A 42,922-nucleotide genomic window follows, 5' to 3' on the forward strand; every position below is an offset into this window, starting at 1 on the left:
AAATTGCTGGGAATATTATTATATCAGTAATTTTCATAGTAATAACCTTAATCGTTTTGACACCATTATTGATAACCCTTTTTGCATCATTTAAGACACAAGTTCAAGTTGGAACTGATTTTCCATTAAAGCCACCGACAAAGCTTATGTGGGATAATTTTGTTCTTGTTTTTACTAAAGGTAAAATTCTATTAGGATTAAAGAATTCATTAATTTTGGTAGTACTAACTATTCTAATAAACACAATTTTAGCTTCAATGGTTGCATATGTTCTTGCTAGATTTCAATTTAGATTTAAAAAGGTATTATTGTTTATTTTTCTAATTGGAATGTTAGTTCCTGGATTTGTAACTGAAATCGCTAGATTTGGTATTATACGAGATTTAGGATTATATAACACAATAATTGCACCTGTTGTTATCTATGCTGGAACAGATTTAATGCAGATATACATTTATTTACAATTTATAAATGCAATTCCTGTATCACTTGATGAGAGTGCTAAACTTGATGGATGTTCTCTTTTTGGAATCTATCTACGAATAATTTTGCCTAATATTATTCCAGCTGTGGCTACACTGGCTATTCTAAAAACAGTGGATATTATGAATGATATGTATGTACCTTATTTATATATGCCTTCCGATAAACTTAGGACATTAACCACATCATTGATGAGTTTTGCAGGTCAGAGAAGTGGTTCTATTGTAGAATTGAGTGCTGGTGTTATTATTGTTATGATTCCAACATTATTACTCTATATTTTCTTCCAAAAATTCATATTTAAAGGTATAGTAGCAGGAGCAGTTAAGGAATAGTTGGTGATATAAGTGAAAAACAAAAATAATATTATTATAGTTTCATTTATAAGTATAGCCTTATTATTGTTTGGTGGAAATCTGACCAATAGTAGGGCAAAAATTGAATCTATTTCACCAAAAATTGTTGCATATGTTAATGATGAGCCAATAGAACTTATGGAATTTCTTGATATTATGAACAATGAAGAAAGAGGTAACTTATATAACTATTTCTATCAGAATTATGGTGTTCAACTTACGTCAGAAACTATGATGCAAGAAATTAATGGGGAAATACCGATTCATGTGTTAAAGGAAATAACACTAGAAAAAGCTATATTTAATAAAATAGAGCAATTAATGGCTAAAGAGGCAGGTCTATGGGATGATATTTCCTATAGTGGATTGAAAGAAAATTTAATAGCCTATAACAGTAAAAGAAAAAACATGGCAGATAATAATGAGACAATTTATGGACCTATAGTTTACTCAAGTTATGAATATTATTTATACCTTTTAAGTGACAAGAAAATCCAAGTTATTGAAGAAATGAAAAAAAATATGACTATTGATGACCACGATTTATTACTTTATTATAAAGCAAATAAAGACGAATATCAAATGTATGATACAATTGTAACGTCAATGCTATATATAGACTTAGATAAACAAAAGGATTTAACTATGGAAGATGCATCATATTTGCTAAACAATGTTAAGCAGAGATTAGATGGGAGTCTTATTAATGGACAGGGTATTCATCAATCTATCCAGTATATGGAGTATACATTTCGACCCGATAATATAATGTTAGATATGAAACAATATGGATATATTATGGAAGATATGACAAATAATGTTGTCGAGGGTATAAGTGATGTATTTTATATAAATGGAAAAATGATGGTATATCAAATAATTGATCGTATCAATAATGAAGATATTGTATTGGGATTTTTAAAAAATAAATTGTATAATGACTATATTAATAAAGAGTATGAGGTTTTATTGAAACAAAACATAGATAATGCAAAGGTAATAATCAACGAGAATATTTATGATAAAATTAAGGAGAAGTGATTATGACATTTAAAATCAGAAGAAGAGTAGCATTTGTTCTGACTTTTGTATTAATACTAAGTGTAAATAATGGTTTTAATAAAGTGCTTGCGGCAGAAGTAGATTATGCAGAAGGCAATCAAGATTTTGTAACTGAAGGAGATAATTTAATTATAAATTCAGGTTTTGAAGATGGAGTTTGGGAAAATGATTCATGGGCAAGTAGTGAGAATATATTGATAACAACAGATGAAACCTATGTAATTTCTGGAACTAATGCACTTAAATTAGTTGAAGAAACATCTGCTATTACTCATGTTACAGGTCTTGAATCAAATACGCTTTACTTACTAGAAGGCTATTTATCAGCAGAGTCTGATCAAAAAGTCTGGCTGGGTGTCGATGAATTTGGTAATAAAAAAATACAAAAACCAGTTAGTAATGGAGAAAAGAAACGGGTTCAAATACTCTTTTTAACAGGGGATAGTTCTACAACGGCAAAAGTTTTTTTATACAAAGAACCAGGAGCGAATGCTGCATACATAGATGATGTTAGTGTTAAAAAGGTAAAGGGACTTACTAATTTAGCTTTATATAATCCTAATATCACGGTTACGTCACTTGTCAGTGGGGGATATACAGAAAGTTGGAATCCAAAAGAGAATTCTGTTGATGGTAAAACAAATACTAAATGGACAAACAGCAAGGATGCTCAATGGGAAATGGACTTAGGAAACAGTAAATTAATCTATGCAGTAGATATGGTTTCAGAAGGTAAAAACATGACATATCAGCTGTATACATCCATAGATGGTCAAACATGGGAAGAGCAAGTCAATAGATCTCAATACAATACAGGTGATTATTTTGTACAGGATTTATTTGATAATGCAATAACAGCTAGATATATACGTATTAAGATATTTAGCGATTGGCCAAGTTGTTATGAAATTAGACTTCATGGCAGTGAAGATCCAAGCACTCCTCTTGGTATTAATAGGTTATTACCAAGTAATAATCAAAAAGCAGTGAGTGAAGATACTAAGCTTATAATGACATTTAATAAAGACATAGAAATAATATCATCAGGTGATATAACAATCTATAATGAGAATGGAGATTTATTTGAATCCATAGGTTTGTTAGGAGAACAAATTTCTATAAATGGACAAAGCATTACAATATCACCAAGAAAATGTTTTGAATCAGGTAAAAGTTACTATGTTAACGTTCCTTCAGAAGTTATTAAGGAAATTAATTGTGACGAAACTTTTACTGGCTTTATAGATGATACATCATGGAGATTTACAGTAAAATCTGCTGTAGATAAAGACACTCTGATTTTTGATCCAAGTGCACAATATCAAGAATTTCAAGGTTGGGGAACTTCATTAATATGGTTTGCCAATGTTGTAGGTGGATGGTCAGATGTCAACAAAAATAAAATTGCTGATTTATTATTTGACCAAGATAAAGGATTGGGCCTTAATATTGTTCGATATAATATCGGTGGTGGAGATGATTCAACCCATAACCACTTGCGTTCAGGGGGAGATGTTCCTGGTTGGGCAACGGGTTTTGATTCAGAAGGTAATCTAATGTATGATTGGAGCGTTGACCAAAATCAGATATGGATGTTAAAGGCAGCTATCCAACGTGGTGCTAATATCAAAGAAGCTTTTTCTAATTCGCCTCCATATTTTATGACAGTTTCAGGATGTGCTTCAGGTTCAGTTAATGGCTGGGATAATAATTTACAAGATCAATACTATGATGATTTTGCTGATTATTTGACAGAAGTTGTTAAGCATTTTGATGACAATGAAGGTATTGTTTTCGATTCATTAAACCCTATGAATGAACCGTATACCAATTATTGGAAAGCTAATGGACGTCAAGAAGGATGCCACTTTGATAGAGATAAACAAGCACTTCTAATTGAAGAGACTTATAATAGTCTAAAGGAAAAAGGGCTTGGTACTTATGTCAGTGCTATGGATGAAAGTGTTATTGATACAGGTGTAAAAACTTTTAAGGATTATTATAGTGATGAAGTAAAATCCATGATGCCTCGTTTGAATCTACATACATATGGAGGTTCAAATCGAATAGGAGCTAAGAGAGCAGCTGATATGTATGATAAAGATCTATGGATGTCAGAAGTAGATTTAGGCGGAGGTGCATATAATCCAGAAGGTATGAAAGCTGCTTTAGACTTATCGGAAAGGATCACTAAAGATTTACAAGAAATGCAGCCTAATGCTTGGGCTTTATGGCAGCCAGTAGAAAACTGGTCCAATATGCTTCCTGGTGGTGAAAGTGGATCAGGTAGCAACTGGGGGTTAATTTTTGCGAATTTTGATGATGCCGGTAATTATAATGGCTATGATTTAGCTGAAGAAGATTTTTTGATTGGCAAAAAATATTATGCTATGATGAACTATACCAAATTCATTCGTCCTAATTTTATGATGATTGGTGAAAACAGCAGCGATACAGTAGCATTTTATAATGAAGATGAGAAACGTTTGGTTTATGTTATTAGAAATAGTTCTAATGATACACGAACTTATGATTTCGATTTCAGTGAGTTTACTACAGTTGGTTCTGATGTTAAAATTTATAGAACATCTGCTAATGAAAATTTTACCCAGTTAGATGATGAAAAAATTATAAATAACCGATTTAAAACGAATGTGGTTAAGCAATCCATTACGACATATGTTATAGATGGTGTTTCTTATGACAATGCAATACTCAAAATCAACGATACTTCTATTGGTACATCAGGAAACAATTATGAGTTTATTGGAGGATGGAGTTATGGTGGAGAGTCAAAAGCATTTACTAATGATAATGCATGGTCGACAAGTAATTCTTCAGCATATAAGATTCATTTTGTAGGTGAACAAATCAAGCTATATGGTGCTGTAAGTCATAACCATGGTATTGCAAATGTATCTATTGATGGTGGAGAGACAACTGAGGTTGACTTCTACAATTCCAGCCGTCTAGATCAGGAACTACTTTATACAAGTCCTGTTTTACCATATGGTCAACATACTTTATTAGTTCAAGCTACCGGTAGAAAGAATAGTGTCTCCAGTGGTACAACTATTATTGCAGATTATGCTAAGGTTTACCGTGAAGGTAAAGATGACTTAATAGCAGATGCTAAAATTATTAATGATAATACATTAGGCTATGGTATGAATCAAGTGCAGTATATAGGTGAATGGAATTATGTAAGTAGTAAACAAGACGCTTATAAGAACGATAATCATTATACAGATAAAACTAATAGTGCCATTATATTTAAGTTTTTCGGTACAAAAGTAAATCTTTTTGGAGCAATGGCTAATAATCATGGTATTGCAGAAGTCTTTGTAGATGGAGAGACAAAAGGTAATATTGATTTATATTCTTCAAAAAGAATGGATAAACAGTTGATTTTTGACAGTGGTGAATTAGAAATTGGTAATCATGAAATCAAAATCGTAGCTAAAGGCAGTAAAAATGCAAACAGTTTAGGTGAAACCATTGCCATTGACTATCTTGCAGTTTTTGGAGATACAACATCTGATAATAGTATATGGCCTAGACCAACTATTGTACCTATTCCTAGTGATGTAAAAGACGTAGCTAATGAAGTACTACCAATGAATGGTACATGGAAATTCACATTAACGCCAGAGAATGATTACTATAGGAAAGATGTAGATACATCCACATGGCTAGATGTAAAAGTACCTGCAGAACTAGCAATGTTAGGTATTGATGTTGAGAAGGATAAAGAATATGCATACTCAACGAAAATCAATATCCCAACTGATTATTTAGGTGATCGAGTTTTCTTACGTTTTGAATCTGTTTACAGTTATGCTAAATTGTGGATAAATGGTGAATATGTAAGAGATCATAGAGGTGGATTTACTACTTGGAATGTAGATATTACTGACTATATCGTACCAGGTGAAGAAGCGGTCATTACCCTTGGAATTGTAGATGAAAGTGATGATATTTCCTACGGCAGCGGTTATGCAAGACACAACATTACTGGAATTATCAGAGATGTAGAGATGTTTGCAGTTCCTGAAACGTATATAACAAGAGTTGTTCCTATAACTACATTTGATGATAACTATGTTGATGCAACATTAACAGTTGATGCAAAACTATATTTTGAATCTGGTGACAGTAGGCAACTTCGTTATACGTTGACAGACCCAGATGGAAAAGATGTCCCACTTACAAACAATGTAATTGATTTTAACAAGTCGGCACCTGAACAACAAATAAGTTTTTTGGTTAATCAACCTTATAAATGGGATGCAGAACATCCATATTTGTATCAATTAACAACGGAATTATTAATTGATGGAACAGTTGTTGAAACAGTTGAGCAAAATGTAGGTTTTAGACAAATCGTCAAGGAAGCCAATAAGGTTTATGTTAATGGAAAAGAGATCAAACTTCGTGGTGGAGCCCTTCATAGTGCTTATGCAAGTACAGGAAGAACTTTAACGGATGAAATTATCGAAGATTATGTTATCAAGCTTAAGAAAGCGAATTTTAACTTTATAAGAACATCCCATTATCCACCAAACGAAAGATTTCTAGAATACTGCGACAAATATGGAATTTATGTGGAAGAAGAAACAGCCATGTGTTTTGTTGATATGTGGGGTGGAAGCACTGGAAGACAGAATAATCCTGCATATACACCTAATTATATGAACCAATTTAGTGAAATGATTGAAAGGGATAGAATACATCCTTCCGTTATTATTTGGTCTTTAGGTAATGAAAGCAAGTATGGTTCAAATGTTGAAATGGAGCATGAATATCTTAAAGAAGAAGATAATTCAAGATTATCTATATACTCATATGGCTGGGGTGCACCTTCTGGAACAAACAGAATAACATTTGACTTATTCAGTGAGCATTACCGTAATTGGAATGATAATCATGAAAGTTTGGATGTACCTGAATTACATGATGAGTATACACATGTTCCTTCATATCTGTATGGAACATTACGCAGAGATCCAGGTGGCCCTAGAAACTTCTTTGGAGAAACTCTTGAAAGATACTGGAACAATATTTATAATGCCAATGGTTCATTGGGTGGAGCTATTTGGGGTACTGTAGATGATGTATTCTTTATACCAGATGGAGAAGATGGTACAGGCGCTGAAGCAAATGGAACTGCTCAATGGGGTATTTTAGATAGCTGGGGAAGAGAAAAGCCAGAGTATTGGTTAACCAAGAAAGCCTATTCTCCAGTGGATATAACAAAAATTGAGTATGACAAACCTGATAAAAATGAAGTTTTGAATGTACTTGTTGAAAATAGATTTACTCATACCAATTTAATGGATATAACAGTTAAATGGAGCGTAGAGGACGAAAGTGGGAAAATTGAAAATATACCATCAATTATGCCAGGGGAAACGGGTATCCTTCAGGTTCCTGGTAGACAATGGTTGCTTGGTGATACAGTTAACCTTAAGTTTTTCTATGAAGATATGAACTTAGGACAAATAATGGTTGATGAATTCGACCTTCAAATTGGTGATGAGCGCCGTTATTTTGATACTTCAGTAGTCAATCAGCCTACTGTTAATGAAACAGCAGGTGAATTAATTATTGAAGGTAATGATTTTAAAGTAATTTTTGATAAGTCAACAGGTCTTATTATAGAAGGTAGTTATGACAATGAAACAGTAATTGTTGATGGTCCATTTATTAATCTATATGGTTCAGAAAATAATAGTGCTACGAAAGAATCCGAGCAAAGCTTTGACGTAAATACTTGGAGACTAAATAATTTTGAGCACAAGGTAGATGGTGAATATATTGTAGTTACCGTTGATGGAACATATTTAGATGATAATAGTTATACGAATGGAATTCTTAATGTTGTTTTTGAAATTCGTATTGATTATGAAGGTCTAATAACAACTACTTTTACTATTAATAATCCTCCCACATATAAAAATGTTGTAGAAGTTGGTGTTTCTTACTTGTTAAGCGATGCAGTTAGTGATGTTAATTGGGAACGAAATGGACTTTACAGCGTTTATCCAGATAATCATATTGGTCGACTAGCAGGAAGTGCAACTCGAACAAGAGAAGAAGGTGATGATCAATATGGAATAAAACCAGACTGGGATTGGTCTATGGATATGGTGGATTACTACCTGTATGGAAAAGAAGATCAAAGTAACAGAGGCACAAATGATTTTCGTAGTATGAAAGAGAATATCTATTTTGCATCTGCAGTATTAGATGATTCAGATACAAGATTAAGAGCTGAATCCAATGGGACAGAAGCAGTTAGACTTTCAGTTGCTAACAGCAATGATGGTTTTAAAACAGATGGTGTTCTATTTACTGTTAATACGGAGTGGAATTACCTTGTAGGTTGGGGCGGTTATCAGAAAGAAAATATTTCTTTAAAGAATGGATATAAGAATCAAATATCCATGCGTTTAACAGATAGCGACACAGAATATCTTGTGAAAAGATATGTCAATGCCAGCATAGCAAAAAATAAAAACGTAACTGTATCAAGTGAAAAAAGTAATGCTGATGGCTCTTATGCAGTTGATGATAATAATACTACAAGTTGGGTTGCTAATAGCAGTAACAATCAATTTATCTCCATTGACCTAGAAAAAGAATTCATAGTGGATATTGTTGACATTTTGTGGAGTAGTAATGACATTAATGGATATACAATAGATGGCTCAATGGATGGTAATAGATGGTTAACATTGGTTGACAAGAGAAATGAAGCCTTTATTCCTATGATGTCAAGTGATAGCTTTGAAGCCACTAAATTAAGATATATACGAGTTATGATCGATGGTTCAGAAAATGGTGCACTTCCAGGAATATGTGAGTTAAAAGTAGATGAATCTATTGATCAAGAGAACTATAAAGAAATTCCTCAAGCTGTTGGTGGGGTAACATATTACATCGATGCTGATACTGGTAATGATACTAATGATGGTACAACAGAGGTAACAGCTTGGAAAACATTAGAGAAACTCAATGCTAATGGCTTTATGCCAGGAGATAAGATATTATTTAAAACAGGTGGTGTTTGGTCAGGACAGTTATGGCCAAAAGGATCTGGTACCGAGAAAGATCCCATTATAATTGATCAATATGGCGAAGGTAATCAACGACCAATTATAAATGGTGGAGGTGTTGATACAGCGGTTCGTTTATATAATCAACAATATTGGGAAATCAACAATCTTGAAGTTACCAATATGGGTTCAGAAGAAACACAAAGAAGAGGTATTGGTATTTTTGCAAATAATGCAGGGACAATTGAACATATTCACATTAAGAACTGTTATGTACATAACGTTAATGGAGAAGATAATCCGGGTCAAGTGTCACAAGGTGGATTCAAAATGGATGTTAAATGGACAGGAGGTATTATTCTAACAGTTCTGCCAGGAGATATAAAAACAAAGTATAATGATGTTCTTATTGAGAATAATACAGTACGAGATGTAAGTAGAACGGGTATTCGTGCAGTTCAATCTTTCTTCTTTAACAGGGATAACGGAACAGAAGATTATTGGGCAGGTAGTACGAATGTAGTTATTCGTGGTAATGTTTTAGATACCATTGCAGGTGATGGTATAGTTGCCCAGACTTGTGACAGTCCATTGATAGAGCATAATGTTGCTAAAGATTGTGCAATGAATTCAAAACATGCAAATGTGGCTATATGGGATTGGAGCTGTAAAGATGCATTATTCCAATATAATGAAGCTTATTTGACTCATGGAACTAGAGATGGTCAAGGGTTTGATTGTGATTACTATAGTACAGGAACAACATTCCAGTATAATTATAGCCATGATAATGAAGGTGGATTTATGTTGGTTTGTAGTCCGAAGAATAGTACCATCAATTATCATTCAGTTATTCGTTATAATATTAGTGAGAATGATAGTAGTAGAACAATTCAATTAATGGGACCTGGAACACGATATACAAAAATTTACAATAATGTATTTTATGTTGGAGAAAATGTTGATAATGTACGTCTTACAGCTAATGACAATGGTTGGGAAGAGAACAGAGAAAAGTCAAAAGAAGCTTATTTCTTTAATAATATCTTCTATGTGAAAGGTAAAAATGCAACATTTGATACAAAGAGCAACTGGATTTATGACAGCAACTGTTATTTTGGTGTTAATGCACCCGCTGGGGATACTCATGCAGTTAATGAAGATCCAAAATTTATTAACCCTGGACATGTTGGAACTGTATTCAATGTAATAGACAAAAATTATGGACTTGATTACAACGGTTCAGATAGTTGGGATACTTCAGTATTCAACGGTTATCAATTACAAGAAGATTCTCCTTGTAAAGATGCAGGTAAAAATATTGAAGGGGTAAATATTACTAGCGACTTCTTCGGTAATGCATTGTATTATAATGTACCAGATATAGGTATTCATGAATTGGCTATTGGTACAAGTATACCACCTGTTGATATACCATCAATCAATGGTATTAATGTGGCACTTAATAAAACAGTAATTGCCACAGCAAATGAAACTGCTAATCCTAATTATCATGCAACAGATGGCAATCCATATACAAGATGGTGCGCAAATAACGGTGATGAAAATCACAGTATTACTGTTGATTTAGAAGACAGTATTAATCTTATTGGTAGTAGAATTAAATGGGAAGCACCATTAAGTGTTTATCAGTATAAGATTGAAGTATCTGAAGATAATCTTAATTGGAAAATGGTTGTTGATGAGACCAGTAACTTTGAGGCAGCTGCCTATCATGTAAATAACTTCCAAGTAACAGCTAGATATGTTAGGTTAACAATAACTGGACTGGAGAGTAATTCATGGGCAAGCTTATACGAATTTGAAATTTATAAAGCTAAAGACTCCAATAATCCAGATCCAGAACCCAATATTCCACATTCAGGAGGATCACACTCTAATAAGAAAAAAACAGATAAGGAAAAGCAAATTGAAATAATCAATAATGGTAAAATTATTTTAGAGTTAAATCAGACTGTTAATGATCAAGGGCAAGTTGAGGTTACAATTTCAGATTATTTAGTAGAGAAGGCTATTTCTCAAATGAAAAAAGATGATACAGAATTCTTAATTAATACCAGCAAAATGGATGATCAAGTATCAGGAATTATTCTTGAATTACCTGAAGCAATAATGGCATCTAATAAAGATATTGATTTAGGTATTCAAACAGGATTTGGTAAAGTTACATTACCAAATGAAGTTTTAAAGAGCAAAGAAATTCAAGAATTAGGTAAGGTTCAATTATATTTTAACAAAGGTGATATGAATAAATATAAAAAACTGGACAATCCGCTCAGAAAGTCGATTGGTGAAAGACCAATTATAGAACTATCCTTTAAAAAAGATGGTAAAGAAAAGCAGTGGAATAATAAAAAAGTTTCAGTTCTAGTATCTATTCCATATACTTTATTGCCAGGTGAGGCTGCAGAAAGAATTGTTGTCTGTAATATTGATGAGAATGGTAATTCTACTAAAATTCCTAACAGCAGATATAGCAAAGAAACTGGAACGGTAGAATTTAGGACTAAATATTTTAGTTCTTATGCTGTCTCTTATGATGAACTAAGTTTTAATGATATTTCTTCATGTTCATGGGCTGAAAATGAAATTGAAGTTTTAGCTGTAAAAGGAATTCTGAAAGGTACAGGCAATGGTAATTATTGTCCACAGTTAAATACTACACGAGCTGAATTTTTATCCATGTTGATTCGTACTCTAGAGCTTGATGCTGAATTTTATGATAATTTTGATGATGTTAGTAAGATGGGATATTATTATAATACTGTTGGAATAGCCAAAGAATTAGGTATCGTTAATGGGAATGGTCAGGGTAAATTCAATCCTAACAACATCATAACTAGGGAAGAAATGATGGTGATGGTTACAAGAGCTTGTAAATTAACTAATATTCATTTAAATAATGAAAAGGAAATAAAACAATTTACAGATTTCGATCAAGTTTCAGCCTATGCATTGGATAGTGTTGAAACGCTTATAGCCAGTGACATTATCAATGGTAATGAGAATAAAATAAATCCAAAAGGATACACAACAAGAGCTGAAGCAGGAGTGGTTATCTATAGAATTTACAATTATTCTTATTAGCAGTTATTAATAAAAGGGCCTGTCTCGCCAATAAGATGAAAATCTAGGGTTGAGATGCCCTTTTTTTAATAAGGTTAATATTTGTTCAAAATAGCCTTGTTTTAATATAGCATTTTGAGTGTAAAAATCATGGTTGGATTATCAGATAATTGATTGTTGACATAAAATATTACTGTTAATAAGTATCCACATTTTTTGGATAAAAATTGATACTATATTAGGTTATTCACAGAGTTATACACATTATCCACAGATATTATGGTATTTTTGGGACGAAAAAAGATAATTATCCACATGAAAAAACATAAATCTCTTTTATTTAGCAGAAAATTACGAATAGGAATAAATATAAATTTATATCAATTAAAAGGATTTATTGATTGAATATCGAATATAATAATATAGACTATTATATTATAAAAGTCTATGATATTTTGGAAGGAGTTGGTAGTATGCGCTACATCATAAGTGGAAAAAACATAGAAATAACCAAAGCATTAAGGGAAGCAACTATCGATAAGTTGAGTAAAATGGATAAATATTTTACTCCGGATAACGAAGCTCAGATAACAATGAGTGTTCAAAAATTAAGACATATAATAGAGGTGACGATTCCGATTAAAGGCAGTATAATCAGAGCAGAAGAATCAGCTGAAAATATGTATACTGCTATAGATAAAGTGGTTGATGTATTAGAAAGGCAACTTCTAAAACATAAAAATAAGTTAATATCAAGACAACATAGTGCTGGAACTTTTAAAAATGACTTTGTTAATGAAACCATGGAAGAAGACCTAGATGATAAAAAAATTGAGATAGTTAGAACTAAACGCTTTGCAATGAAGCCTATGGATATTGAAGAAGCATGTTTACAAATGGATTTATTAGGACATGACTTTTTTGTATTCATGAACAGTGATACAGAAGAAGTTAATGTGGTTTATAAAAGAAAAAATGGTACTTATGGGCTAATTGAACCAACACTTTAAAAAAATGGAACCTGGAAAGGTTCCTTTTTTAGTGCTCTTTTTATGCTATTATCATGAAAAAGATATTGGTGATAAAGAGATATTGCTAAAAAGTTGAATAATGTAAAGATTAGTGGTAAAATATTGAGGACTTATAAATTACATTAAATCATAAAATATAAATTAAATTCCAATAATACTATTAGGAGGTGCAATATGGGTAAATTATGTAGAAAATATATAACTATATCTGGGATTTTATTAATATATGCTATATGTCTACCATCAGCATTTATTTCTCATGCGCAGATAATTAAAGTACAAAATAATTCCACTATGCCCATACGTGCTAATGGTCAATGGAATCTAGAACAGGTTCTTAATGGAAGTGTATTCAAAGAATTAGAAAATACTATAGATAATAGATTAAACAAAAAAGATAAGTTTAAAAGAATATATAGTTTGATACAAAACTATCTAAATAATAAAATTGAGAATTCAAGGTTAATGTGTAACAAAGAATATACAAATACATATAAACCTGTTTTATTAGATAATAACATTAAAAGTGATATAATTACAGAAGATACCAATGATGGGTTAAATCAGATACCATTAACTTTCTACACTGATAGCAATAGTACTCTAGAAGAATATTTCAGGGTTAACTATAAATTAAATAGAAATGGAAAATATATTGAATATAAAGTTATATTAAGTAAAATGAATATAAAACATACTTCCACTGAAAATACAATATGAAAAATTAAAAGTGAAAGGTGAAAATAAATGAAAAAATTATTTGAAAAAGTATTTGGAACACATAGTGATAAAGAGATAAAGAGAATAATACCATTAGTAGATAAAATAGAAGCTTTAGAACCAGAAATGGAAAAATTAACTGATGACCAGTTAAAAAGTAAAACCAATGAATTTAGAGAAAGATTAAAAAAAGGTGAAACATTAGACGATATATTAATTGAAGCCTATGCTGTTGTTAGAGAAGCTTCAAAGCGTACAGTAGACATAAGACCTTATAGAGTCCAATTGATAGGAGCTATAATACTCCATCAAGGTAGAATAGCTGAGATGAAAACTGGAGAAGGTAAAACATATGTAGCTCCTTTTGCAGCATACTTGAATGCTTTAGAAGGAAAAGGGGTACATGTAGTTACTGTCAACGATTACTTAGCTAAACGTGATGCTGAAAATATTGGTAGAATACATGAATTTCTTGGATTAACAGTAGGTGTTATAGTTAACGGAATAGATAATGAAGAAAGAAGAGAAGCATATAACTGTGATATTACATACGGTACCAATAATGAGTTTGGATTTGACTACCTTAGAGATAACATGGTTATATATAAAAAAGAAATGGTACAGAGAGATTTGAACTTTGTTGTTATTGATGAGGTCGACTCTGTATTAATTGATGAGGCAAGAACACCATTGATTATATCTGGTAACAGCAGTAAATCAACTCATTTATATCAACAGGCAGATATAATAGCTAGAAGATTACAAAAAGGTAAGGTAATAGGAGAAATATCCAAGATGAGTGCCTTACTTAATGAAGAGATTCAAGAAGAAGGAGATTTTGTAGTTGATGAAAAAGCAAAATCAGTATCTCTTACTGCTGATGGTATCAAAAAAGTTGAACAATTCTTCCAAGTAGATAACTTAGCAGATCCAGAAAATATGGAAATACAACACCATGTTATATTAGCGTTAAAAGCACATAATACTATGTATAAAGATAAAGATTATGTTATAAAAGAAGAAGAAATAATTATTGTAGATGAGTTCACTGGACGTTTAATGCCAGGAAGAAGATATTCTAATGGATTGCATCAAGCAATTGAAGCAAAAGAAAGTGTTAGAGTAAGAAGAGAAAGTAAAACTCTTGCAACAATAACTTTCCAGAATTATTTCAACAAATACGATAAAAAATCTGGTATGACTGGTACAGCATTAACTGAAGAAGAAGAATTCAGAGAAATATATGGTATGGACGTAATAGCTATACCAACTAATAAACCAATAGTAAGAAAAGACCAACCAGACCAAGTTTATAAATCACATCGTGAAAAGGTAAATGCTGTCATCGATGATATTGCAGAATGTTATGATAGAGGACAACCAGTATTGGTCGGTACTATAACAATAGAATCATCAGAAGAATTAAGTAAGATGCTTAGAAAAAAAGGAGTCGTACACAAAGTACTTAATGCAAAATATCATGAGAGAGAAGCTGAGATTGTAGCAATGGCGGGTCAAAAAGGTGCTATTACCATAGCAACCAATATGGCTGGTCGTGGTACTGATATTAAATTAGGTGAAGGTGTTATTGAAACTGGTGGACTCAAAATTATTGGTACAGAACGTCATGAATCCAGACGTATAGACAATCAGTTAAGAGGTCGTTCAGGACGTCAAGGAGACCCTGGTGAATCTAAGTTCTATATCTCATTAGATGATGACTTGATGCGTCTATTCGGTTCAGAGAGAATGAAAAATACAGTTACAAGATTAGGGCTACCTGAAGGAGAACCAATCGCAGCAGGTATCTTATCAAACGCAATAGAGAATGCTCAGAAAAAAGTTGAAGGAAATAACTTCTCCATAAGAAAGCACTTACTTGATTATGACCAAGTAATGAATGAGCAAAGAGAGATTATATATGGTGAAAGAAAGAAAGTTCTTCAAGGGGACAACATGAGAGATTTCATCATGAGTATGATAAAAGAAGTTATTGGCAGATTTGTTGATACTCATGCTGGAGAAGAGCAAGAATTTGATGAATGGGATATACCAGGACTCATGGAGTCTTTGAATGAGATTATACCGATAAGATCAATTCATACAACAGAAGAAGAAAGAGAATCCTTGACTAAGGACAAATTCACAGAAAAATTATATGAAATAGCAGCTAAACTATATGAAGATAAGGAAAACGAATTTGACGAAGAAGAATTCATGCGTGAAGCTGAACGTGTTATCCTATTAAAAGCTATAGACCAAAAATGGATGGATCACATTGATAACATGGACCAAATGCGTCAAGGTATAGGACTTAGAGCTTATGGTCAAAGAGATCCTTTAGTAGAATATAAATTCCTTGGATTTGATATGTTTGAAGAAATGTCCAATAATATACAGGAAGCTACACTTAGAGCTCTATATCGTATAAGACCAGCAAGAAAAATAGAGAGAGAAAGAGTAGCCAAGGTTACATCAACTAACAGGGGCGAACAACAAGCGGCTAAACAGCCTGTACGAAGAAAAGAAAGAAAAGTAGGAAGAAACGAGTTATGCCCATGCGGTAGCGGTAAAAAATATAAATACTGTTGTGGTAGAAACCAATAGGCATGATGGTAAGATTTAATGTGGTAAAAAAATGATAGAGGTGATAAAATGCTAGAACTAGAACAAAGCAAATTAGAACTCCAAGCCTACAAAAAGAAATTAGATGAAATGAGTGTTTCACTTTGACTTGGTCAATGTAAAGAACAAGATAGAAGAACTAGATGCCAAGGTTGCATCAGAAGAATTCTGGAACGATGCTGAAAATTCAGGAAAAGTATTAAAGGAAATTAAACAGTTAAAAGATAAAGTGGACAACTATAATAATCTTGTACAAGAATATGAAGATATTGAAACTCTCATTGAAATGGGAATAGAAGAAAATGATGATGAAATTATCAAAGAGGTTTCATCATCGTTAAAGGAATTTATTAATGATTATGAAGAACTTAGAACTAGGACACTTTTATCTGGAGAATATGATGGTAATAATGCCATAATATCTTTACATGCTGGTGCTGGTGGAACAGAATCTTGCGACTGGGTAAGTATGTTGCTTAGAATGTATACCAGATGGGCAGATGATAAAGGTTACAAAATAGAAACACTGGATTATCTGGATGGTGAAGAAGCAGGAGTTAAATCTGTAACTATTCAAATAAACGGAGAAAATGCCTATGGTTATCTAAAATCAGAAAAAGGAGTTCATCGTTTAGTAAGAATATCTCCTTTTGATTCATCAGGTAGAAGACACACATCATTTGCATCATTGGATGTCCTACCAGAGATAGATGATGATATTGATTTGGAAATAAACGATGAAGACATTAAGATAGATACTTATCGTGCAAGTGGAGCAGGTGGACAACATATTAACAAAACAGATTCAGCTGTTAGAATAACTCATATACCTACAGGTGTAGTTGTTCAATGTCAAAATGAACGTTCACAACACAAGAACAAAGATAGAGCTCTGAAGATGTTAAAAGCCAAGTTATATGAAATAAGAAGACAAGAACAAATGGCTAAAATGGAAGGAATAAGAGGGGAAGTCAAAGAGATAGGTTGGGGCAGCCAAATACGTTCATATGTGATGCATCCATACAGTATGGTAAAAGATCATAGAACTAATGCAGAAACTGGTAATGTACAAAGTGTAATGGATGGAAAGATAGATCTATTCATTAATGCTTATTTACAATGGTTAGCCCTCTAAATCAAGGATTCTATAATTAGATGCTAAAAATTACAAAAGGAGTGAAGAATATGTCTACAATGCAACAGGTTATATTTAAGCTTGATAAAGAAGAATATGGTTTGGATATAATGAAGGTTATAACAATTGAAAAATATCAAGAAGTTGTCAAAACACCAAATACTCCAGAGTATATAACAGGTATCATTAACCTTAGGGGTAGCGTATTACCGGTATACAGCTTAAGAAAGAAATTTCATCTAAAAGAAAAAGAATCAGATGAAAATACGAAAATTATCGTAACAGTGACTAATGGTATGAAAATAGGATTTATTGTTGATTCCGTACAGGAAATACTAAATATCGAAGATAAAAATATTGAGGAAGCTCCAAAAATAGTAACAGGAATCAATAGGAAGTACATTAAAAGTATTGCTAAGATGGAACAGCGAATGGTTATTCTAATAGATATAGACTTGATTATATCAGAAGAAGAACAATTAGAACTAGGAAAAGTATCTAAGGAACAAGAATAATTATACATACTTGACGTTAATCCAATAAATTATCTTTTAACTGAATTAATATTAATAACTAATAGAAACTTGTGTTTATCATAGCACAAGTTTTTTGGTTTCTAAATATATGAAACGACTATGGAACATATGAAATACTAGAATTTTCAATTGCATTAATGAAAATCCTGACTTATTTTATACATATCCCTTGTATTTTTATTAAATTAGTGGTATAATCTCCGTAATAAAAACAAATGTTTTTAATAGAAAAACAACGAAGGTGATGAAATGCCTGATACAGCAAGTTATTATATTATTAAGAGAAAAGCTTTACCAGAAGTATTCTTGAAGGTTGTTCAAGCTAAAAAGCTTTTGGAAAAAGAAAAAGCAATAACGATACAAGAAGCAGTAGATTCTGTTGGAATAAGTCGTAGCTCGTTTTATAAATACAAAGACACAATATTTCCTTTCTACGATAATTCAAGAGGAAGAGCTATAACTGTTGCTCTCGGTCTTGATGACGAACCAGGACTACTATCATGCATATTAAATATTATTGCCCAGTACAAGGCAAATATACTGACAATACATCAAACAATACCTATTAACGGTGTGGCCAACATAACATTAAGTATGGAAATACTTCCAACATCTGGTGATATACAAGAAATGATTATGTCATTAGAAAGTCATGAAGGAATACATCAAGTAAAAATATTAGCTAGGGAGTGAGATAAATGGTAGATGTTGCAATATTAGGATACGGTACAGTTGGTTCAGGAGTAGTAGAAGTACTTACAACTAATAAAGACAGTATCAATAAAAGAGCAGGAAAGAAGATTAACCTCAAATACGTATTAGACTTAAGAGATTTCCCAGGATCACCAATAGAGGATATACTAACAAAAAATTATGAAGATATTCTTAATGATCCAAGTGTTAAGGTAATTGCTGAAGTTATGGGTGGCGTAGAGCCTGCATATACTTTTGTAAAAAAAGCCTTATTAAGTGGCAAAAGTGTCGTTACTTCTAATAAAGAGTTAGTGGCACGCCATGGAGCAGAACTACTTAAAATAGCAAGAGACAAAAACATTAATTTCCTATTCGAAGCTAGTGTGGGTGGTGGAATACCTATTATAAGACCACTTAATCAATCACTAACTGCTGACGAAATATATGAAATCACTGGAATACTAAATGGTACAACTAACTTCATACTAAGTAAAATGGCAGACGAAGGACTGGATTTTGAGACTGTATTAAAAGAAGCGCAAGATAAAGGTTATGCAGAGCGAAACCCAGAAGCAGATGTTGAAGGGTTCGATGCTTGTAGGAAAATAGCTATACTTTCTTCACTTGCTTTTGGTATGCAAGTTGATTTTGAAGACATATACACAGAAGGTATAACAAAAATATCAGATATTGATATGAAATACGCCAAACAATTAGGATACGATATAAAATTATTGGCAACAAGTAAGAAAAAAGATGAAAAAGTATACGCTATGGTTTCGCCAATGATGATTGGAAAAGATCATCCATTATCAAATGTCAATGGAGTTTTTAATGCTATATTTGTTAAAGGAAATGTTATTGGAGACGTTATGTTCTATGGTAAAGGTGCAGGTAAATTACCTACAGCTAGTGCAGTTGTAGCAGACATTGTTGATGCTGTAAAACATCTTGAAAGGAATATAGTTTCATTTTGGAGTACTAAGAAGATGGAGTTAATGAGTGTGGATAATGTTTCAACAAGATGCTTTATTAGATTAGTGCCTAAAAGTTTAGATATGGTACGTAATCAGATAAAAGAGATATTTGGTGATGTACAGTATGTAAAAATTGACGATAAAGTTGATGAGATAGCATTTATTACTGATGCATTCAAAGAAGGAAGATTAAAAGAGAAAATTAATGACCTTAATACTAAAAATATTGTATCAAAAGTATTAAGTGTAATAAGAATAGACAAGTAATGAATACTTAACAATGAACATATCTACCGCCTGACAGCGAAGGGATGATAATATATGAAATATGTTGTAATACTAGGAGACGGTATGGCTGATGAACCTGTAAAGCAATTAGGAGACAAAACACCTTTACAGGTAGCTGATAAAGAAAATATCGATTCATTAGCAAAAATGGCAGAAGTTGGATTAGTAAAGACTATTCCAGATGGATTAGCACCAGGAAGTGATACTGCTAATTTATCAGTATTAGGATATGATCCTCAGAAATATTATACTGGAAGATCACCACTAGAAGCTCTAAGTATTGGGGCTGATATGGAAAGTAATGATGTTAGCTTTAGATGTAATCTAGTAACATTAAGCGAAGATGGTTCATACGAAGACAAAACTATAATTGATCATAGTTCTGATGAAATAACAACTGAGGAAGCAGATGAATTAATAAAATATCTAGAAAAGTACTTAGGAAATGATACAATCAAATTCTATACAGGAACTAGTTATAGACATGCTATAATATGGCATAAAGGTAGTACAGATGTGAATCTTACACCCCCTCATGATATATTAGAAAAAAAAGTAAAAAAGTATTTACCAAAAGGAACTAATTCCGATAAAATAAAACAAATGATGGTGTTAAGTAATGAATTACTTAAGAATCACCCTATTAACATAAGAAGAAAAGAAAAAGGATTAAGACCTGCAAACTCCATATGGATATGGGGGGAAGGGACTAAACCAACGTTAAAATCCTTTAGTGATAAATATAATAAAAAAGGTGCTATGATATCAGCTGTTGATCTATTAAAAGGGATAGCTATAGCAGCTAAAATGAAAAATATTGAAGTTGAAGGTGTTACTGGTAACATTAATACCAATTTTCGAGGTAAGGCAAAAGCTGCAATTGATGCTTTAAAATCTGGTCAAGACTTTGTATATGTACATATGGAAGCACCAGATGAATGTGGACATAGAGGGGAAATCGATAATAAAGTAAAATCAATTGAACTTATAGATAGGGAAGTTGTCAAATACATAAAAGAGGAACTTGATAAACTTGAAGATGACTATAAGATAATGATACTACCTGACCATCCTACACCTCTAGCCATTAGAACACATACAAATAAGGCAGTTCCTTATTTAATATATGATAGTTCTAGAAAAATTGAATCTAATGTAAAATATGATGAAGAATCATGTAAACTAAAGGGAAATGTATTTATGAAAGGCCATGAACTAATGGACTATTTCTTAAAATAATACATACACTATTAGATACCTAAAGAGGAGGAAACAACTTGTTAATAGTAAAGAAATTTGGAGGTAGTTCTGTAGCAAATAAAGAAAGAGTATATAATGTTGCAGAAAGAATATTAGAAGATTATAAAAAAGGTAATGATGTCGTTGTAGTTTTATCAGCACAAGGAGATACTACAGACGAATTAATAGCAAAAGCAAAAGAAATTAATCCAAATCCTTCAAGAAGAGAAATGGATATGATTCTTACAACAGGTGAACAACAATCTGTAGCACTGATGTCTATGGCATTACAGAATTTAGGATACCCAGCAATATCACTAAATGCTTATCAAGTAAAGATGCATACAACATCTGTTTATAGTAATGCAAGACTCAAAAGAATAGATGCTGAAAGAATAAATTTAGAACTTGAAAGAAAGAATATTGTACTTGTGACAGGATTCCAAGGTATTAATAAATATGATGATATAACTACTTTGGGTAGAGGTGGTTCAGATACAACAGCAGTAGCAATAGCAGCTGAACTTAATGCTGATAAATGTGAAATATATACAGATGTAGATGGAGTTTATACTGCTGATCCTAGAGTTGTTAAAGACGCAGTTAAATTAAATGAAATTACCTATGATGAAATGTTAGAATTAGCTTCACTTGGTGCAAAAGTTCTTCATAACCGATCAGTAGAACTTGCCAAGAAATATGGTGTAGATTTAGTTGTACGCTCAAGTTTGACAAAAGCTGAAGGAACCATTGTTAGGGAGGAATGTAAAATGGAAAAAATGTTAGTTAGCGGCGTTGCTGCGGATAAGAATGTTGCTAGAGTTGCTGCAATTGGAATTAAAGATGAACCAGGAAAAGCGTTCGGACTATTTTCTATACTTGCAAAACATAATATCAATGTTGATATTATCTTACAATCAATAGGAAGAAACAATACAAAAGATATATCATTCACAGTACCTAGAGATGCATTAGAAGACACTAAAAAAATTCTTCAGGATAATCTTTCAAGAATATCTGCTGAAAGAATAGAATATGATGATTCAGTCTCAAAAGTATCTATTGTAGGTGCAGGTATGGCTTCTAATCCTGGAGTAGCAGCAGTAATGTTTGAAAGTCTATATGACGCTGATATTAACATAAAGATGATATCAACTTCTGAGATTAAGATCTCAGTACTTATTAACGAAAAGGATACTGATAGTGCTGTTAATGCTATACACGAAGGTTTCAAAGATAGATTCTAAGAATGTATGATTAAAATAATTGCTATACTTATATAAGAAAGTTGATCTTTATAAAAAGGGTAACTTTCTTTTTTAATTATTATCCTTGTCCTGTAAGTATCATTAATATATAATATTTAATAGAGTTTACAGTAAAGGAGCTAGTAGGTTATGGATATATTAAAAGTACTAGAAAAGGAATTAGATATCAAGGCTTGGCAGGTTGAAGCAACAGTCAAGTTAATTGATGAAGGCAATACTATTCCTTTTATTGCAAGATACCGTAAGGAAATGACAGGATCTCTGAGTGATGAGATATTACGTGAATTTAACGATCGTCTTACGTATCTAAGGAATTTAGAAGCTAAGAAAGAACAAGTTATCGCTAGTATTGAAGAGCAGGGAAAATTAACTGCTGAACTTAAGAATTCTATACTATCAGCCAAAACATTAGTAGAAGTTGATGATCTCTATAGACCATATAGACCAAAAAGAAGGACAAGAGCCACTATAGCTAAAGAAAAAGGATTAGAACCATTAGCTATAAAAATATGGATGCAGAATCTAAAATCACCTGTAGAAGATATCGCTATAGAATATATCAATGAAGAAAAAGATGTAAAAACTTCTGAAGATGCAATAAATGGGGCAAAAGATATACTTGCTGAAATGATATCTGATGAAGCAGATTTTAGGAAAGAAATCAGAAGAAGAACCTTCACAAAAGGTAAATTAGTTGTGAAAGCAAAAGATAAAACAGTTGAATCGGTTTTTGAAATGTATTATGAATATGATGAAGAGATCAAGAAAATAGCCCCTCATAGAATATTAGCAATAAATAGAGGAGAAAAAGAAAAGATATTAGTTGTTAAGATAGAAGCACCTATACAAGAAATAGAAAGTTATCTTAGAAATAAAGTCATTAGAGATTCTAATATATATACAACTCCAGTACTAGAAGATGTTATTTCTGACAGTTACAAAAGATTGATTTCACCAGCTATTGAGAGAGAAATAAGATCTGACTTGACAGAAAATGCTGAAGAAGGAGCTATAAAAGTATTTGGTAAGAATTTGGATCAATTGCTTATGCAACCACCTATTGTAGGAAAAGTAGTACTTGCTCTAGACCCGGCCTTTAGGACTGGATGTAAAATAGCAGTAATAGATGGGATAGGTAAAGTATTAGATACTACAGTGGTTTACCCAACACCACCACAAAATAAAATGAAAGAAGCTAAGATTAAATTAAAGGCATTAATTGAAAAACATGATGTAGATATTATAGCTATTGGTAATGGTACTGCATCAAGAGAATCAGAACTATTTGTTGCAGAAATGTTAAAAGAAATAAATAAAAATATTCATTATATAATCGTTAATGAAGCTGGAGCATCAGTTTATTCAGCATCTAAACTTGGCACAGAAGAATTTCCACAATTTGATGTTGCGTTAAGAAGTGCAGTATCCATAGGAAGGAGATTACAGGATCCACTAGCAGAGTTAGTTAAGATTGATCCAAAATCTATTGGTGTAGGACAATATCAACATGATATGAACCAAAAAAGATTAGGAGAAACATTGACGGGCGTAGTTGAAGACAGTGTTAACAAAGTAGGGGTCGATCTAAATACTGCATCACCATCCTTATTAGAATATATTTCCGGTATAAGTAAAACGATAGCAAAAAATATTGTGAGCTATAGGGAAACAGAAGGTAGATTCACTAATCGTAAACAATTGTTAAAAGTGTCAAAATTAGGTCCAAAAGCATATGAGCAATGTGCAGGATTCTTAAGGATAGTAGGTGGAGATAATCCTCTTGATAACACAGGTGTTCACCCAGAATCATATACTGCCAGTAAACAATTGATTGATGAAATAGGTAATACCATAGAAGACTTAAACAGTAATAAAATAAATGGAATCAATAGTAAAATTAATAATGTTGAAGACATGGCTGATAAACTAGGAGTAGGAGTACCAACATTAAGAGATATCATCAAGGAATTAGAAAAACCTGGACGTGACCCTAGGGAAGAAATGCCAAAACCAATACTAAGAACTGATGTATTAGAAATGGAAGATCTACAAGAAGGTATGGTCTTAAAAGGAACTGTCAGGAATGTTATTGATTTTGGAGCATTTATTGATATCGGAGTTCACCAAGACGGATTAGTGCATATATCTGAAATGGCAGACAAATATATTAAACACCCTCTAGAAGTTGTGGCTGTAGGAGATATAATTAATGTAAGAGTAATGAATGTTGATCTCAAGAAGAAGAGAATTGCTCTATCAATGAAGCTATAATATTATTAATAAAGATTTAACCACATATTAAGGGACTGTCTCATAATAATTGATTGTAATCAGACAGTCCTTATTAATTTTAATAACGAGTATGTATAATCTAAAGTTATTTATTGTTAATTGTATAGATAGCTAGAAAATAACAGTTTTATTTCTTCCAGAATTTTTAGCTTGATATAGAGCTGTATCAGCATTATTTAATAAATTGCTAATACAGTCACTGTTACATTTGGAATTCTCTAACATTGACATTCCAATACTAATAGTAATTTGGATAGTATATCCCCCTATTGTTAGAGCTAAATTTTCAACCTTTTTCCTTATTTTTTCAGCAATCATAAATGCATTATCTCGATTGTAACCAGTTAAAATAATTGCAAATTCTTCACCACCGATTCTACCAAATAGATCTTTTTCTCCAAGTACGCTAGTACAGGTTTTTACAAGTTCTTTTAATACTTCATCACCGATACTATGTCCATAGTTATCATTTACTTTTTTGAAATAATCAATATCTAGCATAAGTAAAGATACAACATCCCCAGTTAATCTTGCATAAGCTATAAAACCTTCTGCGGTTTTAAGGAAATGCTGACGGTTATAAGAACCTGTCAGATAATCAGTTGTAGCCATTTTATAGAGGCTGTCCTGCAGCTCTTTCCTCTCAGTTATATCTTCTGCTACACCTACTAACCTAACAATTTCATTATCTTTATTCTTTACGGGAAAAGCTCTAGAATATATCCATCTAATACTGTTGTCTGGTTTAATAATTCTAAATTCTATTTGAGAAATGCTGCCAGTTTCAATTAGATTTTTAAAAGAAGATTTAACATTTGCCACATCATCAGGATGAATAGAAGCATAAAAATTAGTAAGACCGTTTTCATTATCCCATTTCTGACCAGAGATATGTTCAAAAGCAGAACTAATATATAACATATCATTGCTGTTAACATTTTTGACCCAAAAAATATCATTAGTATTTTCCAGTAATTGTTGAAAATTAGTTTCAACTTCCATAAGTTGTTTCTGTATTTGTAATTTATCAGTTATGTCATGCCCTGAACTTAATGTACCGATAATATTTCCACATTCATCTTTTAAGATAGAATTAGACCACATAACTATACGTTTTTCACCAGATTTAGTTAAAAGGGGGTGATTATATATTTCTTGATTTTGGCTAACAAATCCTTTCATTAAAGTATTAAATATACTTTTTATCTTCGACCTGATGCTAGATGGTAAGGCTATATCAAACCAATTCTTTCCAATCAAGCAATTACTGTCACTGGCTAAGAGAGCTCCTAAAGATTTGTTAACGAAATTAATATTTCCTGTGTTATCAAGAGCAACAAAATAATTAGAAGAAGCATTTATATACTTTTTGAACTGTTCGGATTCTATTAATTTTTTATCATATGTAAAATCAGTAATACATCTTATTGTTACAAAAGTAAAAGTATCATTATTATCCCTATGATTACTGATTGAAATTTCTGCTTCAAATTCTGTTAAATTACTTTTGATACATACAAAATTAAATGTTCTATTACAATTATTATCAATTGAATTAAGTATCTTATGAAATTCAACAACAGATGATAGTCCATTTGGTTGATTATTAGGAAATATAATAAAATTAAATTGATCTATAATATCTTCTTTAGATTTGTAGTTAAAAAGATTAACCATCTTATCATTACAGTCTATTATTTTTTTATCTTTTATAATCATGAATGCATTATTGTTATGATGAAAAAAATTCAAATATAAATTTGGATTATTAATCATAGGCTATGCAGTCCTTTCAGTATATTCTAAAGTCATAAGTAGTAAATTATCAACTACATATTCAAACTATAATTATCTTTAAAATTGTATATATATATTATATCGTACATAACTATATTTAACAATTAATATACATAAATTTTATGATATTAACAAAAATTTAATAATGCTAATGAGTGGATTCAATATATTAAATTAAAACATTAATAAAATTAATAAATATATTAAAAATATCAAAATGAATATTGACAAAATTAATTTAGTGGTATATATTATTAATATAAGATGATTAATTATTATTAATGAGGTGAAAAAATGAAATATAAAGCACCAGGGAAATGTCCAGTTTGTGGTGAGAAATTAGAAATAACAAAATTAAATTGTCCAAAGTGTTCTACATCAATTGAAGGAGAATTCAGACCATGCAGGTTTTGCAGATTACCAAAAGATGAACTTGAATTTATTAATACATTTATTATGTGCAGAGGTAACATTAAGGATGTTGAAAAAGAATTAGGGATATCATATCCTACTGTTAGAAGTAAGCTGGATTCTGTAATAAAATCTTTAGGACTAGAGGATGAAAGTAAAAAAAGAAGTGAAAGAAGAGAAGCTATTTCTCATAAGAGGGATTCCTTAAACGAGTTAAAAGAATTAAAACAACAGATATTAGATAAGTTGGCTAATGGAGAATTAACTACAAAAGAAGCTATGGATAAAATTAAAGAATTAAAAATCTAGATAATTTGGTTCGAAAAATAGGGTGATATTAATATTATTAGAGAAAGGATTGTTAGTATGAGTGAAGAAAAGAAAATTTTAGAAATGATTGAAAAAGGTCAAATTACTGCTGAAGAGGGTATGGAATTATTGCAAGCGTTAAGAGATGTAGACATAGAGCAGGAAGAAGTTTTAATTGAAGAATATAAAGCACCTGTTCAAAAAAGGGAATTCAAATTTTTACGAATAAAAGTCACAACTGAAAAAGGTGAAACAAAAGTCAATGTCAATATACCAATAAAACTAATTAAAGCTATAGGTGGAATATTACCACAAGCTAATAATTTAATCCCAGAGGATGTTAAAAGCCAAATGAACGAAAAAGGTATTAATCTAGGGTCTATAGATCTTAATAAAATATTAAATGCTTTGGAATCAGGTGAATTAGAAGATACGGTATTGGTGGATGTAGAGACTTATGATGAAGAAGATGGGAAAACTCAGGTAAAAATATATGTGGAATAGAGCCAGGCTGCTTAAGATAAACATCAAATCCAAAAAAACCAAAATAGTTATTCCTGTACCGTTATTCATATTTAGTCAGTTGTTGGATTGTACTATGGATTTGTTAGCAATTATTGCTTTTTTTACTCCAAGTATCAATATTAAAATAAAAAGCAGCAAATACAACTTAAAAGAAATTTTAATAACTGTATATAAGATATTAGAATCACTAAAAGAAATTAAATATTGTAAACCCTTTGATTTTGTTGATATCAAGACAAAGGAAGATATAGTTAAAATAAGTTTGAAGTAAAAAGGAGTGTGGTATTATGTTAGATACTAATTTACATTATTACAGTGTATTTGGTAATATACAGCCTAATAGAAGTATTAAAGATTATAAAGAGATGTTACTTAGAGAACAGTTCATTAGATTAAACAAAAATACTAATGTAAAATATAGAAACAAGTCTAAAACTAATATATAAAAAGGAGAATAACAGTGAATAGAATATGCTATAAATATATACTATATGTGCTGGTATTTATTATGAGTCCATATGTCTTTCAAGGGGTAAGTCTTGAACATCCATCTACAGCACTTATAGCAGCACTGGTTTTTGTTTTGGTGAATACTTTAATAAAACCGTTATTATTACTTGTTACACTGCCTATCAATATAATAAGTTTTGGATTATTCAGCTTAATTATTAATACTTGGATGATAATGTTGATGGATAAGATGGTAGGCGGGATAAATATATCAGGATTTTGGTTATCTGCGTTAATTGCATTAATAATAACTTTGTTGAATGAAGTGTTACTTGATGAAAAAATAACAAAAAGAAGATATAGGAAAAGTTGAATTATATTGTAAGTAAGTCAGAAAAACAATAACCTTATTGACAATTATATAATAATAAAATATAATATAGATGGTAGTAAGAAACATAATAACAATAAAACTTAATATTAAAATTCTTCAGGGCAGGGTGTAATTCCCGACCGGCGGTTATAGTCCGCGAGCCTAATGGCTGACTTGGTGTAATTCCAAGACCGACAGTATAGTCTGGATGAGAGAAGAGATTAAATTTATTATTTATGATAAATAACACCTTGGAGATATTTCAAAGGTGTTTTTTTATTTATTTAATCGCGGTCCAGAAGATTTTTATGGAAGGAGAAAAAAATGGAAAAAATAAATAAGTTTCATATCCATGGAACAAATAGTGGAAAGTCAGAAAGATTCAATACCATGTATCTAGTAAAAATTGCTTTATTATCTGCAATAGCATACATCATATTTTTATTTGAATTCCCGCTGCCTTATTTTCCACCTTTCTTAGAAATTGATTTCAGTGATACGGTAGCAATTTTGGGTGGAATAATATTAGGTCCTATGGCAGCTGTTATAATTCAATTTATAAAGAATCTACTTAGATTGTTGCTTATGAATTCAGGTACAGGTGGAATAGGTGAATTGGCTAATTTATTAGTTGGAATAGCTTATGTATTACCATTCTGTCTTATATTCAGACGAAATAATTTAAAAAGATTTATTGGTGGTAGTGTAGCTGCAATCATCATTATGACAGTTATAGCAGGGCTTGTTAATTATTTTATTAATATTCCTGTATATCTAGGCAGTACACCACATGCTGAGAAAATGAATATGATATATTCTTTCTATGTTCCTTTTAACCTTGTAAAAGGAGTTATAGTTACCATAGTTAGTTATGCAGCAATTAAAGCATTTAGACAAGTAATAAATAAGCTGCAATAATAGAATAAGAATTTATAGAGACCTAGATTATATCTAGGTTTTTTTGTTAATAAATATTAATGAAGAATAATTTTTTACAACAATAAAATAAAACAGTGAGACTAGTTTTGTACTAGCTAAATTCTTGTAAAAGTGCTATAATACCTATCAAAAGATATTGTTAAATAATTGGAGGTCAATATGGCAACGAAAAAAAAGAATAAAAATAAGAATAATAATAACAATAATACTAAAAATGACAAGAATATAAATAACACCATTAAGAAAAATAATAATGATAAAACTAATATAAAAAATAATAAAGACATCAAAAAGAATACTGAGATAGAATTAAGTATAAAAATAGGGGACAAAGATATGTTCTACTTTATGCTGGGACATGTTTATTCAAAATTAAGCAGTAAAATAACCTTATTATTTAGCGTAGTATGTCTTATACTATTTCCTATATCCTTTTTATGGAAAGATACTTTTATGACTCTTGTATTGTTGTTTGGAGCATTGACTTATCTTGTTATTTCTCCGTTAATGCTATATCTACAATCAAAAAAACAAGTTGCAACAAATCCAGTATTCAAAGAACCGATTATATACAAAATCAATGATGAAGGTTTTTATGTATCACAAGCAGGTGAGTGGATAGAATTTCTTTGGGAGAATCTATACAAAGTGGTTCAAAGAAAGTATAATATACTATTTTACATAAGTAAGGATCAAGCGTTCATTATTCCAGTCAGACTAATAGAAGATGGAAAAAACATAGTTAAAATAAAACAAATAGTATCTAATAAAATGGATACATCCAGATATAAATTTACGCAAGAAAAGAATGAAGGGAAGATTTGATTGATATATAAATCATTTTCAGCAGAGGAAACTAAAAAAATCGGTAAGGAACTTGGACAGGATGCAAAAAAAGGTCAGATATATTGTCTTATAGGTGATTTAGGAGTAGGAAAAACAGTGTTTACTAAAGGTTTTGCAGAAGGACTTGGAATTGACGAACATATTACTAGTCCAACATTTACTATAGTGAACGAATATTATTCTGACAAATTGATTTTTAATCATTTTGATGTCTATAGAATAGATGATCCTGATGAAATGTATGAAATAGGTTATGAAGAATATTTTTATAATGATGGAGTATGTTTGATAGAATGGGCAAATTTAATAGAAGAAATAATACCAGAAGAAGCAATATGGATTAATATAGAGAAAGATTTGGACAAGGGTTTGGATTACAGACAAATAACCATTGCTGGAGGAATAAACAGATGAAAGTTTTAGCCATAGAAAGTTCTGCTGTAGCTGCATCTATTGCTGTTGCAGAAGATGACAAGTTACTATGCGAATATACAACGAATTATAAGAAAACACATTCACAGACTTTAATGCCAATGATAGAAGAAGTTACCAATATGATTAATCTCGATCTTAGTGAATTAGATATAATAGCAGTTTCAAAAGGACCAGGCTCCTTTACAGGATTAAGAATTGGTGTTGCGACGGCTAAGGGGTTGGCTCATACCTTGGAAATTCCTATAGTTGGAGTACCAACTCTGGACGCTTTGGCTTACAATATTGCATGTACAGATAAAATAATATGTCCATTAATGGATGCCAGAAGAAGTCAGGTATATACTGGATTATATTCATATAAAAATAATATTTTTAATACTGTTTTACCTAGTACAGTTGTTCCGGTAGAAGATATATTTGAAGAGATTAAAAAATTAAGTAGAGAAGTTATTTTTTTGGGAGATGGTGTAGCTCCTAATATTGATAGAATAAAAAATAATTTCTCTGATAACGAATATGTATTAGCCCCTTTAAATAATAATATACAAAGAGCATCCTCAGTAGCTGCTTTGGGCATATTAAATGCATTAAAGGGAGAGTCGGAAAGTTATATGAACTTCAAACCTATCTATCTAAGAAAGTCCCAGGCAGAAAGGGAATTTGAAAGGAAACATAATACATGTATCTAGCACGTAGAATGAAGCTTAAGGATATAGAGGAAGTACATTCTATAGAAGAAAATACTTTTCCTGATCCTTGGTCACAAGATGCATTTGCCAAGGAATTAATGAGTAATACACATTCAATATATATGGTAATAGAAGAAGACGGTACTATAATAGCATATGCAGGATTATGGAATATTGTAGGAGAAGGTCATATTACCAATATAGCAGTTAAAAAAGAAAGAAGAGGAGCTGGATTTGGCAGAAAAATAACAGAGGCTCTTATATATGAAGGGAAAAAACAAGGAATTATATCTTTTACTTTAGAAGTAAGAGTAAGCAACAAAAATGCAATTAAACTATATGAGAAGTTGGGATTTAAAATAGCTGGATTAAGAAAGAATTTTTATGATAAACCCAAAGAAGATGCATATATAATGTGGAAACAAGACTTATAGCCTTAGCAGGGCTATTTTTTTTATTAATTATTAACAAGACACCTTATAAATGTATAAGATAAAGTATATGAAACTTTAAAGGGCAAAGGGTATAGGGAGGAGCTGCTTAATGAAAGAATGTTATGAACTTTCCCATGAAGATTTAGATTTGAAGTCAGTTGTTCTAGAGCAATCTGATAATGACAAAGATGAAGAAGATATATTTGTTGGGAATGGCAGAGTAAGCGAGATACTAGATTTTGGTCTTAAGCTAAATGGATCTGGATATAATATATACTTATCAGCTGAAGAAGGATTAAACACCGTAGAATTTATAAAAAAATTTCTAAAAGAAAAAAGTAAGAAGAACAATCCTCCTGATGATTGGTGTTATGTTTATAATTTTAAAAATGAAGATAAACCAAGAGCATTACGACTTAGATGTGGAAAAGGTAAAAAATTAAAAAAAACTATTGAAAATTGTGTAAAAGATGTAATATTACAATCAAATATAAAATTAAACAGTACCGAATTCAAGAAAGTTGAGACTTGTTTAAAGGATGAATTTTTATCTAAAGGTGAAACTAAATTAGAAGAATTAAAAGACGATGCCAGGAAATTTGGGTTTTCAACTAATATAACAGATAAAGGCATATTTTTTATTCCTATTGTAGATGGAAAAAAAATAAGTGAAGAAAAATATGATGACCTTACAGTGGAAGAACAAGAAATAATATTAGAGAATCTCAACATCATGGAAAATAAATCAGAAGATATAATGAAACAAGTAAAAAGGCTGAAAAAGATATCAGAAGATAAAGTTACTAAACTTCAAAATAAAATATTAAAAATTATAATTGACGATATATTCAAGAAAACAGAGACTGAATTTGAATGCAATAAAAAAGTTATAGGCTATATAAAGGAATTAAAAGAGCATTTATTCAAGAATATAAGGAATATATTATCCGAGACTGATGGTCATGAAACTTTGAACTCTTTACTGAATGATGATGAAGATGATAATCTAGAAAAATATAGAGTTAATCTCTTTATTGATAATTCCAATGTAAAGACATCACCAATTATATATTGTGATAATCCATCTTATTATGAAATGTTTGGTAAAATAGAATATGAAAACGAATTGGGAGTTTATACAACTAACTATACCATGATTAAAAAAGGTATACTTCATAATGCTAATAGTGGATACTTGATCATTAATGCAGAAAATATACTTAATACTGCATTGACGTGGGGAACACTTAAGAAAGTTTTAATAAATAAAAAATTAATATTTGAGAACATTCGAGAACAATTAGGTACACTTCCAATAAAAACCATTAAACCAGAACCAATCCCTATGGATTTAAAGGTTATATTAATTGGAAATGAACGTATATATGGATTGTTGTATGCATATGATAGTGAATTTAAAGAATTATTTAAGTTACATGTTCAGCTTAATACTGAAGTGGAAAAAAATAAAAATATAATAAGAAAATACTATCATTATTTTGATGATGTTTGCAATAAAAAGAGATTCAGGATGCTTACTAAAGACGGAAAAAATGAACTCTTGAAATATGCATCATATGTAGCAGAAGATAGAAATAAGCTTACTACAAAATTCTCTGTTTTAATGGATTTAATAGAAGAAGCTGATTTATGTGCTGCTCATTCCCAATTAAATGTAATTAATTCTACTATAATAAAGAAAGCTGTAAATAAAAAAAATAATAGATCTGCGTTATTAAAAGAAAATATAAAAGACTTGTATGACAAGGATAAAATAATAATTGACTATGGCAAAAAGAAAGTTGGACAGATAAATGGTGTTGCACTAAGCGATTATAGTGAAAATACAATTGCAAGGATAATAAGGATTACTGCTGTAACATATATGGGTAAATTGGGAGTAATTAATATTGAAAAAGAAAATCAGCTTAGTGGAAATGTTTTTGATAAGAGTATTGCTATTTTATCAGGTTATATTGGGAACAAATATTCGCAAGAGTACCCTTTAATGTTAAATTGTCAGCTTTGCTTTGAGCAGGTTTATAATATCATTGATGGTGATAGTGCTTCATGTGCGGAATTATATGCTATTCTATCTAGTTTGTCAGAAATACCTTTTGACCAGAGTATAGTCGTAACAGGTTCTGTAGACCAATTTGGCAATATTCAGCCCGTAGGAGGCGTCACACATAAAGTTAGAGGATGCTACGAGTTATATAAAACAAAGGGTCTGACTGGAAATCAAGGTATTATCGTACCAAAACAAAATGTTGATGAAATAATATTAGATGATGATATATTGGATGATATTAAAGATGGTAAGTTTCATATATATGCCATAGATAACATAGAACAAGGGATAGAAATATTTACTGATGTAAGTATGAATGAGATAGATAAAGCTATAGAAAATAAGTTAAAGTCATATTATGAAAAACTTGAAACAAAAAAAACTTAAATTTGTTGGAGTTATAAAATTAGAAGGTTATTGTAATAATAAAAGTAGAAACCATTATAGTATTATAAAGGATAGATAAGACTATCCTTTTATAATGCATTTATTTTTTTGGACATTTGGACTTGCTATTATTCAAAAATATGATAAAATGCATATGTAAAGAGTAAAGTCTTCCAACAACGTATAATTATTAGTTCTACGAACAAATTAGATATATATTACTAGCAACTCTTGAAAGTAACATCAAAATAAAAATTAATTTATGTAATTTAATAATTAAAGGTAACTATTAATGCTAGTTGCTTATAATTAATAAGCAATCTAAGTATTATTATTATAAGGAGGAAGAATACGAGATGAGAAATATTGAGACAACAACGATTAATACTATTAGAATTCTATCTGCTGAGGGTATTCAGAAAGCAAAATCAGGACACCCAGGATTACCTATGGGAGCAGCCCCTATGGCTTATGAATTATGGGCTAATCATATGAAACATAACCCAAGTGATCCAAATTGGATAAATAGGGATAGATTTATTTTATCAGCTGGACATGGTTCCATGTTATTATACTCATTATTACATTTATTTGGATATGGTCTTACAATCGAAGATTTACAAGAATTTAGACAATGGGGTAGTAAAACACCTGGACACCCTGAATTTGGACATACTGTAGGAGTAGATACAACTACTGGACCATTAGGAGCAGGATTTGCAACTGGTATCGGTATGGCTATGGCTGAAGCTAACTTAGCAGCAAAATTCAATAAAGATGAATATAAAATAGTAGACCATTACACATATGCTATAGCAGGTGACGGTTGTATGATGGAAGGTATTACATCAGAAGCAGCATCTCTTGCAGGAACTTTAAAGCTTGGTAAATTTATTGCATTTTATGATTCTAATAAAATCACTATTGAAGGTAGTACAGATATTGCTTTTACAGAAGATGTTGGAAAAAGATATGAAGCATATGGATGGCAAGTGCTACAAGTTGAAGATGGAAACGACTTAGAGGCTATAGGAAAAGCTATTCAAGAAGCAAAAGCTAATTTGGAGCATCCATCTCTTATTATAGTGAAAACACAAATCGGATATGGATGTCCTGCAAAACAAGGTAAATCATCAGCTCATGGAGAACCATTAGGTGACGATAACATTATTGAAACTAAGAAAAACTTAGAACTTCCATTAGATAAGGAATTCCATGTACCAGAAGAAGTATATGACCATATGAAAGCTTTACAGGAAAAAGGAAACAGAGAGCAAGCAAAGTGGAATGAATTATTTAAAGAATATGCAGCTAAGTATGCTGATTTAGCAAAAGAATGGGAAGTATGGACAAGTGAAGAACTTCCAGTTGATTTATTAAATAATGAAGAATTCTGGACATTCGATAATAAGCCATCAGCTACAAGAGCTATTTCAGGACAAATAATAAATAAACTTACAAAATATATTCCTAATTTATTTGGTGGAGCTGCTGACCTTGCACCTTCTACTAAAACATATATGAATGATAAAGGAGATTTTTCAGCTGAAGATTATTCAGGAATGAATTTACACTTTGGTGTACGTGAATTAGCTATGTCAGCAATGGCTAATGGTATTGCACTGCATGGAGCACATAAACCATTCGTAGCTACTTTCTTCGTATTCAGTGATTACATCAAACCTAGTGTAAGATTATCAGCACTAATGAAGCTTCCTGTAACATATGTATTAACTCATGATAGTATTGGAGTTGGAGAAGATGGACCAACTCACCAACCTATAGAACAATTAGCTGCTCTTAGAAGTATGCCTAATGTAGTTACATTTAGACCTGCTGATCCTAGAGAAACAGCAGCTGCTTGGTATTATGCAATTACATCAAAGGAAACTCCTACAGCTATTGTACTAACGAGACAAAATGTTCCATACTATGAAGAATCCGAGAAAAAAGCTTTGAAAGGTGGATACATTTTAGTAGATTCTGATAAAGAAACACCAGATATGATATTAATGGCTAGTGGTTCAGAAGTAGAATGTATATATGATGCTGCTAAGAAGCTTAAACAAGATGGAATTGATGTACGAGTAGTCAGTATGCCATCTATGGATGTTTTTGATGCACAATCAGAAGAGTACAAAGAAATTGTATTACCTAATAACGTAAGAAAAAGAGTTGCTATAGAAGCTGCTGCAACATTTGGATGGTATAAATATGTAGGACTTGATGGTGAAGTTATTGGTCTTGACCATTTTGGAGCTTCAGCACCAGCAGCTAGAGTGTTTGAGGAATTTGGTATCACAACTGAAAATGTTTATGAAGTTGCAAAAAAAGTGTACACTAAATAATAAATTTTTGCTCATACCCTAATCTAGATTCTTCTACATTGAAGAAATTACCTATATACAGATTAGAATTAGGACGTTATAATAATGATAAGTATATTTCGTAAATTTTTATAGAGAATTTCATAATCAATTTTTTATCCTATAGGCAAAGTTGCTTTTTTGCCCTAGTCATAATTATGGATTTCTCTTCATGTTTATCATTAAAGACACCTAGTGAGGGGATAAAAAATGGAAAAATTTGAAAAGAAAATAATAAAAAATAATGTCCTATCAGAAGTTTACTGTAACAAATGTGGTAAATTAATTTATAGTGAAGACTCAAAAGAAAAATCTGACTATATTAATATTACTAAAGAATGGGGATATTTTTCAAATAAAGATATGGAAACTCATAGCTTCGATATATGTGAAGAATGCTATGATAAATTAATCAAAACTTTTAAATTCCAACCAACTAGAACAAAAAGATAATGTACAAGTTAACTTATTATTATAAAAAGAATGCAGTCGATGCATTCTTTTTTTGTGGTAGAAGTTAATTTCACAGAAATATCCTGAACTACATTTAAGCTATATAGCAGCTTTTCTTGGCAATAATATTAAAGTGATGAAATGTTAAATTGGGTATCTTATAAAAATGGGGAGACTAATTTTAATATGGTGATAACCTACGTTTTATGATACAATAAGAAAAAATAAGGAAGAGGATGAAATATGTTAGATGTATGTTTGTTAGGGACAGGCGGGATGATGCCTTTACCAAATAGATGGCTAACTTCTCTGATGACAAGGTACAATGGTAGTAACTTGCTTATAGATTGTGGAGAAGGGACCCAAATAACTATACGACAGCAAGGATGGAGTTTCAAGTCCATCGATATTATATGTTTTACACATTATCATGGTGACCATATTGGAGGATTACCAGGATTATTATTGACCATAGGCAACTCTGATAGAAGAGAGCCAATCATTCTAATTGGACCTAAAGGTCTACAGAGAGTTGTTAAGGGGTTAAGAGTCATAGCTCCTGAATTACCATTTGAATTGAACTATATTGAGTTAAAAGAAGATTATTCTTGTTTCAATATAAAAGGTTATGAAATAGAGGCTTATAAACTTAATCATAATGTTGTTTGTTATGGATATAATGTTAACATTAACCGTCAAGGAAAATTCTTGGTAGAGAAAGCAAAACAATTAGAACTGCCCATAAAATATTGGAACTTGCTTCAAAAAGGAGAAACAGTAATACATGAAGGCAGAAGCTATGAACCTCAATCAGTACTTGGTCCACCAAGAAAGGGCATAAAATTAAGTTATTGCACTGATACTAGACCTGTAAAAAACATTGAAACATATGCAAAAGATGCGGACCTTTTCATTTGTGAAGGTATGTATGGAGATGAAGAAAAAGAAAATAAGGCAAATGAATATAAACATATGACATTTGAAGAAGCAGCAACTCTAGCTGCAAAAGCCGGGGTTAATGAGCTATGGCTAACACATTTTAGTCCATCATTAGTTAGACCAAAAGATTCATTACATGTGGCTACAAAAATATTTGAAAACTCCAAAGTTGGTAAGGACAGATTAACTAAGACATTAAAGTTTGATGAATAGTATAATAGTATTGTTAATAGATTTCGATATATAATATATAAGGTCTATACTATATTCAAGAATTATCCCATAGGATAAACTAAGAACATTAATGGAGTGGTGAATATGAGAAAAATTATAGCGATTCTAATTCTAGCAAGTTTAGGAATACTGTTGTTTGTGACATTTTCTAATAAAACAAGTAAAGATAGATTTGATAAGAGTTTACTATCAAATTCAGATAGGATTCTAGAATATCTGAAAGAAGACTATGAAGGCACAATAAACAAAATACATGATTTACAAAAGACTCCAGAGCAAGTTTTAGAATTAAATAATATAGTTATGCAAAAATTATATAGTCATGAAATAACAGATGAAGAAATTGAAGTTCTGTTAAAAGTGCAAAGAGAACTATATGATGATGAATTACTAGAAAAAAATCCAATTGATGTTCACTTAGAAAAAGCAAAAGAAGAAATAAATAAATTCAAAGAAAATAATACTAAAATAATAGGTTATGACATTCAGAAAAATAATGATGACAATAATAACAATATTACATTTATAAAAGTCGTTTATTATTTGAATAATGTTGGTCCAGAAGGCGAAATATTTGAAGAATATGTATTAGTAAAAGTAGATAAACTATGGAAAATTAAAGGATGGCAGAAAACAGAAGAATTTATTGTAGTAGGTGATTAAATGAATGAAGACGTAATAATAATGGCTATAGAATCCTCATGTGATGAAACGTCAGTAGCTATTGTGAAAAATGGAAAACATGTTCTATCTAATATTATTTCCTCTCAAATAGATCTGCATAAAAAATTTGGAGGAGTTGTTCCAGAGATAGCATCAAGAAAACATATTGAGAATATTGACCCTGTTATAAGTGAAGCATTAGAAGAAGCTGATATGACCATTAAAGATGTAACAGCCGTAGCAGTTACATATGGACCAGGATTGGTTGGAGCTTTACTAGTAGGGTTAGCAGAAGCAAAGGCTATAGCATTTGCAGCTAAAAAACCATTAATAGGTGTCCACCACATAGAAGGACATATAAGTGCTAATTATATAGAAGGAGATTTTAAACCACCTTTTGTTTGCATGGTAGTATCAGGAGGTCATACCCATTTGGTTCATGTTAGAGATTATGGTAAATATGAAATAATGGGTAAAACGAGAGATGATGCTGCTGGTGAAGCATTTGACAAAGTTGCAAGGTCCATAGGGTTAGGATATCCAGGCGGACCAAAGATTGATAAAATTTCAAGAGAAGGAAATGAAGATGCAATAGAATTCCCTAGATCATACTTAGAAAATGGATCTTATGATTTTAGTTTTAGTGGAGTAAAATCAGCAGTTCTCAACTATATAAATCAATGCAAGATGAAAGAGCAGGAAATAAATGTTCCTGATATTGCAGCAAGTTTTCAAAAATCTGTTGTTGAAGTAATAGTAAATAAAACAATAAAAGCTGCAAAAGAATTGAAACTAGACAAAATTGCTTTGGCTGGTGGTGTAGCAGCTAATAGCAAACTTAGAGAAGAAATGAAGAAAGCATGTGAAAAAGAAGGAATAACATTACACTATCCATCACCTGTATATTGTACTGATAATGCTGCTATGATAGGTGTAGCTGCTTATTATGAGTATATAAATGGTGTAAGACATAATATGGACTTAAATGCCATACCAAACTTGAAATTAAGCGATAGATTTTAATTTAAAAGAGGGTTGCCTTATGGACAGCCCTCTTTATTAATACTATAAAATAGTTTCTCATTGAAACATACTATTTTGCATACTAAGCATTAGTTGGTGGTGTAAAAACACGCTGAGCCATTTCTGAGTCAATAGAATAGATTATTGAGACATCCTTATTAGCTCTCTTTAGTTTTTGTAAAATACCCTTAACAGTAGCTTCTTCTTCTACTTGCTCATCAATAAACCATTTCAAAAAGCTTATAGTAGCATGTTCCCTTTCTTCCATGGCAATATCCATTAATTTATAGATACGACTTGTCACGAATTTTTCGTGTTCTAAAGTCTTGGAATAAACATCTTCTATATCATTATAATTACTTGGTGGTGTTTCAAGACCTTTTATTTCAACTTTTTCATCCATTTCATTTACAAAATTAAAGAATTTCATTGCATGGAATTTTTCTTCTTCTGCTTGTACCATAAAAAAATTAGCAAATCCATCTAGATCTATTGAATAACAATATGATGCCATAGCTAGATAAAGATGAGCAGAGTAGAACTCATAAGTAATTTGTTCGTTTATTTCGTTTAATAATTTTTCACTTAGCATAATTTTACCTCCTACTTTTTTGTTATAGAAATTTACATGATTATTATACCAAGAAAATAATGGTATTGGAAGATGAAACTTCTTATTTGATTTAGTAAATTATTTCTTTAATTTTAGTATACAATAGTTTAAAATAAAATATACGATAATGTAATTAGTTTATTCATACTTGAATTAGACTAATAATAAGCTAATGATTCTGCTTTAATAATTGCTAATTAATATAAGTGAAACAATATATAAAGATTTATTGATGGAGGATAATATAAATGAATAATGTGCAATGTACAGTAATAATACCTGCTGCTGGAAAAGGCAAAAGAATGAAACATGATAAATCAAAACAATATATAGAAATAGATGGTAAACCTATACTAGCATATACTATAGATGCTTTTGAAAAATGTGATGAAATACAAAATATCATTTTAGTGGTAGGGAAAGAAGAAGTCGATTATTGCAGAAAAGAAATTGTAGAAAAATATAAGTTTCAGAAGATAATAGCTATATTAGAGGGAGGAAAAGAAAGGCAGGATTCAGTCTACGAAGGTATAAAAAAAGTGCCAGAGGATAGCGATATTGTTTTGATACATGATGGTGCCAGACCTTTTGTAGGTGCTGAGCAAATAAAACAAACAATTGATAATGGGATCAGATATGGTGCTTGTGTCTTAGGAGTCAAGGTTAAAGATACAATTAAAGTAGTTGATGATGATAATAATATTGTAGATACCCCTAACCGAAATAATCTCTGGGCAATACAAACACCTCAAACATTTAAAAAAGAATTAATTACATTGGCTTATCAAAAAGCTCAAAATGATAATTATTGTGCTACAGATGATTCCATGTTAGTTGAAAAATATTTAGATATTAAAATAAAAATGGTAGAAGGAATATATTCAAATATAAAAATAACCACTACAGAGGACTTAGTTATAGCCAAAAATTTTATTCATCAGTAATAATATCTTAATGTTACTTATCTTAATTTCTAATTTAAATAATTTGATCTCAAATTGGATTAAAAATAAAAGGATGAAAAGGATGAAAAAGCTTATATATCAGTGTTAAGCGATGTATTTACAATATATGGATTTGTCTGAATATAAAAATAATGAATTTATCTATTGACACTTAAAATAATATATGATATCATACCGCTTGTCGTTAAATACTGACGAAAAAAACAAGCAAAAAAACAACTCGAAAAAAGTTGTAAAAAAGGCTTGACACATCGGCTAAGATGTGATAAATTATTAAAGCACTCGATAATGAGTTGCGAAATACGGAGAGGTGTCCGAGTGGCTTAAGGAGCTGGTCTTGAAAACCAGTGACTCCGAAAGGGGCCGTGGGTTCAAATCCCACCTTCTCCGCTCCGATAATTATAAACCACACACTGGTGGTTTTAATTATTGCTAAAATGCAAATAATCGCGAAGTGTTTAGAAACGGCTTGGAGAAGTACCCAAGCGGCTGAAGGGGCTCCCCTGGAAAGGGAGTAGGTCGTTAACGCGGCGCGAGGGTTCAAATCCCTCCTTCTCCGTTTGATAATTAATTGAAAAAGTTGTTGACAAACATCAGAAAATATGATAAAATATTTTTCGCTAATGCATTAAAAGATAACAAATAGAACCTTGAAAACTGAACAGTGAAACAACCAAAAACTTAGTAATAAGTTTTACCCAAGAAAATTCCTTAGTAAATTAATGGATAAAGACGATAGTCTATAAAATATAAGCCAGAGCAATCTGGTCAAGATTAAAACTTATACGATGTTTTAAGTTAAGAATAACTAACCTTTGATAATTAAGACAATTTAATCTTAAAATCAAAGCTAAAAAATTCTAACCTTAAAAAATCTTTAACATGAGAGTTTGATCCTGGCTCAGGATGAACGCTGGCGGCGTGCTTAACACATGCAAGTCGAGCGAGAAGCTACCTATTGAACCTTCGGGTGATTTAGGTAGTGGAAAGCGGCGGACGGGTGAGTAACGCGTGGGTAACCTGCCCTATGCAGGGGGATAACACATTGAAAAGTGTGCTAATACCGCATAAGACCACAGAGTCGCATGACTTAGTGGTAAAAACTCCGGTAGCATAGGATGGACCCGCGTCTGATTAGCTAGTAGGTAAG

Annotated in this window: 32 protein-coding genes, 2 tRNA genes, 1 rRNA gene and 1 riboswitch (1 of these 36 only partly in view); of the genes, 33 read left to right on the forward strand and 2 right to left on the reverse strand. The window is 31.1% G+C overall.

Features of this window, described 5'->3' with window-relative positions:
- From AACQ14_RS11850 to AACQ14_RS11910, 13 genes are all read left to right on the forward strand, one after another.
- A protein-coding gene (locus AACQ14_RS11850) for a carbohydrate ABC transporter permease (RefSeq protein ID WP_339363804.1) crosses the window boundary here: on the forward strand, positions 1-818 show its 3' portion. It extends 55 nt beyond the left edge of the window; only the last 818 of its 873 coding nucleotides appear in the window; its start codon lies beyond the left edge, outside the window; it ends in the stop codon at positions 816-818.
- 12 nt (positions 819-830) lie between these two features.
- Positions 831-1,880 carry a hypothetical protein gene (locus tag AACQ14_RS11855; protein WP_339363805.1) on the forward strand — a complete coding sequence of 350 codons (1,050 nt, stop codon included), beginning with the start codon at positions 831-833 and terminating at the stop codon, positions 1,878-1,880.
- Positions 1,881-1,882: 2 nt separating this feature from the next.
- Positions 1,883-12,067, forward strand: a complete 10,185-nt coding sequence (locus tag AACQ14_RS11860) for a discoidin domain-containing protein (protein ID WP_339363806.1) — start codon at positions 1,883-1,885, stop codon at positions 12,065-12,067.
- Between the two features lie 452 nt (positions 12,068-12,519).
- Positions 12,520-13,056 (forward strand): ribosome hibernation-promoting factor, HPF/YfiA family, encoded by a 537-nt coding sequence (gene hpf, locus AACQ14_RS11865; protein ID WP_339363807.1) that lies wholly within the window; start codon positions 12,520-12,522, stop codon positions 13,054-13,056.
- Positions 13,057-13,251: 195 nt separating this feature from the next.
- Complete coding sequence (locus AACQ14_RS11870; RefSeq protein ID WP_339363808.1) at positions 13,252-13,797, forward strand: hypothetical protein; 546 nt, start codon at positions 13,252-13,254, stop codon at positions 13,795-13,797.
- Between the two features lie 27 nt (positions 13,798-13,824).
- A complete protein-coding gene (gene secA / locus AACQ14_RS11875) occupies positions 13,825-16,404 on the forward strand; it encodes a preprotein translocase subunit SecA (RefSeq protein WP_339363809.1) in 2,580 nt (859 codons plus the stop codon).
- A gap of 48 nt (positions 16,405-16,452) precedes the next feature.
- Positions 16,453-17,557 (forward strand): peptide chain release factor 2 gene (gene prfB, locus AACQ14_RS11880; RefSeq protein ID WP_339363810.1). Its coding sequence is split into 2 segments (ribosomal slippage): positions 16,453-16,527 and positions 16,529-17,557, totalling 1,104 coding nucleotides; the frame shifts between segments, so codons are not numbered across the junction.
- 50 nt (positions 17,558-17,607) lie between these two features.
- Positions 17,608-18,072 (forward strand): chemotaxis protein CheW, encoded by a 465-nt coding sequence (locus tag AACQ14_RS11885; RefSeq protein WP_339363811.1) that lies wholly within the window; start codon positions 17,608-17,610, stop codon positions 18,070-18,072.
- 270 nt (positions 18,073-18,342) lie between these two features.
- The gene (locus AACQ14_RS11890; RefSeq protein ID WP_113673695.1) at positions 18,343-18,786 is read left to right on the forward strand and encodes an ACT domain-containing protein; all 444 of its coding nucleotides are present in this window, start codon (positions 18,343-18,345) and stop codon (positions 18,784-18,786) included.
- A gap of 5 nt (positions 18,787-18,791) precedes the next feature.
- Entirely contained in the window at positions 18,792-20,030 is a 1,239-nt protein-coding gene (locus tag AACQ14_RS11895; RefSeq protein ID WP_339363812.1) for a homoserine dehydrogenase, read from the forward strand.
- 54 nt (positions 20,031-20,084) lie between these two features.
- Entirely contained in the window at positions 20,085-21,290 is a 1,206-nt protein-coding gene (locus AACQ14_RS11900) for a cofactor-independent phosphoglycerate mutase (protein ID WP_339363813.1), read from the forward strand.
- Positions 21,291-21,328: 38 nt separating this feature from the next.
- Positions 21,329-22,537 (forward strand): aspartate kinase, encoded by a 1,209-nt coding sequence (locus tag AACQ14_RS11905; protein ID WP_339363814.1) that lies wholly within the window; start codon positions 21,329-21,331, stop codon positions 22,535-22,537.
- A 150-nt stretch (positions 22,538-22,687) separates the two neighbouring features.
- Entirely contained in the window at positions 22,688-24,829 is a 2,142-nt protein-coding gene (locus AACQ14_RS11910) for a Tex family protein (RefSeq protein ID WP_339363815.1), read from the forward strand.
- 132 nt (positions 24,830-24,961) lie between these two features.
- Here the strand turns inward: AACQ14_RS11910 and AACQ14_RS11915 are convergent, their stop codons facing one another.
- Positions 24,962-26,626 (reverse strand): sensor domain-containing diguanylate cyclase, encoded by a 1,665-nt coding sequence (locus AACQ14_RS11915; RefSeq protein ID WP_339363816.1) that lies wholly within the window; start codon positions 26,624-26,626, stop codon positions 24,962-24,964.
- Positions 26,627-26,941: 315 nt separating this feature from the next.
- Here AACQ14_RS11915 and AACQ14_RS11920 point away from each other — a divergent pair, with 315 nt between their 5' ends.
- The 16 genes from AACQ14_RS11920 to tsaD all read left to right on the forward strand — a co-directional run bounded on the left by AACQ14_RS11920 (position 26,942) and on the right by tsaD (position 40,194).
- Positions 26,942-27,367, forward strand: a complete 426-nt coding sequence (locus AACQ14_RS11920; protein WP_339363817.1) for a DUF2089 domain-containing protein — start codon at positions 26,942-26,944, stop codon at positions 27,365-27,367.
- 57 nt (positions 27,368-27,424) lie between these two features.
- Positions 27,425-27,871 (forward strand): SHOCT-like domain-containing protein, encoded by a 447-nt coding sequence (locus tag AACQ14_RS11925; RefSeq protein ID WP_339363818.1) that lies wholly within the window; start codon positions 27,425-27,427, stop codon positions 27,869-27,871.
- Positions 27,861-28,163: a hypothetical protein gene (locus tag AACQ14_RS11930; RefSeq protein ID WP_339363819.1), complete on the forward strand. Its 303-nt coding sequence runs from the start codon at positions 27,861-27,863 to the stop codon at positions 28,161-28,163. The genes AACQ14_RS11925 and AACQ14_RS11930 overlap by 11 nt, the downstream gene beginning before the upstream one ends.
- A gap of 16 nt (positions 28,164-28,179) precedes the next feature.
- A complete protein-coding gene (locus AACQ14_RS11935; RefSeq protein ID WP_339363820.1) occupies positions 28,180-28,338 on the forward strand; it encodes a hypothetical protein in 159 nt (52 codons plus the stop codon).
- A 14-nt stretch (positions 28,339-28,352) separates the two neighbouring features.
- Positions 28,353-28,715, forward strand: a complete 363-nt coding sequence (locus AACQ14_RS11940) for a phage holin family protein (protein WP_339363821.1) — start codon at positions 28,353-28,355, stop codon at positions 28,713-28,715.
- A gap of 109 nt (positions 28,716-28,824) precedes the next feature.
- A riboswitch (FMN riboswitch) is annotated at positions 28,825-28,939 on the forward strand.
- Positions 28,940-29,039: 100 nt separating this feature from the next.
- Positions 29,040-29,633 carry an ECF transporter S component gene (locus tag AACQ14_RS11945; protein ID WP_339363822.1) on the forward strand — a complete coding sequence of 198 codons (594 nt, stop codon included), beginning with the start codon at positions 29,040-29,042 and terminating at the stop codon, positions 29,631-29,633.
- A 180-nt stretch (positions 29,634-29,813) separates the two neighbouring features.
- Complete coding sequence (locus tag AACQ14_RS11950; protein WP_339363823.1) at positions 29,814-30,479, forward strand: YcxB family protein; 666 nt, start codon at positions 29,814-29,816, stop codon at positions 30,477-30,479.
- Positions 30,480-30,914, forward strand: coding sequence for a tRNA (adenosine(37)-N6)-threonylcarbamoyltransferase complex ATPase subunit type 1 TsaE (gene tsaE / locus AACQ14_RS11955; protein WP_339363824.1), 435 nt, complete (start codon positions 30,480-30,482; stop codon positions 30,912-30,914).
- Positions 30,911-31,624, forward strand: coding sequence for a tRNA (adenosine(37)-N6)-threonylcarbamoyltransferase complex dimerization subunit type 1 TsaB (gene tsaB, locus AACQ14_RS11960; protein WP_339363825.1), 714 nt, complete (start codon positions 30,911-30,913; stop codon positions 31,622-31,624). Before tsaE ends, tsaB begins: the two co-directional genes overlap by 4 nt.
- Entirely contained in the window at positions 31,615-32,058 is a 444-nt protein-coding gene (gene rimI / locus AACQ14_RS11965; RefSeq protein ID WP_339363826.1) for a ribosomal protein S18-alanine N-acetyltransferase, read from the forward strand. Before tsaB ends, rimI begins: the two co-directional genes overlap by 10 nt.
- Positions 32,059-32,167: 109 nt before the next feature.
- A complete protein-coding gene (locus AACQ14_RS11970) occupies positions 32,168-34,516 on the forward strand; it encodes an ATP-binding protein (RefSeq protein ID WP_339363827.1) in 2,349 nt (782 codons plus the stop codon).
- A 356-nt stretch (positions 34,517-34,872) separates the two neighbouring features.
- Positions 34,873-36,864 carry a transketolase gene (gene tkt / locus AACQ14_RS11975; protein ID WP_339363828.1) on the forward strand — a complete coding sequence of 664 codons (1,992 nt, stop codon included), beginning with the start codon at positions 34,873-34,875 and terminating at the stop codon, positions 36,862-36,864.
- Positions 36,865-37,092: 228 nt separating this feature from the next.
- Complete coding sequence (locus AACQ14_RS11980; protein WP_113673713.1) at positions 37,093-37,335, forward strand: hypothetical protein; 243 nt, start codon at positions 37,093-37,095, stop codon at positions 37,333-37,335.
- A gap of 243 nt (positions 37,336-37,578) precedes the next feature.
- On the forward strand, positions 37,579-38,487 hold the full coding sequence (locus AACQ14_RS11985) for a ribonuclease Z (protein ID WP_339363830.1): 909 nt from the start codon (positions 37,579-37,581) through the stop codon (positions 38,485-38,487).
- 105 nt (positions 38,488-38,592) lie between these two features.
- Positions 38,593-39,171, forward strand: coding sequence for a DUF6715 family protein (locus AACQ14_RS11990; protein ID WP_339363831.1), 579 nt, complete (start codon positions 38,593-38,595; stop codon positions 39,169-39,171).
- Positions 39,172-40,194 carry a tRNA (adenosine(37)-N6)-threonylcarbamoyltransferase complex transferase subunit TsaD gene (gene tsaD, locus AACQ14_RS11995; RefSeq protein WP_339363832.1) on the forward strand — a complete coding sequence of 341 codons (1,023 nt, stop codon included), beginning with the start codon at positions 39,172-39,174 and terminating at the stop codon, positions 40,192-40,194.
- 82 nt (positions 40,195-40,276) lie between these two features.
- On the opposite strand, the gene AACQ14_RS12000 is transcribed toward tsaD, so the two are convergent.
- A complete protein-coding gene (locus AACQ14_RS12000) occupies positions 40,277-40,786 on the reverse strand; it encodes a ferritin (protein WP_339363833.1) in 510 nt (169 codons plus the stop codon).
- A 269-nt stretch (positions 40,787-41,055) separates the two neighbouring features.
- Here AACQ14_RS12000 and ispD point away from each other — a divergent pair, with 269 nt between their 5' ends.
- From ispD to AACQ14_RS12020, 4 genes are all read left to right on the forward strand, one after another.
- A complete protein-coding gene (gene ispD, locus AACQ14_RS12005) occupies positions 41,056-41,751 on the forward strand; it encodes a 2-C-methyl-D-erythritol 4-phosphate cytidylyltransferase (protein WP_339363834.1) in 696 nt (231 codons plus the stop codon).
- A 325-nt stretch (positions 41,752-42,076) separates the two neighbouring features.
- Positions 42,077-42,162 (forward strand) — tRNA-Ser (locus AACQ14_RS12010).
- An 81-nt stretch (positions 42,163-42,243) separates the two neighbouring features.
- Positions 42,244-42,331: transfer RNA gene (locus AACQ14_RS12015), tRNA-Ser, on the forward strand.
- Positions 42,332-42,650: 319 nt separating this feature from the next.
- Positions 42,651-42,922: ribosomal RNA gene (locus tag AACQ14_RS12020) — 16S ribosomal RNA — on the forward strand; the annotation flags it as partial.

This window comes from Vallitalea maricola (assembly GCF_036985595.1).
Lineage (GTDB): Bacteria > Bacillota > Clostridia > Lachnospirales > Vallitaleaceae > Vallitalea > Vallitalea maricola.

Excerpts from the sequence above, each read along its gene's own strand:
- AACQ14_RS11900 (WP_339363813.1), top strand. The coding sequence starts at position 20,085 with ATGAAATATGTTGTAATACTAGGAGACGGTATGGCTGATGAACCTGTA.
- tkt (WP_339363828.1), top strand. The coding sequence starts at position 34,873 with ATGAGAAATATTGAGACAACAACGATTAATACTATTAGAATTCTATCT.
- AACQ14_RS11860 (WP_339363806.1), top strand. The coding sequence starts at position 1,883 with ATGACATTTAAAATCAGAAGAAGAGTAGCATTTGTTCTGACTTTTGTA.
- tsaD (WP_339363832.1), top strand. The coding sequence starts at position 39,172 with ATGAATGAAGACGTAATAATAATGGCTATAGAATCCTCATGTGATGAA.
- hpf (WP_339363807.1), top strand. The coding sequence starts at position 12,520 with ATGCGCTACATCATAAGTGGAAAAAACATAGAAATAACCAAAGCATTA.
- rimI (WP_339363826.1), top strand. The coding sequence starts at position 31,615 with ATGTATCTAGCACGTAGAATGAAGCTTAAGGATATAGAGGAAGTACAT.
- AACQ14_RS11990 (WP_339363831.1), top strand. The coding sequence starts at position 38,593 with ATGAGAAAAATTATAGCGATTCTAATTCTAGCAAGTTTAGGAATACTG.
- AACQ14_RS11885 (WP_339363811.1), top strand. The coding sequence starts at position 17,608 with ATGTCTACAATGCAACAGGTTATATTTAAGCTTGATAAAGAAGAATAT.
- AACQ14_RS11950 (WP_339363823.1), top strand. The coding sequence starts at position 29,814 with ATGGCAACGAAAAAAAAGAATAAAAATAAGAATAATAATAACAATAAT.
- AACQ14_RS11890 (WP_113673695.1), top strand. The coding sequence starts at position 18,343 with ATGCCTGATACAGCAAGTTATTATATTATTAAGAGAAAAGCTTTACCA.
- AACQ14_RS11980 (WP_113673713.1), top strand. The coding sequence starts at position 37,093 with ATGGAAAAATTTGAAAAGAAAATAATAAAAAATAATGTCCTATCAGAA.
- secA (WP_339363809.1), top strand. The coding sequence starts at position 13,825 with ATGAAAAAATTATTTGAAAAAGTATTTGGAACACATAGTGATAAAGAG.
- AACQ14_RS11930 (WP_339363819.1), top strand. The coding sequence starts at position 27,861 with ATGTGGAATAGAGCCAGGCTGCTTAAGATAAACATCAAATCCAAAAAA.
- AACQ14_RS11945 (WP_339363822.1), top strand. The coding sequence starts at position 29,040 with ATGGAAAAAATAAATAAGTTTCATATCCATGGAACAAATAGTGGAAAG.
- ispD (WP_339363834.1), top strand. The coding sequence starts at position 41,056 with ATGAATAATGTGCAATGTACAGTAATAATACCTGCTGCTGGAAAAGGC.
- AACQ14_RS11870 (WP_339363808.1), top strand. The coding sequence starts at position 13,252 with ATGGGTAAATTATGTAGAAAATATATAACTATATCTGGGATTTTATTA.
- AACQ14_RS11935 (WP_339363820.1), top strand. The coding sequence starts at position 28,180 with ATGTTAGATACTAATTTACATTATTACAGTGTATTTGGTAATATACAG.
- AACQ14_RS12000 (WP_339363833.1), bottom strand. The coding sequence starts at position 40,786 with ATGCTAAGTGAAAAATTATTAAACGAAATAAACGAACAAATTACTTAT.
- AACQ14_RS11915 (WP_339363816.1), bottom strand. The coding sequence starts at position 26,626 with ATGATTAATAATCCAAATTTATATTTGAATTTTTTTCATCATAACAAT.
- AACQ14_RS11985 (WP_339363830.1), top strand. The coding sequence starts at position 37,579 with ATGTTAGATGTATGTTTGTTAGGGACAGGCGGGATGATGCCTTTACCA.
- AACQ14_RS11910 (WP_339363815.1), top strand. The coding sequence starts at position 22,688 with ATGGATATATTAAAAGTACTAGAAAAGGAATTAGATATCAAGGCTTGG.
- AACQ14_RS11970 (WP_339363827.1), top strand. The coding sequence starts at position 32,168 with ATGAAAGAATGTTATGAACTTTCCCATGAAGATTTAGATTTGAAGTCA.
- tsaB (WP_339363825.1), top strand. The coding sequence starts at position 30,911 with ATGAAAGTTTTAGCCATAGAAAGTTCTGCTGTAGCTGCATCTATTGCT.
- AACQ14_RS11895 (WP_339363812.1), top strand. The coding sequence starts at position 18,792 with ATGGTAGATGTTGCAATATTAGGATACGGTACAGTTGGTTCAGGAGTA.
- AACQ14_RS11925 (WP_339363818.1), top strand. The coding sequence starts at position 27,425 with ATGAGTGAAGAAAAGAAAATTTTAGAAATGATTGAAAAAGGTCAAATT.
- AACQ14_RS11920 (WP_339363817.1), top strand. The coding sequence starts at position 26,942 with ATGAAATATAAAGCACCAGGGAAATGTCCAGTTTGTGGTGAGAAATTA.